This is a genomic window from Pseudomonas sp. (genome assembly GCF_049590575.1).
In the GTDB taxonomy this organism is placed as follows: domain Bacteria; phylum Pseudomonadota; class Gammaproteobacteria; order Pseudomonadales; family Pseudomonadaceae; genus Aquipseudomonas.
Genome location: NZ_JBAWDE010000222.1, coordinates 1 through 57,671, shown reverse-complemented (window position 1 = coordinate 57,671; position 57,671 = coordinate 1). Strand labels below are relative to the sequence as shown.

Genomic DNA, 57,671 nt, shown 5'->3' with positions numbered 1-57,671 from the left:
TGGCCCATCCGTGGTGGCCATAGATACACGTCTCCTTGTGTGCTGATGACTCGCAGTTCGTGGTAGGCATTGAGGCTGGCGTAGAGCGAAAAAAACTCATTGAGCACCGACGCGAACACAAAGACTTCGCCCTGGCCCAGGAAGCCTTGGGAGTCGATCGTCAGATCGATCCGCAACCCCCGAACCGGCAGGCCACGGTTGAGTCGGTCGACGGCCGTGTGCTCGACCGAGCGCAACGCGCCCAGCCGTTTATGGCTGACCTTTTGCGCCTGGCGGTCGTGATAGCGCGGCAGGTCGTAGGTTTCGAGGATCATCCTCAAGGCATTGATGTCGCTCAAAGACAGGTAGTTAAGCGACATGTTGCTAATAAGCCGCCAGAGAAAATCGTGGTCCAGAGGCGGTGAATAACTGGTGGTCGGCACACAGATATTACGAAACGACAACCCTTGTGGTGTCTGCTCGCAAGGCTGGTTGATCGCCCCTATTGGCAGCAGCCGAGGCATATTGTGGTTGGTGCAGGTCAGCTCAACCGAGAGGGTCTGTCGATTTACCGCCAGGCCATTATTGAATCCCAACCAAGTATCGAACCCGGCATGCTGCGCCGATGAACGTTGGCGAATGCTGTAGCTGGGGGCACCTGTCGATACGTGCGTATCCCCATCGTGCTCAAAAGACTCGAATGGCACATACGTCTGATATCCCAAACCGCCTGGGTGCCACCCCGTAACGCTGTCTACGGAAAATACGCTGGCGTTTTCCCGCGAGTACTCTCCAGGTATCAACAGGTATTCATCCTGTTTGCCGTCCATACGAATCGGCACTGCATCATGATTGAACAAGTTGACGATCGGGGTGCAGTAAAGCTTCACGTTGTCCAGGGTGGGGGCCTGGGTTTCACGCAATGGGTTTCGCAGCTCGAAGCGCAACACCAACCCACCCACCTGCTTGAGCTGCTCAGGGGGCAAGCTGCGCAGCACACCGAGCCCTGCCACATCGACAAACAGGTATTTGTCAGGAAAGGCAAAATATTCTTGCAGATGGCGATAACCGCGAAAGCTGTTCATCGGGAAGGGAATCAACGCCTCTTCCTCGCTGAACCCGACCGGGCGTACCTGGTCGGCGCCAACTCGCAGCGCGAGCGCCTGTCCATCCGTGCCGATGACCGGCAGGCCATCACGGCCGAAGGGCAACAACTCTATCCCCTCAAGGTGACGTAACAGACTCAGGTATAACCCCTGGCCTATGTAGCGATCTCCGGCCAGGTGCAGGCGCAGTTCGTTGATCGTCAGCTCAGCGAAATGACCCTCGGCACTCATCTCCAGGCGTAGGCTCAACAGTGCCCGCTCCCCTTGCACGCTGTAGTCCAGCGTGCTCAGTTGCAATGGCAGCACCTGCGTGGCGTAACAGGTGCGGAACCGGCAGCGCTCACCCTCGATGTCAGCACTCTCGACCTGCGTATCGCGAGCGACGAGCACGCCAGGGCTTGCACGCTTCAAAGGATCAAATTGCAGAATGCTGAATGCGGGCATCGGCCGCATGTAGTTGGGCCACAACAAATGCATCAAGGAGTGGGTCAGCTCAGGCAGTTCGTCATCCAGTTTCTGACGCAAGCGACCGGTAAGAAAAGCGAAGCCTTCCAGCAGCCTTTCCACGTCAGGGTCCTGACCCGGTTGAGCAAGAAACGGCGCAAGCGCGGGGTTGCGCTCAGAGAAACGTCGCCCAAGGTGACGCAATGCACTGAGCTCACTTTGGTAATAACGATCAAAGGACATCCGGCAACACCTCGGCGCGGCCAGTGCCACATAGCCGTGCAGTAAACACCACAGGTTGCTTGACACCTTCCACCGTCAGCGTCGCCTCAATGACGAACGCCTGGGCCAAGGGGTCGTGATCCCGAGGCAGCGCCGTGACCCGCACATGCTTCAAGCGCGGCTCGTAAGCTCGGATAAATCGCTCGATCAGCAACCGCGACTGGCTCAGTGATTCATGCAGGCTTCGGTTCATGTCATTGAGGTCGGGCAGGCCATAATCGGGCAACGTTTGAACGCTGCCCGCACGGATGCTGAGCATCTTCCCCAAGTGGGCCGCGACGGACGCCACGCCACATGCAGGGCTGTTCGCCGGACGTTCGAGGCGCTCGAACAGGCTTTGGTTGCGAATCATGCCTTGGCCCCCGCTCATTCTTTATCGAGCTTGCCAACGAGGGACAGCGTGAAATCGGCCCCCATGTACTTGAAGTGCGGTCGCACACTCAGGTTCACGCGGTACCAGCCCGGCTCGCCCTCGACGTCATTGACAACGATGCGGGCTGCCCGCAGCGGACGTCGCCCGCGCACCTCGGCACTTGGGTTTTCCTGGTCGGCAACGTACTGACGAATCCATTTGTTAAGCTCCAGCTCCAGGTCGGTACGCTCCTTCCACGAACCGAGTTGTTCACGCTGCAACACCTTGAGGTAATGGGCCAGACGGTTGACCACCATCATGTAAGGCAACTGGGTGCCCAGGCGATAATTCAACTCGGCTTCCTTGCCCTCTGCGCTGATACCGAAGTGTTTGGGCTTCTGCACCGAGCTGGCGGAGAAGAACGCGGCATTGTCACTGCCCTTGCGCATCGTCAAGGCAATGAAGCCCTCTTGGGCGAGTTCATATTCACGGCGGTCGGACACCAACACTTCGGTAGGGATCTTGGTTTCGATTTCGCCCATGCTGTGAAAGTGATGCAAAGGCAAGTCTTCCACCGCCCCGCCACTTTGTGGGCCGATGATATTGGGGCACCAGCGATAGCGCGCGAAACTGTCGGTCAGGCGTGTAGCGAAAGCGTACGCGGTATTGCCCCACAGGTAGTGCTCATGGCTGTTCACCACGTTTTCCTGATAGGCAAAGGTCTTGACCGGGCACTCCAGAGGGTCATAGGGCGTGCGCAGCAGAAAACGCGGCACCGTCAGCCCGATATAGCGAGCGTCCTCGCTCTGCCGAAAGCTTTGCCACTTGGCAAACTGCGGGCCTTCAAAATGGTCGCTCAAATCCTTGAGGTCAGGCAGGCCGGTAAAGCTCTCCAACCCGAAAAAACCCGGCCCCGCCGCAGCAATAAACGGCGCATGGGCCATGCACGCGACACTCGAGGCGTATTGCATCAATTTCACATCAGGCGCGCTGGGGGAAAGAAAGTAGTTGGCGATGATCGCGCCCACAGGCTGACCACCGAACTGGCCGTATTCAGCACTGTAGATATGTTTGTACAACCCGGACTGGGTGACTTCCGGTGAGTCTTCGAAGTCATCCAGCAGGTCTTGCAGGGAGACATTGAGCAATTCGATCTTGATGTTTTCACGGAAATTGGTGCGATCAACCAGCATCTGCAAACCTTTCCAGGAGGCCTCCAATGCCTGGAAGGCCGGGTGATGCAAAATCTCATCCATTTGCAAGCTGAGCTTGGTGTCGATCTCGGCAATCATCCGGTCGACCAGCCGCTTCTTGACGGGCTCACCGCTGTTCTGCGGCTTGATCAGTTCTTCGATAAATGCCGAAACACCGCGCTTGGCAATGCTGTACGCCTCGTCGTCTGCGCTCAGTAAGGTCTGGGCGATGATGTTGTCGAGAATGCTGTATTCGTCGGCGGATTGTGCCGGCAACGTATTGTGTTGGATGGTCATGGTGCCAGTGTCCTTTTACTGAAATGTCAGGCGGTGGGGCTGTTCAGCCCCAGTTCCGCCAATACCAGGGCGCGCGACTCGTCATCCGCCAAGGCCTGCTCGATGGCTCTGCGAAAGCTGGGTGTATTACCCAGCGGCCCTTTGAGCGCCATCAGCGCCTCGCGCAGTGCCATCAGCTTTTGCAGCTCGGGAATCTGCTCTACCAGGTTGGCGGGGTTGAAATCCTTCATGGAATTGATGCGCACCTGAATGGCCAACTCCTCAACCTCAGCGTCTTCCTGGAGACGGTTCGGGACGTTCAGTGTCAGGCTCAGCGCCTGCTTGGCCAGCACGTCATTCAGGGTGTTCTTGTCGAGTGCGATGGGCTTGCGATCTTCAAGCTTGCGCATATCCTCACGCTGGGTGAAGTCGCCAAGTACCAATAGCTTCAACGGCAGTTCGACTTCCTCCTGTGCCCCGCCGATAGCGGGTTTGAAGGTAATGTTGACGCGTTCCTTGGGTGCTACCGAACCGTCTTTGGCCATGGTGTGTCTCCTTGTTCGAGTGGCTCGAAAGCCTATTCAAGTACCGCTTCAAGATCGAAGAGGCACAGCCTGCGATGGGTCTCTTCCTTGCGCTCGCGCACGGCGTGGTTTTGGGGCAACAAGTCGCAGCAGCGGTGCAGTAACTGGGTGACCTGAAGCGCCAGTTCCGGCTCCCAACGTTCCAGCCCCGAGCGTTGCAGCTCGTGGTCCAGCTGTTCGAGCTGGATCTTCGCCAACTCATGTTTGCCCGCCTGCACACACAACTGCGCCTGGGCGAGGCGCCAATGAAAACGCGCACGCTCGCTGCGAGCGGCGTGCATGCCCTGAGTGAGCGCGTGCATCGCCGTCTTGAGTCCGTCCTTCCGCAATCTGGGCATTGCGTCCTGCAAGGCGACTGCCCAGGGCTGGGCATCGCCCTCCACCACCAATGCCGGTGATGCGGGCCTGTACAAATGCCGGGCAACCTGGTGCGCAATCCAATCGCGGGTGATGGCGTCGGCAAACGGGACGCCATCGTGAAAGCGAAACTCAGGCAAGTCGGGCAAGCGTTGCAGCAACAAGGCCACGCTCACTTCAAGCTCGGTCATGGCTAAGTCAGCCTGGAGGGCCTCCAGGCACTGCCAGACTTTGTACAGCCCGTCGAACCAGAACAATGCACCGGCAAGACTGGCCTCGAGCTCTAGCAGCAAGTCGGCGTACTGGCCTTGGGCAAGGCGCTCCTGGTAACGCTTGAGCTTGTCGGGAGCAGGCCCGCGCAAGGCTGTGACCCGCTCGTTGTCAGCATCTGGATAGCTGACAAGCGTCAGCCATGCGAGTGTTCGGTTAAGGCGTAGCGCACGCAGGTCGGTGGCATTCTGGCGCAGCCACCAGCCGCACAGGGGACGGGCCTGCTCCTGCAACGCGCGCAACAATTTGTGGGCGTCTTTTTCGTTATCTACCACCGGCTCAGGCTTCAGCAATTGGGTAGCCACCTGTTTGACCTGGGCAATCACCCCGCCCACCGTCGATACCTCAGGATCATCCTGCCCAGCGTGTTCCAACCGCCCCGCCAATTGCCGGCGAATCGGCAGCAACATGGGCGCATCATCCACCAGATACCTGGCCCATAGCTCATCCAGACACACCAGGTGTTCAAGCAGCGACTGGAAGAGCGGCTTCTGGCCCTGCAGTGAAAGGCTGTGCGTAAACAGGGGTTCAAGGCGCGAAACCAACCAAGTGAGTGCTGCGCCACGGGTGCGTTTTTTTTCGGGGTAGACCGAAGACCAATACTGCTCGCAGAGACAGCGAAGCATCCCCAGGCCAGCCAGCAAACCGGGAAAAGAATCACGCTGGTGCAACGCCCAGGTCAGCCAGACCGCTACCCGCAGATCCTTGGATTGCTGGCGTAAAACTAACTCGCCGAGTTCCAGGACTTTATGCCAGTCGGGCTGGCCGGTGCCGTGTATCGATTGTGCCTTGTCGAGCTCAGATTCCAATACTTCATATTCGCTTGAAAAACGTATATCGCCGCCTGCAAAACTGGTTTGCGAGCAGGGAGAGCGTGCAAGTTCAAGGTAGTAACCATACAGTTTGTCTGAATAAGACATTTGGCACCGCGCACAACTACACAAGGCAAAAAAAAAAGACAAACTCAGCACAATTAACTTGCACATCAGCGTGCCATCTAACCTTCGTTCCACTGCCGACGAAGTTCGCAAACCTTAGCCACACCCAATACATTCAGCAAGCAACGGAAGCAAACTTAAGAAAGTTCCTACAAACGCCACACATCCCGGCATGCGCAGCATTTTGCGCAGTTAAATACGCGTTGCGGACTCAATTTCTCTGCCAGCACTGGAAGAGTCATAACGAAGCCTATGAGCAACTAAGTGCGCACCGTTGCGCAAACAAAATCACCAATAAGCAATAAATAAGTGACCGCCCATGTACGAAACCCACGCCTTACCACACCAACTTATTGGTTTTATTAGACTGACTACTTTCCGGCACGCTTCTTGTTATAGGTGTTTGCCCGGCCAGCATACTTGCCGGCTGGAACTACCTTATCAATCAGGCAAGGAAACCAATCATGCCAACACCCGCCTATCTTTCTATCACCGGCGTCAAACAGGGTTTGATCACGGCAGGCACATTTACTCAGGACTCGGTAGGCAACATTTATCAAGAGGGCCATGAAGACCAGATCCTGGTCCAGGCTTTTTCTCATCAGGTGATCATTCCTCGCGACCCGCAGTCGGGTCAGCCAACCGGCCAGAGGGTTCACAAGCCGTTGATGATCACCAAGGTTTTCGATAAGTCATCGCCCTTGCTGTTCAGTGCGCTGACCAGCGGCGAAGAGGTCAAGTGCCGATTGGAATGGCTGCGTACCTCATCGGCCGGGACCCAGGAGCACTACTTCACGATTGAACTGGAGGGCGCGACCATCGTGGATATCCAGTCACGCATGCCGAACTGCCAGGACCCGGTCAATGCGCATTTCACGCACCTGGAGGATGTGCACTTCACTTATCGCAAGATTGTGTGGACCCACGAAGTGTCCGGCACCTCCGGCTCGGATGACTGGCGCAGCCCGGTAGCAGGCTAAACCCGCCCAGCGCGGAATCAGCGACCATGGACGGCCGCTGTTTCCGCCAGCCGTCTACACCATCGCCAGCGGGTGCTTGCGCTTGGGCGCGCCGAATACACGGTCGATGGCGTCCAGGTCGTGTTCGTCCAGCACCAGATTGGCAGCTGCCGCATTGAGCCTTACGTGCTCGGGGGTTACGGCCTTGGGGATGGCGATCACGCCTTGCTGGCGCAACACCCAGGCCAGGGAAACCTGGGCGGGTGTGACCTCGTGGCGGCGGGCGATCTGTTTGAGGGTGGGGCTGGACAGCAGCTCCCCGCCTTGGGCAATCGGGCAGTACGCCATCAACGGCAAATGGTGTTGTTGCCACCAGGGCAGCAGGTCGAATTCGATGCCGCGCTCTTCGATGTTGTAGAGCACCTGGTTGGTGGCGCAGTTGGGCGAGGCCAGTTCCTGCAGGTCGGCCACATCGAAATTGGACACGCCCCAACGCCCGATCTTGCCGGCCTCGCGCAGGCGTTCGAAGGCTTCGACGGTTTCTTCAAGGGGGTACTGGCCACGCCAGTGCAGCAGGTATAAGTCAATGTAGTCAGTGCCCAGGCGCTGCAGGCTGGCTTCACAGGCGCGGGGCACGCCTTTTTGGCTGGCGTTGTGCGGGTAGACCTTGCTCACGAGGAACACCTGGTCACGCCTGCCGCGAATGGCTTCGCCGACGACTGTTTCGGCGCCGCCCTCACCGTACATTTCGGCGGTATCGATCAGGCTCATGCCCTCGTCGATCCCCAGTTGCAAGGCCGCGACTTCGGCGCGCTGCTGGTCCGGGTTTTCGCCCATGCGCCAGGTGCCCTGGCCGATGATAGGGACGGGAACGCCGGCCAGATCGATAGTACGCATACAACCTCCTGATGAGTTCGCGGGTTAACAGTGTGGCATTGACCGGACAAAAGGGTTCAATCGAAGTATGGTTGGCCCCTGCCAAGTCGCCAGGAAGGACCTGCAATGCTGTTTGTCGTGATGCTCGGGGGCAAGCACCCCAGGGCAAAAATTGAAGTGCACGATGTGGTGTTCGCTGCGGCGGATACGCTGGAGGCCACTTACGCACAATTGCGTGAGGGCTGGTTTGGCAGCCCCAAGGGCGTGCATATCGATTCGTGGATGGCGGTAGACGGTGTGGACGGCTGGAAAGTCGAACTCAGCCACCTGGCGCCCCAGGCCGGCGCGCATCACCTGTACTTCATCAACCTGGGCGGTTATGAAGCCAACAGTTTTGGTGAGGCCCATCATTACCTGCTGGTGGTCGCACGGGACAAACGCGAGGCGACCGCCAAGGGCAAGCAGCAGATGCTGCGGCACTGGGCCCAGGCCCACACCGATGGGGTGCTGGATATCGACGATTGCCTGCCGATCGACCTGGTGGACGGACGCTATTTGCACTTGGTGCAGGCGCCGCATCGGGCGATCGTGCAGCGCAACGACTATATCGTGCTGCCTTGAGCCAACGATCAAATAGCGGGAACTTTGCCGGGAAATAACCGCCTGAATCCGGTACGCTCACCGTTTTTACTCAAGGAGTTACTCCCCATGGCCAAAGCCACCGCCCGCCACATCCTCGTTTCCACTGAAGACAAGTGCAACGAACTCAAGGCCCAAATTGAAGGCGGCGCTGATTTCGCAGAAATCGCCAAAGCCAACTCCAGCTGCCCATCCAGCCGCGACGGCGGCAACCTGGGTTCGTTCGGTCCAGGCCAAATGGTTAAAGAATTCGACACGGTCGTATTCAGCGCCCCGGTCAACACCGTGCAAGGCCCGGTGAAAACCCAGTTCGGCTACCACCTGCTCGAAGTGACCAGCCGCCAGGACTGATACAGTCTGCGCTGATGCTATAAACAACGGCCCACCTTTTGGTGGGCCGTTGTGCATGTGATGACTGGCGACACTGATACCGTTAGCGTACAAATCTCTATTCTATTTACCCGGCATTCAAGGCTGACAATGCGATTGGCTTTTTCCAGACTGCTCAGTTCCTCCCTGGCCCTGCTGCTGGCCAGCACTGCCGTGATCGCGGCGCCCCAGCCGTCAATGACGGTGTACGGCGAACCGGCCAAGTACCCCGCCGGCTTTACCCATTTTGACTACGCCAATCCCGATGCGCCCAAGGGCGGCAGCCTGAGGCGCTCGGCATTGGAGATCGGACGCTTCGACCACGTGCTGCCCTATATCGATAAAGGCATCGGCGTGTCCCAGGTTGACGGCTGGCTGTATGCGCCCCTGGCCCAGCGCTCCCTGGATGAGCCCTACACCGTGTATGGCCTGGTCGCCGAGACGATGGAACGCGCCGATGATGGCCTGTCGTTGCGTTTCTACCTCAACCCCAAGGCGCGCTTCGCCGATGGCAAGCCGATCACCGCCGAAGACGTGCGCTACAGCTTTGACTTGCTGATGACCCAGGGCAGCCTGCGCTTTCGCACGCTGTTCGCCGACGTCAAGCACGTTGAGGTCGAAGGCCCGCGCCAGGTGCGTTTCGATTTCTCCAGCAATGAAAACCGCACCCTGCCCCTGGATATCGCCACCCTGCCGGTGTTCCCCGAGCATTGGTGGAAAACCCGCGACTTCGCCAATGGCGGCGGCTACGAAGCCCCCCTGGGCAGCGGCCCGTACAAGGTCGGCAAGATCGATTCCGGCAGTACCATCACCTTTACCCGTGACCCCGACTGGTGGGGCAAAGACTTGCCCGTCAGCCGCGGCCTGTACAACTTCGACCACTTGAGCCTGGAGTACTTCGGCGACACCGAGGTGGCGCGCCAGGTGCTGCGCGGCGGTGCCTACGACTTCAACCGTGAGTTCTCCGCCACGGGTTATTCCATCGGCTACAACGGCCCGGCCCTGGACGATGGCCGCCTGCAACGCGCGCACCTGGCCAAGGAAATGCCACAACCGGCCCAGGGTTATGTGTTCAACGTGCAAAAGCCGATGTTCAAGGACCGCCGCGTACGCCAGGCCCTGGCGATGCTGTGGGATTTCGAATGGGCCAACCGGCAGATGATGCGCAATATGTACATTCGCCAACAGAGCTTCTTTTCGAATAGCCCGCTGGCGGCTACCCAGTTACCGACAGAAGAGGAACTGGCGATTCTCGAACCCTTGCGCGGCCAGATACCTGACGAGGTGTTCACCCAGGTCTTCAAGGCGCCGGTCACCGACGGCAGCGGCATGATCCGTGACAAGCAGTTGCAAGCCCTCGCCCTGCTGCAAGACGCAGGCTGGAAGCCGGACGGCGACAAGCTGGTGAACGCCGAAGGCGAGCCGTTGGAGTTTACGTTCCTGAATGCCCAGAGTGGGCTTGAACGGCTGCTGTTGCCGTACAAGCGCAACCTGGCGCAGATCGGCATCACCTTGAATATCCGCCGTATCGATTCTTCCCAGTACGTCAACCGTGTGATGTCGCGGGACTACGACATGATCGTCACCGGTTTCCCGGTCACCACCTCACCGGGCATGGAGCTGTACAACTTTTTTGGCTCCGCTGCGGCGTTTGATCCTGGCGCGAATAACTACATGGTGCTCAAGGACCCCGCCGTCGACACCCTGATCAAGGGCCTGGTCAAGGCCGACACCCAGGCGCAGATGCTCACCTATGCCCATGCCCTGGACCGCGTGCTGCAATGGAATTACCTGTGGATCCCCAACTATTATCCGCCCGGTACCTCCGCCGCGTGGTGGAACCGTTTCGGTCGCCCGGCCATCGAGGCCAAGAATGACGAAGCCCTGGAAACCTGGTGGGAAATCAGCCCCACGCCGTTGACGAATGAGCAAATGAACGCCGAGTTGAAAAAACGCGGGGGTGCCCGCTGATGTTCGCCTATATCGTGAGGCGCCTGCTGCTGATCATCCCGACGCTGGTGATTATCCTGCTGGTCAATTTCGTGATCGTCCAGGCCGCGCCCGGCGGGCCGGTCGAACAAGCTATCGCGCACTTGCAAGGGATCGGCGGCGGCGCGGTCGGCGGCTCATCCGGCGAAGGTATCAGCAGCGGCTCGCGCGCCAGCCGGGGCCTGGACCCGAAACTGATCAAGGACATCGAAAAACAGTACGGCTTCGACAAACCCGCGCCCGAACGCCTGTGGCTGATGCTCAAGAGCTATGCCCAACTGGATTTCGGCAACAGCTTCTTTCGCGGCTCAACGGTGATCGACCTGATCCTGGAAAAAATGCCGGTCACCATTTCCCTAGGCTTGTGGGCCACGCTGATCACCTACCTGGTGTCGATCCCACTGGGGATTCGCAAGGCGGTGCGCCACGGCAGCAGTTTTGATGTGTGGAGCAGCACGGCGATTGTGATTGGCTACGCCATGCCGGCGTTTCTGTTCGCGATGTTTCTGATCGTAGTGTTCGCCGGTGGCACCTCGCTCAACTGGTTCCCGGTGCGCGGGCTGGTGTCGGAAAACTTCGAAGAGCTGAGCACCGTGGGCAAGATTGCCGATTATTTCTGGCACCTGGTGTTACCGGTCTCTGCATTGGTGATCGGTGGGTTCGCAACCCTGACCATCCTCACGAAGAATTCGTTTCTCAATGAAATTACCCGCCAATACGTGGTCACCGCGCGGGCCAAAGGCTTGAGCGAACGCCGCGTGCTGTATGGCCATGTGTTTCGCAACGCGATGCTGCTGGTGATCTCAGGGATTCCCCAGGCGTTTATCAGTGTGTTTTTCGCCGGTTCCTTGTTGATCGAAGTGATCTTTTCTTTGGATGGCTTGGGCCGCATGAGCTACGAAGCCGCGGTGTCCCGTGACTACCCGGTGGTGTTCGGCTCACTGTTTATCTTCACCTTGTTTGGCTTGCTGATAAAACTCATCGGCGACCTGTGCTACACGTTGGTGGACCCGCGTATCGACTTCGCCGCGAGGAACGCCTGATGCTTAATCTGTCTCCGGTGGCCCGTCGGCGCTTCGAGCGCTTTAAAAAGAACCGTCGCGGCTGGTGGTCGCTGTGGCTGTTTATCGGCCTGTTTATTCTGACCCTGGGCGGCGAGCTGATCGCCAACGACAAGCCTTTGGTGCTCAGCTTTAAAAACGAGCTGTATTTCCCGGTGTTCAAGCGTTACACCGAGCAACAGTTCGGCGGGCAACTGCCGTTCCAGGCCGACTATCGCAGCGACTACGTGCAAAAGCTGATCAAACAGGACGGCGGCTGGATGCTATTCCCGCCGATTCCGTTCAGTGATGACACACCCAATTACGAACTCAGCCGCCCTGCCCCCAGCCCACCTTCGGCGGTGAACTGGCTGGGCACCGACGATCAGTCGCGGGATGTATTGGCGCGGGTGATTTTTGGCGCGCGGGTCTCGATTCTGTTTGCCTTGGCGCTGACCGCGATCAGCGCCGCCATCGGCATTGCCGCAGGTGCCTTGCAGGGTTACTACGGCGGCTGGGTCGACCTGATCGGCCAGCGCGTGCTGGAGGTGTGGTCCGGGCTGCCGGTGCTGTACCTGTTGATCATCCTGTCGGGGTTTGTCGAGCCGAATTTCTGGTGGCTGCTGGGGATCATGGCGCTGTTTTCCTGGCTGGCCCTGGTGGACGTGGTGCGCGCCGAGTTCCTCCGCGGGCGCAACCTGGAGTACGTGAAGGCCGCGCGAGCCCTGGGTTTGGGCGACGGCAAGATCATTCGCCGGCATATCCTGCCCAACGCCATGACGGCCACCTTGAGCTACCTGCCGTTTATTTTGACCGGTGCGATCTCCACCTTGAGCGCCCTGGACTTCCTCGGTTTCGGCATGCCGGCGGGCAGCGCATCGCTGGGCGAGTTGATCGGCCAGGGCAAGCAGAACCTGCAGGCGCCGTGGCTGGGCCTGACGGCGTTTTTTACCTTGGCGCTGATCCTGTCGCTGCTGGTATTTATTGGCGAGGCGTTGCGTGATGCCTTCGACCCCCGGTCATGAGTGATTCCCTATGAGCGACAACCTGATCGAGATCCGCGACCTCAGCGTCGCCTTCAGCGGCCAGACCGTGGTGAACAAACTGTGCCTGGATGTACGCCCTGGCGAATGCCTGGCGCTGGTGGGCGAGTCGGGCTCGGGCAAGTCGGTGACAGCCCATTCGATTCTGCAATTGCTGCCGGAGGCTGGCACTCGAACCACCGGTTCCATCCAGTATCGCGGCCAGGAACTGATCGGCGCGTCGGCAGCCACCCTGCAGAAACTGCGCGGCAACCGCATCGCGATGATCTTCCAGGAGCCGATGACCTCGCTCAACCCGCTGCACAGCATTGAAAAACAGATCGGCGAAACCCTGCTGCTGCACAAGGGCCTGGGCGGCAAGGCGGCGCAGGCGCGGATTCTCGAACTGCTCGAACTGGTGGGAATCCAGAACCCCCAGGAGCGCCTCAAGGCTTACCCGCACCAGCTGTCCGGTGGCCAGCGCCAACGGGTGATGATCGCCATGGCCCTGGCCTGCGAGCCGGAACTGCTGATCGCCGACGAGCCCACCACCGCGCTGGACGTGACCGTGCAACGCAAGATCCTGCTGCTGCTCAAGTCGCTGCAACAACGCCTGGGCATGTCGCTGCTGCTGATCAGCCACGACCTCAACCTGGTGCGCAGCATTGCCCAACGCGTGTGCGTGATGCGCGCCGGGGAGATTGTCGAACAGGCCGACTGCCAGGCCTTGTTCACCGCGCCGCAACATCCTTACAGCCGCCTGCTGCTGGACGCGGAACCGGCCGGCGCAGCGCTGTGCAGCGATGAGCGCGAGACGGTGTTGCAAGTCGACAACCTGACCGTGCAATTCCCCCTCGCAACCGGGCTGTTTCGACGCAAGACCTACCTGCGCGCGGTGGACGGCATCAGCCTCAGTGTGCAACGCGGCAAGACCCTGGGGATTGTCGGCGAGTCCGGCTCGGGCAAGTCCACGCTGGGCCAGGCGATCCTGCGCTTGCTGGATTCTACCGGCAGTATTCGCTTCCAGGGTGAGGCCCTGGACCCACTGAACAACCAGCAAATGCGCCCATGGCGCAAGCAGATGCAGGTGGTGTTCCAGGACCCTTACGGCAGCCTCAGCCCGCGCATGACCGTGGAACAGATCATCAGCGAAGGCCTGGAAGTGCACGCGCCGTGCAGCCTGGCCGAGCGCGACGCGCAAGTGATCCAGGTGCTCAAGGACGTGGGCCTGGACCCGGCCAGCCGGCATCGCTACCCCCACGAATTCTCCGGCGGCCAGCGCCAGCGCATCGCCATTGCCCGCGCGCTGGTGCTCAAACCGGCGCTGATGCTGCTGGACGAACCCACCTCCGCCCTCGACCGCACCGTGCAAAAGCAAGTGGTGGCGCTGCTGCGCGAGCTGCAGGAAAAGTACGGCCTGACCTACTTGTTCATCAGCCATGACCTGGCCGTGGTGCGCGCCATGGCCCACGACATGATCGTGATCAAGGACGGCAAGGTGGTGGAACGCGGCGCCAGCCATGAGGTGTTCGAAGCGCCGCAGCATGCCTACACCAAAGAGTTGCTGGCGGCGGCCAACGGGCTCTCGGCATGAGTACCCGGCTCACGGATTACCCACAGGTTCGCGGCCTGGCTATCCAGTCGCTGTTCGAAATTATCGAGCAGTCCAGCGAAGGCACGGTGATCGTTGACCGCGACGCGAATATCGTCTGGATGAACGAGCGTTACGCCAAGCGCTTCGGCCTGAAAAACGCGCATGACGCGATCGGCCAGCCGTGTGAACAGGTGATTTCCAACAGCCTGTTACGCCAAGTCGTACGCAACGATCAGCCGATTCTGCTGGATATCCAGGACACGCCCAAAGGCCCGTTGGTGGTGATGCGCCTGCCGATCCATGACGATGCCGGTGCGGTGATCGGGGCGATTGGTTTTGCGCTGTTCGATGAGCTGCGCAATTTGTCGCCGCTGATCGAGCGTTACCTGAGCCTGCAGCAGGAACTGGCGTCCACGCGCTCGCTGCTGCGGTCGCGGCAGAGCAAATACAACTTCGCGCATTTTATTGGCACCAGCGCGGCCAGCCTGGAGGTCAAACGCCGTGCGCGGCGCAGCGCGGGTGCCGAATCACCGGTGCTGCTGTTGGGCGAAACCGGCACCGGCAAGGAGCTGCTGGCCCAGGCGATTCACGGCGCCTCGTCGCGTGCGCACAAAGCGTTCGTGAGCATCAACAGTGCCGCGATTCCCCACGACCTGCTGGAAGCAGAGTTTTTCGGCACCGCGCCAGGCGCCTTCACCGGTGCCGACCGCAAAGGCCGACCGGGTAAATTCCAGATCGCCCAGGGCGGCACGTTGTTTCTGGATGAAATTGGCGACATGCCGCTGGCGCTGCAAAGCAAACTGCTGCGGGTGTTGCAGGAAAAGGAATTCGAACCGGTAGGCTCCAACGAGATGCTGCACAGCGATGTGCGGGTAATTGCCGCTACGTCGATGGATTTGGAAGCGGCGATCAAGCGCGGCGAGTTTCGTGCGGACCTGTATTACCGGCTGAATGTGCTGCCCATCCAGGTGCCGCCATTGCGCGAGCGGCTGGATGATATTCCGGCGCTGAGCGAGGCGATTCTAGAGGAACTGCGCAGCCAGCATGAACTGGACCGTGAAGCGCTGGCGTTGCTGGCCCGGCATGCGTGGCCGGGGAATATCCGTGAGTTGCGCAATGTGCTGGAGCGCGCGGCGTTGCTCAGTGACCGCCTGATGCTGAATGCCGAGCAGATTCGCGCCGCGATTGGCACGCTTAGCCCGGTGGCACATAGCGCGGTGGAAACGGTTGCGGGCGAGACGTTTGCGGCGGCGCGGGAGCGGTTTGACCGGCAGGTGATTGCGGCGGCGCTCGCGGCGTGTGACGCGAATGTAGTCGAGGCGGCCAAGCGGCTGGGGCTTGGACGTTCGACGTTGTACAAGAAAATGGTTGCCCTTGGCATCGCCTAGTCTCTAAAAAGAGACTCAAATCCACCTATATAGATATTCTAATGTGGGAGCTGGCTTGCCTGCGATAGCGGTCTTTCAGCCAATGCACCTGTAGCTGAACCACCGCCATCGCAGGCAAGCCGGCTCCCACATTGGGTCTTCACTTGTCTCCAGATAGAGACCAAACTTAAAACTGTCGCTCATATTCCAAATAATATCTTTATATTTCAACAGGTTAATCTGTTGGCACACATCTCGCTACAGCCCCTCCCACAGCAACACCCCCACAACAATAACAATCCGATGGAGACACACCATGAGTGTGATCATTGCCCTGGCAGCGCTCGCGTTGCTGATGCTGGCGGCCTACCGTGGCTATAGCGTTATCCTGTTTGCCCCCATCGCCGCCCTTGGCGCCGTACTGCTGACCGACCCTGCTGCCGTCGCCCCTGCATTCACCGGGGTGTTCATGGAGAAAATGGTCGGCTTTATCAAACTGTATTTCCCGGTGTTCCTGCTGGGTGCGGTGTTTGGCAAGCTGATCGAGCTGTCGGGCTTTTCGCGCTCGATTGTGGCCGCCGCGATCCGTCTGCTCGGCACGCGCCAGGCGATGCTGGTGATCGTGCTGGTCTGCGCCCTGCTCACCTACGGCGGCGTGTCGCTGTTTGTGGTGGTGTTTGCGGTGTATCCGTTCGCGGCGGAGATGTTCCGCCAGAGCAATATTCCCAAGCGCCTGATCCCGGCGACCATCGCCCTCGGCGCGTTTTCGTTCACCATGGACGCCCTGCCCGGCACGCCGCAGATCCAGAACATCATCCCCAGCACCTTCTTCAACACCACCGCCTGGGCCGCACCGTGGCTGGGGTTGATCGGCACGATCTTCGTGTTCTGCACCGGCATGCTCTACCTCGCGCGCCAGCGCAACAAGGCCCAGCGCGCCGGTGAAGGCTACGGCACCGAGTTGCGCAACGAGCCGGAAACCGCCGAAAACCTCACCCTGCCCAACCCGTGGATCGCGTTGTCGCCGCTGATTCTGGTGGGCGTGATGAACCTGCTGTTTACCCACTGGATTCCGCAGTGGTACGGCAAGACCCACAGCCTCAGCCTGCCGGGCATGAGCACGCCGGTGACCACCGAAATCGCCAAGCTCACCGCGATCTGGGCGGTGCAGGCGGCGCTGCTGGTGGGCATCGTCATGGTGCTAGTGTTTGGCTGGTCGGCGATTCGCAGCAAGCTCGCCGAGGGCAGTAAAAGTGCCGTGAGCGGCGCGTTATTGGCGGCGATGAACACTGCGTCGGAATACGGCTTTGGTGCGGTGATCGCATCCTTGCCGGGTTTCCTGGTGCTGGCCGACTGGCTCAAGGGTATCCCCAACCCGCTGGTCAACGAAGCAATCACTGTGACGCTGCTGGCCGGTATCACCGGTTCCGCCTCGGGGGGCATGAGCATTGCCCTGGCGGCGATGTCCGAGAGCTTTATTTCGGCGGCCCATGCGGCCAATATCCCCCTTGAAGTGCTGCACCGGGTCGCGGCCATGGCCAGCGGCGGCATGGACACCCTGCCGCACAACGGCGCGGTGATCACGCTGTTGGCGGTCACCGGGCTGACCCACCGCGAAGCCTACAAGGACATTTTCGGCATCACGATCATCAAGACCCTCGCGGTGTTCGTGGTGATCGGTACTTTCTACGCCACCGGCATTGTGTGAGGTTTCTATGACGAGATTGAACGGCAAGACCGCCCTGGTTACCGGCTCCACCAGCGGCATCGGCTTGGGTATCGCGTTGAGCCTGGCAGGGGCCGGCGCCAACTTGATTCTCAACGGCTTCGGCGACGCCAGCGCGGTGGTCGCCCAGGTCCAGGCGTTTGGCGGCAGGGTCGGCCATCACCCAGCTGACGTCAGCGACCCGGCGCAGATCGCCGACCTGTTTGCCTATGCCGAGCGTGAGTTCGGTGGCGTCGATATCCTGGTCAACAACGCCGGCATCCAGCATGTGGCGGCAGTGGAAGACTTCCCGGCCGAGCGCTGGGATTCGATTATCGCGATCAATCTGTCCTCAGTGTTCCACAGCACGCGCTTGAGCCTGCCGGGCATGAAGGCCAAGGGTTGGGGGCGTATCGTCAATATTGCCTCGGTGCACGGCCAGGTCGGCTCGGTGGGCAAGGCGGCGTATGTGGCGGCCAAGCATGGAGTGATCGGCCTGACCAAGGTGGTCGGCCTGGAGACGGCGACCAGTAACGTCACCTGCAACGCGATTTGCCCGGGCTGGGTGCTGACGCCGCTGGTGCAAAAGCAGATCGATGACCGGATCGCCACGGGCGTGGACCCGCAACAGGCGCAGCATGACTTGCTGGCCGAGAAGCAGCCGTCGCTGGCGTTTGTGACGCCGCCGCAGTTGGGTGAGTTGGTGCTGTTTCTGTGCAGCGAGGCCGGCGCCCAGGTACGAGGGGCGGCGTGGAATATCGATGGCGGTTGGCTGGCGCAATAAGCCCCCCCTCGGGTGAAGGGGGGGCTTCAAAAGGTTAGGCGTCAGTTGAAATAACGCGGCTTGTAAACCACCTTCCTCTTCACCTCCTTTGGCAGCTGGCCCAGGCCCGCGCTGTTGACAACTATCAAATTGCCGTGCCGTTTCTCCACCTCCACGGTCACTTTGTTTATGAGTTCCCGTCTGAGCGCCTGGTCAGCAAGCGCTTGCGCGTTTTCAGGATACGTTTCCTGAAACCCTCTCTGGAGGTCGAGGCGACGTTGCGTCATCTGTGTCGATCCGTTTGCCTTAAGGGTTACCCTTCCCTCAAATGCCTTCACTGGCCGGTTGATTTCCTTTTGAAAGCCACTGGCGAAAGATTGCCCTTTTCCGTCTGCGGAATGGCAAATCAACAAGCGCACATTATCGAATTTCGAGGGGTCCACGCCTTTGTCTTTTAACAATGTGACCAACCCTTTGGCGTCGTAACCCACGCCATCGACGGCGACCACTGCCGGCTCTCGCATCAGCCTGTCCAGCCAGTTACGCTTGCCGTGGGCCACGATATTAAGCCGGGTCACGCCTTTATAGGTGTCGGTGTAGGTATGAATTTCGGAACCAATCAATTTCAGATCTTTCATGGTGCCGCCCATTTCTATGTAGTTATCTCGCTCCAGCCCCCTCTCCAGCAAGCTGGATGGGCCAGACGTTCCAGTGAGCGTGTTCGGCGCAGGGGAAACCTCGGGGGTAAAATCACTCAAGGGCGGGCCATACGGCTTACCGGCGCGTACATCGTAGGCATACCATTGTTTCGCGGCCTCGTCATATTGCGCGACCATGCTGGTGCCGTTCACTGATCCCACAGCGACATCCCTGCGCAGCGCGAGCTCTTCCAGGGCTGAGGGACTCAAGACGTGTTGCCGGTTTATGCCATGCCCGGCCGCCGACATTTCGCCCGCGCCATCACCCATTTTCACCACGGACGTAGCGCTCTGTTCGGCACTGCTACTGGCCAGCGACTCGACTTCTCGGCTGCCGAGTTTCGCCAAAGCGCTCTCACCCGTCTCGACCAGCTTGAGCTCCGGCGCCAGAAAGCCAAACGCATCAAACGCAAGGTCGGTCAATGCCGCACCGTATTTGCCGGCCTTCGCGTCTTCTGCGGCTGCGACGAAAGGAATCATCCTCACCAGGGTGTCTTTGATGCTTGTGTCTGACTTGGTTTTTTCCTCCTGGTCAGTGGTGGCTTTTGACTTTTCCTTGAGGGTTTCAAAACCCGAGACAAAAAAGCTCGCCGCGACGGTAGCCAAGCTTTTGGTTTGCTGGGTAAAAAAGCTTCTTGGGGTGCTGTCAGCATTAGCCGGTTCGTCAGCGGCTGACGAACCCACGGCAGTCACTTGGGAAAAGGGCACCCGATCAAACACAACATTTGGCGAGGACATGCCTTGCTGGGGCTTCTGCCCCTTTTGATAGGCGGCAAAATCAAGCGCCAACGTACTTCCGGCGCGACCCAATGGCAGCGGGTCGGGCAAGCCCGTGTGTTTGTGCAACAGCGCCTGGCTCGGGAACAACTCGTAGTCGGTGGGTGGTGAGGTTCTGCGCGTACGGATCACCAGGCCATGGTCCGCTCCGCGTACGGCATACAGCTCGGGGCTGCCGAATTCAAAGTTCTTGCGATCCTCAAGGGGCAGTTGAGCAATCAGGTTTCGGATATTCAGGGCAACACTGCTTTTCAGCTGGGCGCTGTAACCGTCGGCTTTGTCTTTGTAGAGCCGCGTGAGATCAGGCAGCGACTTGGCCTCGGCCATTACCCGGTCGAATGGAACGTTGGGGTCAGTGCAGACCCATTTCAAATCCGCGCGATTCAGGTTGTTCGACTGGTAGAGCTCCAGCATTGAACGGCGCACGGCGGCCTTTTCCGTCAATGCTTGTTTGGAAACGGGCAGCTCGCTGGCCCAGCGCGATAAGCTGAAGGAGTCGTCATGCTTGATCGACTTCTTTTCAAAATCTATATCGTTACCCAGCCTGGCCCTCAATTGCGCCAACGCCAGTTCCTTGTGGGAAGGGATAGCGGCCTGTTGCGCGTTACTGGCCGACTCCAGCGCCGAGCGTTGCTGATTGAACCCGCGGCGCGCCAGGTCGACGCTTTCGTTTGAATAGACGCCGTCCGCGCGTTTGGCGATAAAGCCGTTAATGATCCCCCAATCCACAATCGCATCGCGTTGAACACCGGTTTGCGCGGCCTGTTCGCTGACCGAGATCGGCTGCGTTTGACCGAACGCCATGACTTGCTTAAAGGTCATGGACTGTGACGCGCCCGGCGCCAATTTTTCGATACGCGCCACCGCGACGCTGAAGCTGAACCAGGCATGGGAACCATAGACAAGGTTGCCGGGCAGCTCGGTGACCAGAAACTCTGGCGCCATGCCGGCCAGCAGCAACCGGCCGGCAGCGGGCGCCAGCTCCGCGCTGGCTTTACCCTGGGCGATCAAATGCTGTGTCAGACCGTCGACAATAGCCTGCGGCTTCAGCCCCCAGTTGCTTTGCTTGGCCAGGTTGTAGCCTGCTACGCGGTTACGCTGCGTGCCGGCCGTCGGGTCCAGGTTAAGCACCATGGCTGCCGCGGCCCAATCCGCTGCGCTGGTCTCGGTGGACTTGGCGTTGAGCTTCTTTTCCAGAAATTTGCCCATCGCCTTGGCCTGCGGGCTGGAAAGCAGCTGCGTAAGCAGTCTTTCCGGGCTTTGCTGCCCGTCCGTTTTTACCGAGGTGGCGAACAGGCGGGCTATCCCTTCGTGTGCTGATATTCCGTATCCCGCGAGAACGCTGCCGTTTAAACTCTTCACCTGTTGACGCTGTGCGCGGGTCAGCAGAGGCTGGGTCAACATCCGCCAATAATTGCCGTGCTCAGGTGCTTTCAGCGCTGAACCGCCCAGCACTGCACGCAGGTTCAACAATTGCGCTTTGTTAACCGGGACATTCAAACCACTGCCCTGAATGAACTGACTCACGCTCACCGTGTGACCAGGCTGCGCGGCGTGATGCTGCCCGTATGACGAGTGAGGATGCACCCGCAGGATGGCGCGTTCGAGCACGTTGCTGAAATTAGAGGAACCACTGACAACGGCTTTCTCGACCTCGTTAAGGCCTTGAATCAGGTTGTGCTTGTCATGCCGGTTGCCGATCGCCAATCGCTGGGTTTCGAGCGCGTCCGTTGACAGGATAGCGCCGCGGTCGCGGTTCTTGAACGCGGTAGGGTTCTGTTCGATTTCCTGGGCCGTCGAGACGGCGTCCTCTTTATCAAAGCCGGTGACGTCGTAGCCATGAACGGCTGCCACCAACCTCAGCGGAGCAGAACTGTCGCTGTAGTCGACGGGCGACGGCGCTGCGCTGAAGCGGGTCGTAGCCACCGCGGCGCCGGCCGACTGAATCGGTGCCAGCGCGTGCGCCCACTCCTTATTGTTATCGAAGCTTCGGACTTGATGTTTACCGTTAAAAGTGCCGGACACTTCGTTTCGGACTGGGGAAACTTTTACCGTCGATATATCCGCACCTGCTGCCTTGGCCCAGTCCAGGAATTGCGGGGTTTGGTACGCATCGCGATAAAGCTTCCACCATTGGCCGAACGTCGACCCCTCTGGAATCTGGCCCAAGCGCCGCTGATAAAGATCGTCTCCCTCCCAGGGGCCTTTACGCAGTTCGGCAGCGAATCGAGCCCCCAATAACCTGTCGGCTTTTGCCTGAGCGGACGTGTCGGGCAGCCCTTTCAGGACGCTGTGGTGGTCATCAATGTCTGCGAGCAGTTGCTGTTGGGCGGCAAGTGCCTGTGGCCCACGAACGGCTTGCGAACGCGCAAAATCGTGGTCCGGGATAACCGCAAAGTTGCCGAGCTGCTTGAGTTCAACGGCCCGATTTTGAGCACGCCACGTGGCCGGGTCGGCGTTGCTTTCGCCATAAAAATTGCCGACCACTTCAAGCGGAACACCGGCATCCGGGCTCCCGAGGCAAACAGGCGAGCCACGACGCGGAGGCGCGAGCACCCGAGCCGCGTTCAAAATCGGATCGGCTACCTCCGTCCAACCCACATCATCTCGCAGGATAAGTTGCTTTTTTTCACCTTTGAACTCACCCGTCAAGGTGCCGGATTCGGGATTCAGCCGCAGGGTAGCAACGTTAAGGCCGACCTCCTTGCTCCATTGCACAAAGTTGGGGTTGTTCAACGCTTCGCGGTATTGCTGCCACCACAGCCCCAGCGTCGAGTTGCTGGGGACATCCGCAAGCTTGGTCTGTTGGTAGCTGGTCGAATCGGTCCACTGGGCCGACTCCAATCCCTGGATGTACTTCGTCGCCACTACCTTGTCCGCGTCCTCTTGCGTGCCAGGAACCGGCACCAAAGGTGCGGCGACAGGATGCCGCGAGTGGGTGTGGGTGTGGGTGTGGCGCGTGCGCTCCTGGTGGAGAACAGACGTCCCCTCAGACTGCGTGTACTGATGTTGACGAAATCCGTTCGTGAAGGAAGCTTCTGTATTCAACTGCGATAGCGAAGAATTTCCTACGTCAAAGAACGACATGTTGCGTACACCTCAGGGTTATTTACCTACACCTGATTGGTCTCACACGGGATAAAGGTTCATGCTAGGTAGTACAAATATATGTAACGCGTCCTACGACAAGTTGTTACTTAACCACTGACCCGCGCCAACGTTCAGCCAAGCTTGAGAAAACAATAAAAGGCCACTTATGTCCGAGATCCTCTGGCAACCCTCGCCCGAACGCATCCGCAACACGCGGATGGACCAGTTCCGGCGCTTTATCAACGATCACCACGGCGTTCAGCTCAGCGACTACCCCGCCCTGCACCAATGGAGCATCGACCAGCGCCCGGACTTCTGGCAGGCGATCGTGGCGTTCTTCGAGGTGCAATTTCACCGCCCGCCGACGGCAGTGCTGGTAGAAAACGCCGAGATGCCCAGCGCGCAGTGGTTTCCCGGCGCGACGCTGAATTTCGCCGAGCACCTGCTACGCCGCCGTGATGACCATCCGGCGGTAGTCGCCCTCGGTGAAGACGGCCAGCGCGAACAGCTGACCTACGCCGAACTGGCCGCCCACGTCGCCGGCCTGCAACACAGCCTGCGCGCAGCCGGGGTTGGCCTGGGTGATCGGGTGGCCGCGTGCATGCCCAACACCTGGCAAACCCTGGTCGGCATGCTTGCGACCACCAGCCTGGGCGCGATCTGGTCATGTTCATCGCCAGACTTCGGCACCCAGGGCGTGATCGACCGCTTCGGCCAGATCGAGCCCAAGGTGCTGATCACCTGCGCGGGTTATCGCTATGCCGGCAAAAGCATCGACCAGAGCGCCAAGCTGAATGAAATCCTCGAGCGCCTGCCGTCCCTGGAACAGTTGATCATCGTGCCGTACGCACGGCCCCAGGCACGCGTCGAGGACTACCAGACCCAGGCCCGCGTCGCGCTGTGGAACGACTTCTACCAACCCGGCGGCGAGCCCGAATTTGTCGCGGTGCCGTTCGACCATCCGCTGTACATCCTCTATTCCAGCGGCACCACCGGCGTGCCCAAGTGCATCATCCACGGCACCGGCGGCGTGCTGCTCACGCACCTCAAGGAACACGGGTTGCATGCCGACCTGTCGAGGGATGATTGCCTGTTCTACTACACCACCTGCGGCTGGATGATGTGGAACTGGCTGGTCTCGGTATTGGCCCTAGGTGCCACGGCGGTGCTGTATGACGGCTCCCCGTTTCACCCGGGGCCGGAGCGCTTGATAGACCTGATCGACGCGGAAAAAATCAGCGTCTTCGGCACCAGCCCCAAATTCCTCGCCACCCTGGAAAAAGCCGGCCTGCAACCGCGCCTGAGCCACCATCTGGACAGCCTCAAAGGGCTGATTTCCACCGGCTCGCCACTGTCGCCGCAGAGCTACGATTACGTGTACCGCGAGATCAAGGCTGAGCTGTGCTTGTCGTCGATGTCGGGCGGCACGGACATCGTCTCGTGCTTTGTGATCGGCAACCCGGTGTTGCCGGTGCGGCGTGGTGAAATGCAGTGCAAGAGCCTGGCGATGGCCATTGAGGTGTGGGACGACAAGGGCCAGCCGCTGGTCGGCGAAAAAGGCGAACTGGTGTGCACCCGGCATTTCCCGGCAATGCCCATCGGTTTGTGGAACGACCCGGACCAGAAAAAGTTGCGCGCCTCGTACTTCAGCCAGTTCCCCGGCGTGTGGGCCCAGGGCGACTACGCCGAACAGCGGCCCAACGGCAGCCTGCTGATCCACGGGCGTTCGGACGCGGTGCTCAACCCGGGTGGCGTGCGCATCGGTACGGCGGAGATTTATCGCCAGGTGGAAAAACTCCCGCAAGTCCTGGAAAGCCTGGCCATCGGCCAACGCTGGCAGGACGATGTGCGGGTGGTGCTGTTTGTGCGGCTCGACGACGGCGTCGCGCTGGATGAGGCCCTGGAGCAGCAGATTCGCCAGGTGATCCGCGCCAACACCACACCCCGGCATGTGCCGGCGAAGATCCTCGTGGTCACCGATATCCCGCGCACCATCAGCGGCAAGATCGTCGAACTGGCGGTGCGCAACGTGGTGCATGGCGAGCCGGTGAAAAACACCGACGCACTGGCCAATCCGCAGGCGCTGGAGCAGTTTCGTGACCGCCCGGAACTGGCATAAAGATGAAAGGTTTCAGCCCTGAGGCACTGATTTGAAGACAAAACCCCAATGCATGCTATTTTTCGAGGGGTAGTCAGCCGTTCCCGACTCGCGGGATAATCTGTTTTTGTCATTTTCAAAGCGTCATGCTCAGGGCTTTTTCATGAAAGGAACATCCACCGGTAGCGAAGCTGCGGCATTGATTGCACAGCTGGACTGGGCGCAAAGCCCCCTCGGTGAGGCCAATGACTGGCCGCAAAGCCTGCGCACAGCCGTGGATATCGTGGTCAATTCGCCGATGCCGATGCTGCTGCTGTGGGGCAGCCAGCTCACCCAGCTCTACAACGACGGCTTCGCGCGCCTGGCGGGCAACAAGCACCCCGATGCCCTGGGCCAGCCGGCGCATGTCACCTGGCCTGAGCTGGAGAGCTTTACCGCGCCGATCTACGACGCGGTCCTCAGCGGCCAGGTGCGCACCTTCAGCGAGCAGCGCTTTGTGCTGCAACGCGACCATCGCGATACGGAAATCTGGCTGGACCTGACCTACAGCCCGATCCGCGATGAAAGCGGCGCGGTGGCCGGCATTCTGGTTACCGCCATCGAAACCAACGAACGCCGCCGCAAAGCCCTCGAACTGCAACAGCGTTCCGAAGACAGCCTCAAGGCCCAGCACAATACCGAACAACGCCTGCAGCTGGCCCTGGCCGCCACCGACGCGGTAGGCACCTGGGACTGGGATATCGGCGAAGACCGTTTTATCGCCGATGCGCACTTCGCCTACCTGCACGGCGTTGACCCGACTGACGCCGGCCTGCTGCCGATCAGCGACTACCTGCACGGCGTACACCCCGAAGACCGTGGCATGGTGGCGCGCAGCATCAAGCATTGCATCACCTACGGCACCGAGTACGCCGAGGAATACCGCCTGCAGCAGCCGGACGGCGAGGTGCGCTGGGTGTTCGCCCGCGGCCGCTGCTACAAGGATGCCGAGGGCCGCCCAGCGCGCTTCCTCGGCGCGGCGCTGGACCTGACCGAGCGCAAGAACACCGAGCAGGCCCTGCGCCAAAGCCAGACCGAGCTGCAACTGATCATCAACGCCATGCCGGTGCTGATCGGCTACGTCGACCACGAGCAACGCTTTCGCCTGAACAACAGCGCGTACCTGGAATGGTATGGCATGACGCCCCAGGAGCTGTACGGCAAGACCATCCGCGAAGTGCTTGGCGACGAGGTATATGCCGGGCGCGAAGACAAGATCGCCGCCGCGCTCAAGGGCAAGGCTTGCAGCTTCATGACCGTGACCCCGCACCGCGACGGCCGCGCGCGCCACGCCCTGATGAAGTACCTGCCGCGCTTCAGCAATGACGGCTCGGTGAACGGTTTCTATATCTTTGTCATCGACGAGACCGAACGCAAACTCACCGAAGAAGCCCTGCGCCATCTCAACGAAAATCTCGAAGAGCGCGTGGCCCAGCGTACCCAGGCGCTGGCCGAAGCCAACCAGCGCCTGCAGAGCGAAATGTACGAGCGCGAGCGCGCCGAGGATGCCCTGCGCCATGCGCAGAAAATGGAAGCGGTCGGCCAGCTCACGGGCGGTATCGCCCATGACTTCAACAATATGCTCACCGGGATCATCGGCAGCCTCGACCTGATGCAGCGCTATATCGCCGCCGGGCGCAGCGAAGAGATTGGGCGTTTTACCGATGCCGCCGTGTCCTCGGCCCACCGCGCGGCCGCCCTCACCCATCGCCTGCTGGCATTCTCGCGGCGCCAGTCGCTGGACCGGCGCCCGCTCGACCCCAACCAGCTGGTGGCGTCCCTGGAGGATCTGTTCCGGCGCACCAAGGGCGCGCACATCACCCTCAAAGTACAACTGGGCCAGGATATCTGGGCGGTGAACACCGACGCCAGCCAGCTGGAAAACGCCCTGCTCAACCTGGTGATCAACGCGCGCGACGCCATGCCCGACGGCGGCGAGCTGCTGATCGAAACCGCCAACAGCTACCTCGACGGCACCGACATCACCACCCTCGAACCGGTCCGCGCCGGCGACTACGTGATGCTCGGCGTGAGCGACAACGGCAGCGGCATGGCGCCGAAGATTCTAGCCAAGGCGTTCGACCCGTTCTTTACCACCAAGCCCATCGGCCAGGGCACCGGCCTGGGGCTGTCGATGATCTACGGGTTCGCCCAGCAGTCCGGCGGCCATGTGACGATTCAGAGCGAACCCGGCCAGGGCACCTGCGTGCGCCTGTACCTGCCGCGCCTGCATGGCACGGCACTGGAAAGCAGCCTGCCGACGCATTTGAGCGAAGCCCCGCTGGCGTTGGCCGGCGAGGCTGTGGTGGTGGTCGAAGACGACCCGGCGGTACGCATGCTGGTGGTGAATGTGCTGGATGAGTTGGGCTACACCGCGCACCAGGCCGCCGATGCACGCACGGCATTGCCGCTGCTGGAATCGGACTTGCGCGTGGACTTGCTGGTCACCGACGTCGGCCTGCCCGGCATGAATGGCCGGCAACTGGCGGAAATCGCCCGTCAGCATCGCCCGGGCCTCAAGGTGCTGTTCATGACCGGCTACGCAGAGAAAGCCGCCGAGCGCCAGGGCTTCCTGGAGGAAGGCATGGACATGGTGGCCAAGCCGTTTTCCATCGACGTGCTGGCGACAAAAATCCGCAGCATGATCAGCGTCGATGATTCAGTTCAGGCATAATCGCGCGCCCTTACGTTTGAGCGTTGCAAAGGTAACGACATGAAAGCCCAAGCCCGTCATATCCTGGTGAAAACCAGCGAAGAAGCCGAACAGCTCAAGCAGCGCATTGCCAAGGGCGAAGCCTTCGATGTGCTGGCCAAGAAGTACTCCACCTGCCCGTCCGGCAAGCGTGGCGGTGATCTGGGTGAAGTGCGGCCGGGGCAGATGGTCGGGGTGATAGATGCGGTGATCTTCAAGAAGCCGGTGAAGGTGGTGCACGGCCCGATCAAGAGCAAGTTCGGGTATCACCTGGTGCAGGTGTTCTACCGCGACTGAGGGGTTGGCTTCAGTCCGCCATCGGGGGCAAGCCCCCTCCCACATTTTGATGGGTGTACGCCGTCACTGTGGGAGGGGGCTTGGCCCCGATCCGCCAAAGGCGGCCATTCACCGATTATCTAGGGATCAATGCACCCGGCACCTGAATCACCCGGCTCGCCAACCGATGCCCGGCCAGCGCAGCCTCTTGCGGCGTGCCACCCTTGAGCCGACTGGCCAGGTACGCCGCACTGAACGAATCCCCCGCCGCCGTCGTGTCCACGACCTTCTCGACCTTCAGCGCCGGCACCGCAAAGCGCTCGCCGGCGCAGCGCACCAAACACTCATCCGCACCCCGCTTGAGCACCACTTCGCCAATCGCCGGGTATGCCGCAAACACCTGCTCGCTGCCGCCATAACCAAACAACGCGCGCTCGTCGTCCTCGGTCAACAGCGCGATATCCACTTCGGTCAGCACCCGGTGATACGCCGTGCGCGCCGCCTCGACGCTGGCCCACAACCGTGGCCGGTAGTTGTTGTCGAACACCACCCGGCCGCCGCGACGGCGGGTTTCGATCAAGGTATGCAGCAAGCGTTCACGCCCCACCTCACCCAGCACCGCCAGGGTGATGCCGCTGAAATACACCACGTCATACTGCGGCAACGCGGCGAGGATCGGCTCCGCCGCCGGCGTGGTAAAGCAGTCGCGCACCGCCGCCTCGTTGCGCCAGTAAAGGAATTTGCGTTCGCCATGGGCATCGGTCTGGATGCAGTACAAACCGGGCAAACGCCCCGGCAAGCGCTGGACCATGCCCAAACCTAGGCCTTCTTCAGCCCAGTGCTTACACATGGCATCGCTGAAACTGTCGTCGCCCAGGGCGGTGACGTAGTCCACCGTGCCGACCGCACCCAGCTCGCGGCGCAGGTACACCGCCGCGTTCAAGGTGTCACCGCCGAAGCTCTGTTGCAGGCTGCCGTCGGCGCGGTGTTGCAGTTCGATCATGCATTCGCCGATCAGGGCGATGCGCGGTTGTGTGTTCATGCCGTTAATCTCTGGTGTGGCTGAGGGCGTCTTCGCGGGCAAGCCCGCTCCCACATTCGATTGCATTTCAACCTGTGGCGGCGGGCTTGCTCGCGAAGGGCGCGACGCAGTCTAGAAGCAGGTGTGCAGGGACTCGACCACCTGCAACTGCTCATCCACCAGGCAGCCGACCTGCCACTTGTCGAAGGTCAGGCAAGGGTGGGACGTGCCGAACGAGATGATGTCGCCGATGCGCAGCTCGACGCCGGGCGCCACGCTCATGAACGCGTGCTGGTCCATGACAGCGGTGACCTTGCACGCGCTCACATCATCGCCTTCGGCCGGTAAAATCCCTGCACGGTAGCGCTTGAGCGGCACCGGCAAACCGGCGTCGTAGGCCACGTCGCGCTTGCCCAGGGCGATCACCGCAAAGCCTGGCTCGGGCAAGGATTGCACATGCGCCCAGACTTCCAGGGCCGGGCGCAGGCCTTCATTGAGGTCGCTGCGGCGGTCGAGGACGCAGCACTGCGCCGCTTTGTAGATACCGTGGTCGTGGGCCACGTAGCTGCCGGGGCGCAACACGCTGAGGAACCGGCCGGCGGCATTCTGGGTTTCGAAGGACTCGGCGATCAAGTCATACCAGGCCGACCCCGAAGCGGTGACGATGGGTTTGGGCAGGTCGAACGAGCCGTTGTTCTGCAAGTCCACCGCCAGACGCACCAGGCTCGCGGCAAAGTCGCGAATGCCACTGATGGCGTGCTCGCCATGGATCACGCCTTCATAGCCTTCGATACCCGTGAGGGCCAGCGCCGGCTGGGCCTTGATCGCCTTGGCCAGCTCGCGCACTTCCTGCTCGCTGCGGCAGCCGCAACGGCCGCCGACCACGCCGTACTCGATCATCACGTTCAGGCGCAGGCCACGGGCGGCGAAAAACAGCCCCAGGTCGGCGACGTTGTCCGGGTGGTCGACCATGCAGTGGAAGTCGAAATCCTTGTCGGCCAGCAGGTCGGCGATCAACGCCATATTCGGCGCGCCCACCAACTGGTTGGCCATCAACACGCGGCGCACGCCACCGGCGTAGGCGGCGCGGGTCTGCACCGCATTGGCCAGGGTAATGCCCCAGGCGCCTTCGGCGATCTGACGCTGGAACAGCGCCGGCATCATGCTGGTTTTGCCGTGGGGCGCAAGTTCGGCGCCGCTGTTACTGACAAAGTCCTGCATCCAGCGAATGTTGTGCTCCAGCGCGTCGCGGTGCAGCACCAGGGCGGGCAGGCTGACGTCGCGGACCAGGTGGGCACCGACAGCGGCGGCGCCCTTTTCAACGGCATTGATGGCAGACATGCAAAAGCTCCTATTCGTTGATGCGACGGGCCAGGTTGTTGGCGCTTTCGATCAACACCCGGCGATAGTCGTTGTAGTTTTTGCTGGCATCGGCGCGCGGCGCAACGATGCACAGGGTCGCAATGCTGATGCCTTGCGCGTCGCGTACCGGGGCGGCAAAGCAATGGGTAAAGGTGTCGGCCACGCTGTCGAAGGAGAAGAACCCATCGAGGGTGGCCTGGCGGATTTGTGCCAGGAAGGTGTCCAGCGGCAGGCGCTGGCCGTCCGGCAGGATGAAGTCATCGTGGTCGATCAGGTCGATGATCTGCTGGTCGCTCAAGTGCCCCAGCAACAGGCGCCCGGACGCGGTCCAGGGGATCGGCGCGTTCTCGCCGATGTCGGAGGAAATACGGAAATGCCGTTCACCTTCGCGCATCAGCGCAACCGTGTATTTGCGCCCGTTGAGCAGGCACATCTGCGCGGTTTCGTGGGTCTGGCTGACGATCTCCTGCAAGGCGTGGTCGGCCTCGCGGGTCAGGTCGAAATGACGCAGGTGCGCCTGGCCGAGAAAGTACAGCTGGCGACCGAGGTAGACGTGACCGTCCTTGCCCACCGTTTCCAGGATGCGGCGCTCAAGCAGCGACGCAACCAGCTCGTACACGGTGGATTTGGGGCTGCCGATGCCGCTGGCAATATCATTCGGGCGCAGGGGCTGGCCGATTTCCTTGAGAAAATCGAGGATATCGAACGCACGGTCCAGGCCTTTGGCGCGGCGTTTGATGGTGTCTTCGGTCATGGCAGTGTCGGGTCCCGTCAAAATGCTATGGTCTGGCAAAGATCCCCTGTGGGAGGGGGCAAGCCCCCTCCCACATTGAACCTGTTGTGGTCTCAAGACCCGGGCAATTTAGCCTTTTTTCTTGTAGGCCACGCAATCAATCTCGACCTTGCAATCCACCATCATAGTGGCCTGCACGCAGGCCCGTGCCGGGGCGTGTTCGGGGGTGAAGTATTCGCCGAATACCTTGTTGAAACTCCAGAAGTCCCGCGGGTCTTCCAGCCACACGCCTACGCGCACCACGTCTTTGAGTTCGTAGCCGGCCTCTTCCAGAATGGCCACCACATTGCGCATAGTCTGGCGGGTCTGCTCGACGATGCCGCCGTGGATGATTTCACCGTCCACCGCTGGCACCTGGCCCGAGACGTAGAGCCAGCCGTCCGCTTCCACCGCGCGGGCGAAAGGACGGGGTTGGCCACCGCCGGCGGTGCTGCCGGTGCCGTAACGAGTAATGCTCATAACGCTCTCCTGATTAAAAACGAATGTTCTTGAGAAATTCCGCCAGGCGCGGCGATTGCGGGCGTTCGAAGATGTCCTTCGCGCTGCCCTGCTCTTCAATACGGCCCTGGTTCATGAAGACGACTTTGTCCGAGACTTCGTAGGCAAAGCGCATTTCGTGGGTGACCAGCAACATGGTCATGCCCTCTTCCGCCAGGCCCTTGATCACGCTGAGCACCTCACCCACCAGCTCCGGGTCGAGGGCCGAGGTGACTTCGTCGAACAGCATCAGGCTGGGGTTCATCGCAATCGCGCGGGCAATCGCCACGCGCTGTTGCTGGCCGCCAGACAGCTGGCCCGGGAAGTGATTGCGGCGCTCCAGCAGGCCGACACGCTCCAGCCATTTTTCGGCCAGGGCCACGGCTTCGTCCTTGCCCATCTTCTTGACCTTGAGCAGGCCGAGGGTGACGTTCTGCAACGCGGTTAAATGTGGGAACAGGTTAAATTGCTGGAACGCCATGCCGGTCATCGCGCGGTGCTGGGCGATCACGCGCTCGGGGTGACGCACGCGTTTGCCGGCCACGTCGCTGTAACCGATGGACTCGCCGTCGAGGGTGATTTGCCCGCCCTGGAATTCTTCCAGCAAGTTGACGCAACGCAGCAGCGTGGTCTTGCCCGAGCCGCTGGAGCCGATCAAGGTCACCACGTTGCCGCGCTGCATGGACAGGTCGACGCCTTTGAGCACTTCGACCTGGCCGTATTGTTTACGCAAGCCGCGAATGTCCAGCAGCGGTTGGTCGGTTTGAGGTTGGTTCATGGCAAGGCCACCCGCTTTTCAATGTAGCGCCCGAATAATTCGATGGCGTAGTTGATGACAAAGAACAGAAACCCGGCGAACAGGTAGAACTCCAGGGTCATGAACGTGCGTGCGATCACTTGCTGGGTGCTCAGCAGCAGTTCGGCGACGCCGATCACCGAGAGCAAGGTCGAGGCCTTGACGATTTCCGTGGAGGAATTGACCCAGGTCGGCAGGATCTGACGCAGCGCCTGGGGCAACAGCACGTAGCCCAGGGACTGGTAGAACGTCAGGCCAATCGCCTTGCCCGCCTCCAGTTGCCCGCGCGGAATCGCTTGCAGCGCGCCGCGCACGATTTCCGAGACGTGGGAACCGCAAAACAGCGTCAGCCCGACGGCCCCGGCCTCGAACGCGCTGATCTGCCAGCCCAGCGCCGGCAGCATGTAGAAACACGCCAACACCAGCACAAACACCGGGGTGCCGCGGATCAAGTCGACATACACACGAAACGGCGCGCGCATCCAGAATTTGCCGTAGGTCAGGATCAACCCCGCGACGATACCGATCAGCGTGCCAAAGATAATCGCCAACGCAGACACAGATACGCTGGCCTGAAACCCCGCCCAGAGGGTATCCCGGGCGATCCACAACTCATGTAACCAGCTGGGGGACTCGTACATGCAAACCCCTCCTTAACGACGGATCGCCAGACGCTGTTCCAGGTAACGGAGCAGCATGGCGATGAGGTAACAGGCAGCCACGTAGAGCGCGGTCGTGACCATCCAGGTTTCAATCACCCGGTAGCTTTCGACGTTGATCTTGCGGGCGTAGTAGGTCAGCTCCGGCACGGCAATCGCAGCGGCCAGCGAGGTGTCCTTGAACAGCGAAATGAAGTTGTTCGACAGCGCCGGCAGCACGTTGCGCAGCATCACCGGCACGGTGATGTAGGCACGAATGCGCCACTCGCCGAGGCCGATGGCCAACCCGGCTTCGCGCAAGCCCTTGGGCATATTCAGCAGCCCGGCGCGGAATACTTCGGTCAGATAAGCACCGGCATACAGCGACAGGGTGATGATGAACGAAGGGATTTTGTCGAGGCGGATCCCGAGTGAAGGCAACGCAAAGTAGATCAACAGGATCAACACCAAGATTGGCGTATTGCGGATCACCGTCACGTACACCGAGGCGAGCACGCGCAATGCCTTGTGTTTTGACAGCATGGCAAATGCCATCATCAAGCCAATCACGCAGCCGATGGCGATCGACAGCAGCGCCAGTTCAAGGCCCAGGCCGAGCCCCGCCAGCAAGCTGGGGAAATCGCGCCAGACGGCGGCAAAGTTCAACTGATAATTCATGGTCGGCAGTACCTGATTGGGGCGCCGTCAGCGACGCCCCAGGTTTTCGATTTACTTGAACTCAACCGGGAAGCCGATCGCCGGTTCCGGCAGATCCACGCCAAACCACTGTTTGAACGAGGCCTTGTAGGTCGGGAACTCGACACCGGTCATGGCTTCATGCAGCGCAGTGTTGACGAAGTTCAGCCAGTCCTGGTCGCCACGCTTGACCGCACAGGCGTAGGTCTGCGGGCTCCAGGCGTAGGCCGGGCTGCGGTAGCGGCCGGGGTTCTGCACCATCAGGTATTTGACCGAGGACTGGTCGGTGGCGGCGGCATCGGCGCGACCGGAGTTCACCGCCTGGTACATCAGGTCGACGCTGTCGTACTGGTCGACCTTGGCCTTGGGCAGCGCCTGGTGCACCAGCTCTTCGGCGTACACGTTTTGCAGCACGGCCACGGTCACGCCATCGCCGGCGGCTTGCAGGTCTTCGATTTCCTTGTACTTGCTGTTGTTCGGCAACAGCAGGCCCACGCCTTCGCGGTAGTACGGCAAGGTAAAGGCAACCTGCTGTGCCCGGCTGGCGGTGACGGTGATGAACTGACAGCTCATGTCGACCTTGTCGGTCAGCAGATTCGGAATGCGCGCGTCGGACGACTGCACCACAAACTCGACCTTGCTCGGGTCATTGAACAAGCCCTTTGCGACAATACGACCGATGTCGATATCAAACCCCTGCAACTTGCCATCCGCTCCCTGGAAGTGCCACGGCGCATTGGTACTGCCTGTACCCACGATCAAGTGCCCACGCTTGAGCACATCATCGAGCTTGCTGTCCGCCGCATGCACAACGCTTGCGAGGGAAGCCGATGCGGCGAAGAGAAAAACACACGCTTTAAACACGGAAGGTCGGTGATGCATGACAAGCACTCCAGGAGTTGTGTATTCCGCTATACCGGAACTTAGTATGTAACAACGGAATAGACAGCAGAAAGTGTGCCACACGCAGTAACAGAAACCTATGCCGTAGATAAATTTGTTATAAATCAGCCAGATAATCAGCGCTCATCGATACGGCGTTGCGCCAGTATCCGAAAGCCATTTGCTACCCAAGGCCCCATCCCGCGGTGACAAGCCCCAACCGGGTGCGCCGCCGGCGTGTGACTGCGCACCAGGACAGCGCGGCGCCCCCATGGAAAAATCGCCGTGCTGGGCTAGCCTTGGCTCATCCCCTGCCGATAAGGAATCCGCCCTGATGAAGTTCAGCCTCACCCTGTTGGTACTCGCCTTGCTGGCATCCGGCAGCGCCTCGGCCAGCAATGATCGCCGCGCATGCAAGGAAGAACTGCAGAAGCTCAAGGAAGCCTTCAGCACCGACTACACCAGCCAGAACCACCACGGCTACCGCCGGGCCAAGGCGGCCCGGGACAATGAGGAATACAAGAAATGCGCGAATCAGGCGCGCAAGGAGCGCGAGCGGGTGGAGCGCAAGGACGATGTGTGAGGCCGGCTACCTGTGAAGGTTGACAGTAGACGCTGACGATCAGCCGCTCTAGCGTATCTGCAAAAGGTCTTTTGCCGGGTACACAAGGAGATCGTCATGGATGTTGCCAACACGGGTATCAATAACGCCGAAGAGTACAGACAGATGGTGAGTCAACACCCTCTGTTTTTTGTGTTGTTTGTCTCTGAGTACTGCGCAGCCTGCCAAGGCGCCAATAAACGTTTTGAAAAAATTTCCAGCAAATACACCGGCGAAGTGAAAAGCCTGATTCTGGACACGCGACAAACACCGAAGATCGACGAATTAGAACAGATAGGTACCCCCACGCTCGTGGTGTACCAAAACAACAACGAGGTCAAAAGACTCGCGGGTATCGGTTTCCCGGAAGACCAGGAACAGTACCTGGACGGAGTGTTCAGTCACTTCGTCAAAGGTACGCCTCTTCCTGAGCTTCCGATCTACCTGTAAGCCTCAGCCCTCCTCGATGAGCGGCGGCAAGGAAGCGACCACCCGATTACGCTTCACTCGCCCCAGGGGCCAGCACCACCTGCGTCACCCGCCGCTCCTCCACCGCAGCAACTGTCAAACGCCAGCCTTGATGCTCCAGGCTATCACCGACCACCGGCAGGCGGTCGAGCAAGCTCATGACCAACCCCGCCAGGGTCTGGTAATCCTCGGTCGCGGCCGCCTTGAAGCCGGTGCGCTGACGCACCAGGTTAAGGTTCAGGGCGCCATTGGCGCGGTAGCCCTGACCTTCCTCAACAATATCCGGCCCTTCGATTTCGCTGGCATCCGGCAGCTCACCGGCGATGGATTCGAGGATATCGGTCATGCTCAACACGCCCATGAAGTCGCCGAATTCGTTGATCACGAACGCGATGTGGGTCGACTCCTGGCGCATCTGCTCCAGCGCGTTGAGGATCGAAAAGCTCTCCAGCAGGTTGATCGCCCGGCGTGCCAGGTGCTCCAGGTTCGGCTCGTTGCCGGCCAGGTATTCCTTGAGCAATTCCTTTTTGTGCACGAAGCCCAGGGGCTCATCCACCGCGCCGTTGCGGATCAACGGCAGGCGCGAGTAGGACGAATGCATCAGTTTCAGGCGGATCGTCTCGGGGTCGTCCGCCAGGTCGATGCAGTCGACCTTGGCCCGGGGCGTCATCAGCGTGCGAATCGGCCGCTCGGCCAGTTGCAGCACGCCGCTGATCATCACGCGTTCGCGTCGATCAAACAGCGGGCCTTGGGCGGCATCCGGCTCACCCAGCAAGTCAGCCACCTCTTCCCCCACCTCTTCCACCGCCAGGCTGCGGCCGCCGAGCAAGCGCATCACCGCATGCGCGGTGCGCTCACGCACCGGCAGCACGCCTTGTGCCGACTTCTTGCGACGCGAGCGGGCAATCTGGTTGAACACTTCGATCAGGATCGAGAAACCAATCGCGGCATACAGGTAGCCCTTCGGAATGTGGAAGCCCAAGCCTTCGGCGGTCAGGGCGAAACCGATCATCATCAGGAAGCCCAGGCACAGCATGATCACGGTCGGGTGCGCGTTGACGAAACGGGTCAGCGGTTTGCTCGCCACGATCATCAAGCCGATGGACACAATGACCGCGATCATCATGATCGCCAGCTCGTCGACCATGCCCACGGCGGTAATCACCGCGTCAAGGGAGAACACCGCGTCGAGCACCACGATCTGCGCGACGATTGGCCAGAACATCGCATACGCCACATTGCCGGTGCGCTGGGCCACATGGCCTTCAAGGCGTTCGTGCAATTCCATGGTGGCCTTGAACAACAGGAACACACCACCAAACAGCATGATCAGGTCACGGCCGGAGAAGCTCTTGTCGAACACCTCGAACAGCGGCTGCGTGAGGGTTACCAACCAGGAAATACTCGCCAGCAGGCCCAAGCGCATCAGCAGCGCCAGCGACAAACCGATCAACCGCGCACGGTCGCGCTGCTCCGGCGGCAGCTTGTCCGCCAGGATCGCGATAAACACCAGGTTGTCGATGCCCAGCACCAGTTCCAGCACAATCAAGGTCAACAGGCCGAGCCAGGCCGTTGGATCCGCTAACCATTCCATTTATAAAGTCTCTGTATTTAGATGTTCAGAATGCCAGACACGGCAAAGCGCGGTCGGTTGACCGGGATAAGGTTAGTAGATGGAATACCGGGTGCTTCAGCGGGAACAGCGACAGCGTGTGTCTTGGGGAAAGACGACTGGGAGGCTCCGAGAGGGTGTTCATGCAAGTCCTGAAATAACAAAAAGGACTTGGATCGTACAGGCGAAACGCGGATTTCCTACAACGCAAAACTATTACAAAATCTGTAATCGAACTCAGATGCTGGCTTTTACCTGCTGGATATACCGCACCACCGCCGGTGCTTGTTCGAAGCGCCGGTAGATCAGCGACAGCCACGACGATGCGTCACTGCCTTGAATGCTGCGATACGCTACACCCGGCAAACTCACATGCCCCACTACCGAGGCCGGCACCACCGCCACGCCCTGCCCCAACGATACCAGCGCCATCACCGCGACCAGCCCACCCGGTTGCGGCCCCAGGCGCGGTGCAAAACCGCCCTGGGCAGCCACCTGTAACGTACCGCTGATTTGCTCCGGCAGGATGAACGTCTCGTTTTGCAGGTGCTCACAGCCGATGGCCTTCAGCCCCAGCAGCCAGGAGCCCGGTGGCAGCGCCAGCACAAAGCCTTCGGTGTCCAGGCTCAGCGCCTCCAGCCCATCGGGCAGGGGCATGGGCGAGCGGATATAGCCGATGTCATAACGCCCATCCGCCACGGCGCCCGGCAAGGTGGCCATCGCACACTCACGCACGTTCACGCTCACAGCGGGAGACGCGTGGCAGAACCCTTGCATTTGTCGCTGCAACAGGCCCGAGTAGACCGCCGAGGCCACGTAACCCAACTCGATATGCCCGCTTTCCCCACGCCCGGCCCGCTCGGTGTGTATGGGGCGTTGCTGAGCAGCCATAGCGAGCAACTGTTGAGTGCGAGTATTGACCCGCAGTGGCAAGCGCAGGTGGCGGGGATTGCTTCGCGGGTGGTGGCGGGCGATATGCCGGCGGCGATGGGCTTGTTGCCGGAGCCCGCGCGGGCGATAGCGCAACCGGTGGCACGGCAGGCGTTTGTGGGCGGGTTCAGCGGGGTGTTGTGGGTCGCGGGGTTGTTGGGGCTGCTGGGCGCACTGGTGGTGGGGATATTGATGAGAAAACCGATCCCCCAGGCGCCACAGCCGTGTGTGCTGAGCCAAAACTGAATGCGGGAGATTCTATGGTTGAGGGGCAGCCCTCACCATAGAATCTCCCACAGGGGGGTTGTCCAGATTGCGAACTTACCAGAAGCGCTGCTGGGTCAGGCGGCTCCACCAGGTCAGCAACACACGGTCCACCGAACCGCTGGCGGCCAGGCCGACGCGCTCCTGCAGGCTTTTACGCTCGGCATAGTGCAGGTGGAACACCTCGGCGGTCTTGGCCTTGGTGGCCAGGTACTCGTCGCTGGTTTGCAGTTCGTCGACCAGTTGCTTGTCCAGCGCCGCAACACCCAGCCACACTTCTCCGGTCGCTACATCGTCAATCGCCAGCTGTGGGCGATAGCGCGACACGAAGTTCTTGAACAGTTGGTGAGTGATGTCCAGGTCTTCCTGAAACTTCTCGCGGCCCTTCTCGGTGTTTTCGCCAAACACGGTGAGGGTGCGTTTGTACTCACCGGCGGTCAGCACTTCGAAGTCGATATCGTGTTTTTTCAGCAGGCGATTGACGTTGGGCAACTGCGCCACCACGCCAATGGAGCCGAGGATCGCAAAGGGCGCGCTGATGATCTTCTCGCCGATGCACGCCATCATATAGCCGCCGCTGGCCGCCACCTTGTCGATGCACACGGTGAGCGGCACGCCCGCCTGGCGGATACGCGCCAGCTGCGACGACGCCAGGCCATAGCTGTGCACCATGCCGCCACCGCTTTCGAGGCGCAGTATCACTTCGTCTTTTGGCGTGGCCAGGCTCAGCAGCGCGGTGATTTCATGACGCAGGCTCTCGGTGGCCGAGGCCTTGATGTCGCCGTCGAAATCCAGCACGAACACCCGCGGCTTGGCCTCGGGTTTCTTCTTGCTGTTTTTCTTTTCGGTTTTGCTTTCGGACTTGCGCAGCGCCTTGAGCTGGTCCTTGTCGAGCAGGCTCGACTCGAGGCGCTCACGCAGGCCCTTATAGAAGTCATTGAGCTTGCTGACCTGCAACTGCCCGGCGGATTTGCGACGACCTTTGCTGCGCAGCGCCGCGAAGCTGATCAATACCACCAGAATAGCGACCACCAGGGTGACGGTCTTCGCCAGAAAACTCGCGTATTCGGCCAGAAAATCCATGTTGCTCCTTACAAGTACAGTGCGCCGGGCGCGGATGGGCCCAGCATACCGACGGCACAGCGTTCGGGCCAGTGCTCTAACCGCCAGCAGCCAGCCTCCAACGGGCTTTTAAAACAAGCGTATGTTTTTTCATTGACAGCTCGCAGGCATCCTCATAACCTCGCCAGACTTTCAACGTACCGGGAAAACGGACGTGGGCAGCATTTATCTGATTCGACATGGCCAGGCCTCCTTCGGTGCAGACGACTATGACGTCCTGTCGCCCGTCGGCGTGGAGCAAGCGCAAGTGCTCGGGCGCCACCTGGCTGACCTGGGCCTGGTGTTCGACCGCTGCGTATCGGGCGACCTGCGTCGCCAGCAGCACACAGCCACCGCCACGTTCGATCAATACAGCGCCCTCGGGCTGCCGGCTCCCCCGCTGGAAATCGACGCTGCCTTCAACGAATTCGATGGCGAAGCAATCATCCGCGCGCTGCTCCCCGACCTGCTATCCACCGAGCCGCATGCCCTGGATATTTTGCGCAATGCCGCGCAGAACCGCGCCGAATTCCAGCGCATCTTCGCCCTGATCATCGAGCGCTGGCTGGCCGGAACCTATGACCCGCCTGGGCTGGAGAGCTGGCTGGGGTTCGTCGAGCGGGTCCAGGGTGGCCTGCAACGCATTCTTGAAGCGGCGGACAACACCCAGAAAATCGCCGTGTTCACCTCCGGCGGCACCATCACCGCCCTGCTCCACCTGATTACCCGAATGCCGGCCGCCCAGGCTTTCGAACTGAACTGGCAAATTGTTAACACCTCGCTCAACCAGCTGAAGTTCCGCGGGCGCGAGGTGGCACTGGCTTCCTTCAACAGCCATACCCACTTGCAACTGTTGAAGGCGCCGCAGCTCATCACGTTCCGATGAACTGCGGCCAACCGTGACCCCAAGGTCACTGGACTCTACCCTAAAGGATCGAAACCATGACTGACGTAGCCAAAGCTGTAGAAGCAATGAAAGCCAAATTCAACCCAGCCGCTGCCGACGGCCTGGACCTGGTGTTCGGTTTCCGTATCGACGACACCCAGAACTTCTCGCTGGTGGTCAAGAACAACACCTGCGAACTGCTCGAAGGCGAAAACCCGGACGCCCAAGTGACCCTGGTCACCGACGGCGAAACCATGGAAGGCATCGTCAGCGGCGAGACCGACGGCATGCAAGCCTTCATGAGCGGCAAGCTGCGCACCGAAGGCGACATGATGCTGGCCATGAAGCTGAGCGAGCTGTTCCCGGCCTGATTCACGGGTCACCCTGAATCCTGTGGGAGGGGCGTGCCCTCTCCCACATCAGTTTTTCGGTTGCAGCAGTAACGCCACCAACGCGCTCCAGCCCGTCTGGTGCGACGCCCCCAACCCCCGCCCGGTTTCTCCATGGAAATACTCATGGAACAACACCAGGTCGCGGCTGGCCGGGTCCGCCTCCAACTGCGCATACCCTGCCATCGACGGCCTCAGGCCATCCTCATCTCTTAAAAACAAGCGTGTCAGGCGCTGGCTAAGCCCGTCGGCAACTTCCTCAAGAGACGCCAGATAACCACTCCCGGACGGGTATTCCACCGAGAAGTTGTCCGCGTAATAGCGGTGAAATTCGCGCAGCGATTCAATCAGCATGTAGTTGACCGGCATCCACAACGGCCCGCGCCAGTTGGAGTTGCCACCGTACAAACGCGAGTCGGATTCGCCGGGCTGGTAGCGCGCGCACAGCGTGTCGCCATTCATCTTCAGCGCCAGGGGTTGTTCAGAGAAGGCCTTGGACAAGGAGCGCACGCCAAACGCAGAGAGAAACTCGTCGTCATCGAGCATGCGCCGCAGCAAGTCCTTGGTGCGCTCGCCGCGCAGCAACGCCAGCAGCAGGCGGTTGCCCTGCCCCGGCTCGTTCCAGCGCGACACCAGCTTGGCCAGGTCCGGCCGGTGATGCATGAAGCCCAGCAGGCGCTCGCGCAGACCTTCGAGGCCCTCGTGCTCACGCTGTTCCAGCACCAGCACGGCAAACAGCGGCATCAGCCCGACGATCGAGCGCAGGCGTACCGGTTCGTTGTGGCCGTCGGGGTGGTGCAGCACATCGTAGAAAAACAGGTCCTGCTCGTCCCACAGGCCTTCGGCGCCGTCGTCGACGCGGTTGATCGCGCCGGCGATGTACAGGAAGTGCTCGAAAAATTTCACCGAGATGTCCACATACACCACGTTGCGCTTGGCCAACTCGAGCCCGATGCGCATCAAGTCCAGCGCATACGCCGCCACCCACGCGGTGCCGTCGGCCTGGTCGAGCTGATAACCGGGCGGTAATGCGGCCGAGCGGTCGAACAAGGCAATATTGTCCAGCCCGAGAAAGCCGCCCTGAAACAGGTTGCGGCCTTCGGCGTCCTTGCGGTTGACCCACCAGGAAAAATTCAACAACAGTTTGTGGAATATCCGCTCAAGGAAGTCCAGATCGCCTACGCCGGTCAGCGCCTTGTCCTGCTGATACACCCGCCAGCTGGCCCAGGCATGCACCGGCGGGTTGGCGTCGTCAAAGCGCCATTCATAGGCCGGCAGCTGGCCATTGGGGTGCATGAACCGGTCCTTCACCAGCAGCAGCAACTGTTGCTTGGCGTAGCCCGGATCGATCAGTGCGAAGGCCACGGCCTGGAAGCCCTGGTCCCAGGAGGCGTACCACGGGTATTCCCAGGTGTCGGGCATGGAGAGGATGTCGAAGTTCGACAGGTGGCGCCAATGGGTATTGCGAAAATGCAGGCGCTCGGGCGGCGGCGCGGGCTGTGCCGGGTCGCCATCGAGCCACTGGTTCACGTCGAAATAATAAAGCTGCTTGGACCACAGCAACCCGGCCAGCGCCTGGCGCTGTACATTGCGCGCGTCGTCGTCCTGCAAGCCCTGCTGCAAGGCGGCGTAGAAATCATCCGCCTCCTGGCGGCGCAGCTCGAACAGCTTGCGCGCATTCACCTCAGGCGCCTCCGACGGCGCAAACCGCAGGTACAGGGTTTTGCTTTGCTGGCCCGCCAGCTCAAGGATGAAACGCGCCGCGACCTTGGTCCCGGCGTCGCGGCGAACCGCCGATTGATCGGCGCCCACCACGTAATCGTTGATCCCGTCCTTGAACGGCCCCGGTGCCGGTTGCCCGTCGAGCCTGGGGAAGTTGGTCTCGTTCTCACAGAACAGCCATTCGACGCCGTCCTGGCCCCAGGCGCTGAGATAGCGATCGTGCAGCTCATGGTGACGGGCCAGCACGCGGTCGCCGTCCAGCGTCAATGTCGGCTTGGGTGCGTCAAAGGTCCAGCTCCAGTCATTGCGCGCCCACAACTGCGGCAATACCTGCAGGCGCGTCGGCTGGTCCGCGCGGTTGTGCACGGTGACACGCATGAAGATATCGTCGGGCTGGTGCTTGGCGTATTCGACGCTGACGTCGCAATAGCGGTTGTCTTCAAACACGCCGGTATCGAGGATTTCGTACTCGGCATCGGCCAGCCCGCGTCGCGCGTTTTCGGCGATCAGGTCAGCGTAGGGAAATTCTGCATGCGGATATTTGTAGAGCATGCGCATGTAGGCATGGCTTGGGACACCGTCGACGAAGAAGTACAGCTCCTTGACGTCTTCACCGTGGTTGCCCTCGGCGTTGTTCAAGCCGAACAGGCGTTCCTTGAGGATTGCGTCGCGCTCGTTCCACAAGGCCAGGCCCAGGCACCAGCGTTGCGCCTTGTCGCTGAAACCGGCCAGGCCGTCCTCGCCCCAGCGGTAGGCGCGGCTGCGTGCGTGTTCATGGGGGAAGTAGGCCCAGGCGTCGCCGTTGGCGCTGTAGTCTTCGCGCACCGTGCCCCATTGGCGTTCACTTAAATACGGGCCCCACTCGCGCCAGCGTTCGGCGTCTTGAGTCGCCAGGCGTTGGCCTTCAATTGTTGCAAGCATTCGGCTGTCGGGTGTGGCCGTCATTGGGTCCTCCATCGCCTGTCAGGTGAGAGGCAGTGTAGAACCCAATGACGCCCCAGTGCACATGAAGACTTAGAAGATCGCGTACGTGTAGTTGAAGATCAGGCGGGTCTGATCCTGGTCGGCGGTGCCGGTGTTTTTGCCGTGGTAGGTGCCGGTCCGCAAGGTCGTGCCGAAGCCTTTGAGAGGGCCGGCCTGCACGACATAATCCAGGCGCAAGTCGGTCTCGTTTTCTTTCTGGTCAGGACCGCCGCCGGCCGCCGCCGACTTGATGTCCTTGCCGTCCAGGTAGGCAACCGAGGCTTTCAGGCCCGGCACGTAAGCCTTGAAGTCGTAGCTGTACTGACCAAAGTTGACCTGCTCGCCGGCACGCGAGAACTGGCCGACCACCGCGTCGGTGAATAGGTAGAAGTCGCTGCCGCCGGCACCTTGCGCGTGGGGGTCGGCCAGGCTGCCCTGGTTGACCCAGACGAAGCCGCCGTCATCACTGATACCGATGTGGCCGAGCATCAGGCTGCTGCCGCCCAACTGGTAAGTGAAGGCCGCGCTGTAGGTTTGGTTGTCCACTTCACCTTTGTGCTTGGCATAGCCGCCGTTGTTGTTGAACTGGTAGCCGGCCTCGCCATTCTTGCCGTCACTGGTGCTGTCGAAGTAACGCAGGTCGGTTTTGAACGACTGGTCGTTGCCCAGCGGCAACACGTGGACCAGGCCGAAATAGTTCTGTTTGTAGAAGTCCTGCAGGTTGGCGTAGTAGTACTGCAACGTCAGGTTTTTCGCGATGGCGTTGTCGGAAGAACCAAAGGGTTTGTAGTCCACCCCGCCGAACTTGAAGCTGTCGCTGTCACGCAGGCCACCGGCCACGCTCAGCCCCGTCGAGTTGCTGGAGGCACGGCCTTCGGCGCGGTTCAGCTCACCGCCGGTGAAGGTCACGTTGGGAATGTCGCTGGAGGTGAGGATGCCGCCGTCAAAGGTCTGCGGCGCCACGCGGCTATCGTTGGAGACCAGGATCGGCAACACCGGTGCCAGGGCACCGCCGACGTGCAACTCGGTCTGGGAAATGCGGAACTTCACATTGCCGGCCGCGCGGCCGAAGGAATCGGCCGGTTCGGTGCCATTATTCTTGGTCGGGAAGAAGCTGTTGCCGTTACCCGCCAGGCCCGGGCCCGCCGTGTGGCCGTCGCCACCGTCCAGGCGCAGGGCGCCGAAGGCCATCACATCAAAGCCGACGCCAAGGGTGCCCTGGGTATAGCCGGATTTGTAGTCAAAGCGCAGCGCTGTGGCCGCTTCGCGCAGATCGTTATTGGTCCCCGAGCGGTTATCCGCGCTGTAGTACATGGTCCGCGAGCTGATAGCCGCATGGCTGTCTTCGAGAAAGCCGCTGTGACCGTTGCCCGTGCCCAGGGCGCCAAGCCCGAAATCATCAGCGAAAGCCTGTTGTGCAAGAACGGCGGCGGTGATCGACAACGCCAGTGTAGAAATTTTCATTAACGACGGCCCCTAAACATATTTTTATGTGTGTGGTGTGCGAAACGACGTTTTCATCCTTGCAAACGTGACGATTCTTTCATGCCGACCGGGGCGGACTCCGTGAAGAATTAGTTAGTAAAACCGGGGCAGAAATGAAATTTCTCGCCGGCTGGTTTTTCTCATTTTCATGTCATCTCATTCATTTGCAGAATGAAGTCCTGAAGATTCTTCGTTTGCCAGCGCGCCTGCAGCCCAACAAAATCCAGGCACAGGCCACCTTCATCGCCACCGCCATCAGGAATTTTTCTATGCACAGCTCTGCACAGGTCAGCCCCGATGAGATCCGCAAGGGTTTTTCCAAGGCCATGTCCGACATGTACCGCGATGAAGTGCCGTTGTATGGCGCGCTGATGGAGCTGGTCGCCGAGACCAACGCCCAGGTGCTCGACACCCAGCCGGAGCTGGCGCAACAGCTGCAACGCACCGGCGAAATCCTGCGCCTGGACATGGAACGCCACGGCGCGATCCGCCTGGGCACTGGCGCCGAACTGGCGACCATCAGCCGTTTGTTTGCGGTGATGGGCATGCAACCGGTGGGCTACTACGACCTGACCCCGGCCGGCGTTCCCGTGCACTCCACGGCGTTTCGCGCGGTGCACGAACAGGCGCTGCAGACCAGCCCGTTTCGCGTGTTCACCTCGTTGCTGCGCCTGGAACTGATCGAAAACCCCGAGCTGCGCGCCTTTGCCGAAAACGCGCTGGCCAAGCGCTCGATCTTCACCCCCGGCGCCCTCGCGCTGATCGAACAAGCGGAAAGGGATGGCGGCCTAGGCGCCGCGGATGCGCAGGAATTTATCCGCCAGGCCCTGGAGACCTTTCGCTGGCATCACACCGCCACCGTCACCGGCGCGCAGTACCAGCAGCTCAGCGATCAGCACCGCCTGATTGCCGACGTGGTCGCCTTCAAGGGCCCGCATATCAACCACCTGACCCCGCGTACTCTGGACATCGACCAGGTCCAGGCCGCCATGCCGGGCAAGGGCATCACACCCAAGGCCGTGATCGAGGGGCCGCCGCGCCGCCGTTGCCCAATCCTGCTGCGCCAGACCAGCTTCAAGGCCCTCGACGAGCCCATTGCCTTCAGCGATGCGCTAGGCAGCCACAGCGCGCGCTTCGGCGAAATCGAACAACGTGGCGTGGCCCTCACCCCCAAGGGCCGTGCCCTGTACGACCAGTTGCTGAATGCTGCGCGCGACGCACTGGGCGCGTTCCCCAATGAGGGCAACGCCGAACGTTACAGGCAATTGATGGAGCAGCACTTCCAGGCCTTCCCGGACGACCACGCGCAGATGCGTGAACAGCAACTGGCCTACTTCCGCTACTTCGCCACCGACAGAGGCCTGGCGGCACGCGGGCAGGCCGATCAACCACGCACGCTGGAAGCGCTGATCGCTGCCGGCCATGTGGACGTGGAGCCGTTGGTGTATGAGGATTTTCTACCGGTAAGTGCGGCGGGGATCTTTCAATCGAACCTGGGGGATGCAGCGCAGAGCCACTACGCGGGCAATTCCAACCAGGCGGCGTTCGAGCAAGCGCTGGGGCGCAACACGATTGATGAGTTGACGCTGTATGGCGAGACGCAGCAGCGTGCTGTCGATGACTGCATCAAAACGCTGCTTTTATAAACAGGCTGCTTTTATAAACAGAGAGTGCCCACCCGGCTCACCGACGCAATCCTTGCGCCGCAACAGTCCCCAGAGCCGGGTGGGCGGGCGGCATCATAGACAGTGAAATAAGGGCTGTCTTTCAGACAATTCTGAATAAATTTTACCGCTTACCGCTGAGTGTGTCGGTCAGCCTAACCGCCCGACAATCTCGTCCTTGACCAACAAGCGTTTCTTCTTCAGCTCCTCCACATCCTTATCGCTGGCCTTGGCCGACTCGGCTTTGAGCACCTGCGCGTCGGCCGCGTCGTATTGAGTGAGCAGCGCGTCCAGGCGTTTGTCGCCCGCCCTGCGTTCGTGAACGACTTCCTTGCTCAACCCCAAATCCTGATACAGGTCGTGTTTCACTGGCATGGCGTACCTCCGCAAGTTGATCAATGGCTACGCCTTTGAAGCTAGCCCATTCCAAGGGGTCTTGTCATGTCCGCGGTCAAACCATCCCCGTTCGTCGCACGCCGGGCGATGGGATCAAACCTTTGCCGCGCCCTGCCCTCCACTGTAGATCGCCACTCGAGGGAGACCGGTTTCATGACTCACGCTGCCACTGCTGTCGACACCCAATGCATCAACACCCTTCGCACCCTGGCCATGGACGCCGTGCAGAAGGCCAATTCCGGCCACCCGGGCACGCCCATGGGCCTGGCGCCGGTGGGGTACACGCTGTGGAGCCGCTTCCTGCGCTACCACCCGGAGCATCCCGATTGGCCCAACCGTGACCGCTTTGTGTTGTCGGTGGGGCATGCCTCCATGCTCCTGTACTCGCTGTTGCACCTGGCCGGCGTGGTCGAGATCGATGCCCACGGCAAACGCTCCGGGCAACCGGCGATCAGCCTGGACGATATCAAGCAGTTCCGCCAAATGAGCTCCAAGACCCCGGGCCATCCCGAGTACCGCATGACCACCGGCGTCGAAACCACCACCGGCCCCCTGGGCCAGGGCTGCGCCAACAGCGTGGGCATGGCCATGGCCGAGCGCTGGCTGGGCAAGCGCTTCAACCGCGACGACAAAGTGCTGTTCGACTACAACGTCTACACCCTGTGCGGCGACGGCGACATGATGGAAGGCATCAGCAGCGAAGCCGCGTCGATGGCCGGGCACCTCAAGCTGGATAACCTGTGCTGGATCTACGATAACAACACCATCAGCATCGAAGGCCACACCGAGCTGGCGTTCAGCGAGGACGTGATCAAGCGTTTCCAGGCTTACGGCTGGCACACCTTGCACGTCACCGACGCGAATGACCTGCAGGCCCTGAGCAACGCCCTGGAAACCTTCAAGGCCAACACCGGCGCACCGACCCTGATCGTGGTCGACAGCGTGATCGGTTACGGCTCGCCGCACAAACACAACACCGCCGCCGCCCATGGCGAGCCGTTGGGCGATGATGAAATCCGCCTGACCAAGGCTGCCTACGGCTGGCCGCAGGATTCAAGCTTCCTGGTGCCCGACGAGGCCCGCACGGTATTGCGCGATGCGTTGCTGGAGCGCAGCCGCCCGCTGTACGAAGCATGGCAGCAGCACTTGTCGCAGCTGGAACAGTACGAGCCGGAGCTGGCCGACGAGCTGCGCCGCATGCGTGCCGGCGAAATGCCCGAGCATTGGCAGGACGAGTTGCCCACTTTCGATACCGATGCCAAAGGCGTGGCCAGCCGTGCTGCCGGTGGCGAAGTGCTGAATGCGTTTGCCCAGCAAATCCCTTGGCTGCTCGGTGGTTCGGCGGACTTGTCGCCGTCGACCAAGACCAACCTTACGTTCGACGGCGCCGGGCGTTTCAGCGCCGACGACTACAGCGGGCGCAACCTGCACTTCGGCATTCGTGAACACGCCATGGGCGCGATTGCCAATGGTATGGCGCTGTCCTACCTGCGGCCGTACACCTCGACGTTCCTGGTGTTCAGCGATTACATGAAACCGCCGATCCGCCTGGCGGCCATCATGGAATTGCCGGTGGTGTTTGTGTTTACCCATGACTCGATCGGTGTGGGCGAAGATGGGCCGACGCACCAGCCCATCGAGCACTTGACCCAACTGCGTGCTACACCGGGCTTGCTGACCCTGCGCCCGGGCGATGCCAACGAAACCCTGGAACTGTGGAAGGTTGCCCTGGCGCAGACCCATCGGCCGAGCTGCGTGGTGCTGTCGCGTCAGCCGTTGCCGACATTGGATCGGACCAAATATGCGGCCGCCTCCGGTGCAGCCAAGGGTGCGTATGTGTTGGCGGGGGCTGAGGCGCCTGAGGTCATCCTGATCGGGACCGGCAGCGAGGTCGGCCTGGCGGTGGCGGCCTATGAACAGCTGGCGGCCGAAGGGATAGCCGCGCGAGTAGTGTCAATGCCGAGCTGGGAACTGTTTGAAGACCAGGACCAGGCCTACCGCGACAGCGTGTTGCCGCCCGCGGTGAAAGCACGCGTGGTGGTGGAACAGGCCGGTCCGCTGGGTTGGGACCGTTATGTCGGCCAGACCGGCGCCAAGGTGGTGATGAACAGCTTCGGCGCATCGGCACCGCTGGCCAAGTTGCAGGAGAAGTTTGGGTTTACGGCGCAGAACGTGGTGAAGCAGGCCAAAGCGCAGATTCAACTGGCTAAGCACTAACCAAGACAAGGCAGGGGGCGTGCCCCCTGTTGCCGTGGTCCGGTTCACTCCGAATGCTTCTAAGATTTAGGAGGAATCCACTTCTGAGCAAGGGAAAAGATTTTCAGAATGCGCGCTCCTGTTAACCTGGAGCGTTTTTCATGAGTTTACTCAATGCCAATGCCCTAAGCGTTTCTTACAGTGGAAGGTTTTTCGCGCCCAGAGCCAACGTCAATCGAACAGAGCCACCCAGTGCACAGGTGCCCGTTAAGCCAGGGCAGTCGGTTGACGTGCAGAAAAAAGCTGACGATGAACTGGCCACGCTTTTAGCCGACGCTCACAACAACATCGGCTCTTGGCGGCCTGTGTCCACACAGACATCGGTGGGCAAGTGGCTGGATATTTTCAACCAGTCGTGGGCGGCGCCTGCCATGCAGGCCTGGGTGAAAGCGCAAAATTTCGTACCCCGCTCGCTTCATCTACGGGGCTCCACATTGACCGCACAATCGATTGTGAACGGCAGGGTCACCCAGCGAACCTTTACCCCTTCCGACGGTTCTGGTTGGTGGCCGATAGGGCGCCAAGCCATCGCCAGCGCTGCGATACTTGACCCGCAACAGTCGGGTCTGCTCGGCGGCTCCAGGGCTGTGCTCTGGCCGGAGAACGTCGCCGCGTTCTATGGCGTGGCCTGGCCTATCAGCACGGCGCAGGCCAGCCAACTCAAGGCCAGCGGTTTTCCCATCGCCGGTGTGGCAGATGATCCTTTGCGCTCTTCGCAAGTCAGGGAGCTGGCATCGCGCGAATTCATGGACACAGAGCAAGACGCCGCACTGGTAAAAACACTGCTCGACGCCATCAAGGGCAAGCGTGACGATGCGCGAATTGATTTACGCACGATTCTTCAGGCCATAACGCCGGGGTCGTCATTCGCGATGGCCAACAAATCCAAGCCCCAACTGCTGAAGAACCTGAGGGACCACCCCGCCATGCTGCATGTCCTGCGTGGCTGCCAAGCAGATTGGAATGCGCCGGCTCGGCTGGTCGATGGGGCATTTTATTTAAAGAGCCGTGGCCCGCTCTCACAATGGATCGACGTGACGGTGGACCTTCGAAGCAGGCCACAACTGTCGGCTCTTTTGGATAACGCCATCGAACAAGCGAAAACTACCGGAAACATCATCAATTCCGGCGCGAAGGCCAGCGCGGAACAACTGCTGCGCTTTGCGGGGATAGATGCGTTGCCGGCCAGGGTCACTGTCGCAGAGGTGCGGAACCTGTTGAACTGGAGGCTCAACCCGCTGCCGCCCGGACCTTCGTTAGGCAGCTACGCCCGGGATTATCTGACCTCCCCGCAGTCACCTGACAACTTGAGCACCGAGCAGCGCGACAGAGTACGCCGTTCAGTTTCTGGCGCGGGTGCAGAGCCAACGTTGACGATGCTCGATTGTTCGCCGCAACCGTGGTCAGGCAAAACCCTGGAGCAAGTCCGTGAGAACGCCGATGAGCTCATCACCCAATCGCTGACCCAAGGCGCTGGCTTGAGGCGTTGCGAGCCCATTCTGCGCGCCTTGAAAGACGATCCGACATCAGCAACGTTAGAGGCTTCCCCAAGCTACCGCAAACAGATGATCCTGACCCGTGACCTGCTCTGCATTGATCCAGAGCTGGGCTTGAAGCGTAATTATATTGCTGGCTACAACCTGTATTCAGCATCGAACACAGGGAAAAAACTGTCCGAGGTGCGTGCCGAACTGGAGCAACACATCGGCGCAACTAAACAGCTGCCCATGAACCAGGCCGTGTTGATCACGCATGCCTTGTTGGCGACGGTCGCTCCCGAGTTCCTGGTTAAAGGGGCGGGTGAAGAACGGGTGGGGAGTTTGCCGCTGGTGAACTTGCGGATTCAAACCGCAATGGTGGAACTGGCCGCTCAAGGCAGTTCACGCGACATGAGTGCAGAACAAATCAGTTCACGCGCCTTCTTGAGCCCCATCTCCAGTGATCACCAGCAATTGCAAGCGGCGCAGAGTGCCGGGCCTATTTATGACTGGGCCCTTGCGCAGGGGGTTATCACCACCAAGGAAGCGTATTCGCCGTCAGCCGTCAAATGCGCGCTCAATAGCTACAACCAGCGTATCAACGAATACAAGACCATGAGCAGTGATCTTGATAACGCCCACGCAGTATTTACCACGCGCCTTGAAGCAGGCAGACAGGAGCTGGAGAGGGTGTGCCCGGGGAATGGCGACTTCCTTAAAAAGGCCACGATTTATGCCGAACCCGACTCAGTGTTATATAAAACCGTAAAAGCGTTTTTAACTTATTCCAACTCGGTGTCGGGCGGGTTGCCCACCGTTGTCAATAATCGACCGGTATCGACGACGGAGCAGTTAATTGAGCCCAGCTCCGTCTACGAACTGTATATATCGGGCGCGCTGACTGCCGAAAATGTAAATACCACACCATGGAAATTTACCAGCGCGCGCGACCGCGCGAAATTTGAGTCGCTGAAACCCCAGCTATCAAGGTTAAAGCCTATCAATCAGGTATTCGATGGCAAGTTCAATGCCGCGACCGAGTACCTTGAAAAGTTCAAGCTCAAGTCAGTCCGAGTGATGATGAGCGAAATGCCTCTCGAAGATAGAGTACGCCTGGAGTTTGGCGAGGTCTTCGTATTTGGCGCCTCAGCGTTACAGCAGTCAGAGGACCCAGGCCTCACCCAAGAGCAAGCGCAGCAACTGATGGGCCCGATCATATTTGCCAGTGATGCGTCGGGCGCCCAGTGTTATGAGTTTCTCCCGGCGACAGGCCGCTATAGCTTGCGCCCGGAGTTGCTGGCCAGCATGAACACGCTGAAAAAAGTGGCTATCAAGAAACACAAAGATGCGCTGCGCTTGCTCAAAAAACATCACCCGACGTTGGCGGGAGACATTGATATCAAGGGGTATTTCCCAGCGGATAAACAGTATCGAAACCAACCCGCACCGTTACCGAACACCTATTCATCCAGGCGGACAAATAAAATAATTCAGGCCTTCAGGAATGAGCGGATGTTCATCAACCGCCCATGGATGCTGACGAATGCCAAAGGGATAACAAGAAATGAGAGCATTCAGCAGCGATTCGACGCTGCTGAAACTTTTATTATCAACACGCTCATTCCTTTCAAGGGCAATATCGAGGAAATCGCCTCGGGCGATCCGAAACGCATGGCGATGGGGACGCTCGGTCTCGGGCTGGAAGTTTTCGGCACGCTGTTCGTGGTAGGTGGCGCTGTCAAGGCGGCCGCAAAAGGTACCACGGTCGCGTTCAAACTTGCACAAGTGGGTAAGGCCGCCCTGTCGATGTTCAATCTTCCTGGCGCGGTCGTAGACACCAGCAAGTCTTTATTCCGCCTCTCTTCAATCGGTGTCAAAAGCATAGGCAATGCCGGGTCTGGCCCCCTGGCCAAAGGCCTTGCCGACTTTCGAAAATGGGCGTCCGGCGGGCAGCGATACAGCCTGCGCCAGATCGGGCAATCGTCCAAGCCCTGGAAGGGCACAGACACGGTGGATTTGCTGAGTAACACAGGGTTGATAAACACCGGCATCGGCACCCATGATTACAGCCGACAAACACCACCCGCCCAAACCCCCGGTCGCACCATAAGCCCTCAAACTTAACCCTTACTGCTTGGAGCAGGGATGCTCATCCCGTTGATTGCGCTCTTGACCCAATCCGAAAACGTTCACGGATACCAGCGATTAGTCAGATAAGCTCCCGAGCCAAGAATGGCGCAGTCCGGCTGGTTTTACTGTTGGCGACTTTTTGCGGCGTGCCACTGGCAACCACTCTACCGCCCAGGTCCCCTGCCCCCGGCCCAATATCAATCACCCAGTCACTCTGCGCCACCACGCGCATTTCGTGCTCCACCACAACCACCGTGTGCCCCGCCTCCACCAAGTGATTCAGCTGACTGAGCAAGCGATCGACATCGCGCGGATGTAACCCGGTCGTCGGCTCATCCAACACGTACAAGGTCGCGCCACGGGCATTACGTTGCAGCTCAGTAGCCAACTTGATGCGCTGCGCTTCACCGCCGGACAACTCCGTCGCTGGCTGCCCGAGACGCAGATAACCCAAACCGATATCGCGCAACACTTGCAGCGAACGCAACACACCCGGTTGCTCGGCAAACACCTCAACCGCCTGCTCCACGGTGAGCCCCAAGACCTGGGCGATGCTCAAGCCCTGCCATTTGATCGCCAGGGTTTCAGGGTTGTAACGCGCGCCGTGGCAGGTCGGGCATGGCGCATACACGCTGGGCATGAACAGCAATTCGACACTGACAAAGCCCTCGCCCTCGCAATTCGGGCAGCGGCCCTTGGCGACGTTGAACGAGAACTGCCCCGCATCGTAATGACGTTTCTTCGCCGCCGGGGTGGCGGCGAACAGTTTGCGCACGTTATCGAACAAACCGGTGTAAGTCGCCAGGTTGGAACGCGGGGTGCGGCCGATGGGTTTCTGATCGACCTGCACCAGGCGCCGGATCTGTTCCAGCCCGGCGCTGATCCGCCCACCGCTGGCTTGCGGCGCGTCGTCTTCCAGGCTCGGCTCTTCGTCGTTTTCCAGCACCCGACCGAGGCCCGTGCCGACCAGTTCCAAGAGTGCCTGGCTGACCAGGCTGGATTTGCCCGAGCCGGAAATACCGGTCACCGCCGTAAAGCAGCCCAGCGGGAAATCCACGTTCAAACCCTTTAGGTTATTGCGCGTTACGCCTTCGAGTTTCAACCAGCCAGTGGGCTGGCGTTGCACCGCGCTCGAAGGCTGCGGTTCGGCGAACAGATACGCACGTGTCTGTGACGCCTCGACCTCTGCCAAACCGGCAGGCGGCCCGCTGTACAGCACGTGCCCGCCATGTTCGCCAGCGGCCGGGCCGACGTCGATCAGCCAGTCGGCCCGGCGCATGGTTTCCAGGTCATGCTCCACCACAAACAATGAATTGCCGGCGGCCTTCAAGCGCTCAAGCGCGGTGAACAGCGCTTCGCCATCGGCCGGGTGCAGGCCTGCAGAGGGCTCGTCCAGCACATAGATCACGCCGAACAATTGCGAGCCCAATTGCGTCGCCAGACGCAGGCGCTGCAACTCGCCGGATGACAGGGTCGGCGTACTGCGCTCCATCGACAGATAGCCCAACCCCAACTCGGTCAAGGTGCTCACCCGCTCGAGCAGATCCTCGGCGATGCGCTGGGCCGCCAGGCGTTTTTCCACCGATAGTTTCATCTTGTCCTGCCCGGCAGCGACCGGGCGTAATACCTCCGCCAAGCGGGTCAGCGACAACTGCGCCAGCTCACCAATATCCAGCCCGGCAAACTTCACCGACAACGCGGCCTTGGTCAGGCGCTTGCCCTCGCATAACGGGCAGGCGCTGCCCTGCATGAACTGCGACACGCGCTTTTTCATCAGCGCGCTTTGGGTGTGGGTGAAGGTGTGCAGGATATAGCGCCGCGCGCCGCTGAACGTGCCCTGGTAACTCGGCTCCAGCTTGCGCTTAAGCGCATCGCGGGTCTGCGCCGGGGTGAAGCCTGCGTACACCGGGACGGTGGGGGTTTCTTCGGTGAACAGGATCCAGTCGCGCTGCTTTTTCGGCAGGTCGCGCCACGGGATGTCCACGTCGTAGCCCAGCGTCACCAGGATGTCGCGCAGGTTCTGGCCCTGCCACGCCAATGGCCAGGACGCCACGGCGCGCTGGCGGATGGTCAGCGAAGGGTCCGGCACCATCAGCGCCTCGGTCACTTCATACACTCGGCCCAGGCCATGGCATTGCGGGCACGCGCCCTGGGGCAGGTTCGGTGAAAAGTCCTCGGCATACAGCATCGTCTGCCCAGGCGGGTAGCTGCCGGCACGCGAATAGAGCATACGGATCAGGCTCGACAAGGTGGTCACGCTGCCCACCGACGACCGCGCACTCGGCGTGCCGCGCTGCTGTTGCAGGGCCACGGCCGGTGGCAGGCCTTCGATGGAGTCCACGTCCGGCACGCCCACCTGGTCAATCAGGCGTCGCGCATAGGGCGCCACGGATTCGAAATAACGCCGCTGGGCTTCGGCATACACCGTGGAAAACGCCAGGGATGATTTACCCGAACCGGACACGCCGGTGAATACCACCAGGGCATCCCGGGGAATGTCGACATCGACGTTACGCAGGTTATGTTCGCGGGCACCGCGCACGCGGACAAAACCCGGGCGCTGTGCAGTGATCGGGGGGATGTCGCGCTGTGAAGTCATGGGCAACCTTGGTGGGCGGTAAGCACGCTGCGCACCCGTTGCGTGAGGGCTTCGGGGCTGTAGGGCTTGCTCAGCAGATGAATGTCGGGGCTCAGCAGATGGTTGCTGGACAGGATGTCGCGGGTATGGCCGGAGGTGAACAGCACCGCAATCGGCGGCTCTTGAGCGCGCGCCCAGTTGGACAGGTCGGTGCTTTTGATTTTGCCTGGCATCACCACGTCGGTAAAAATCAGGTCCGGCTTTAGGCCGCCCTGCAAAGCCTGCATCGCGCGGTCGCCGTCTACGGCGGTGAGCACGGTGTAGCCGGCCTGCTCGAGCAGGTCCACGACCGTCACGCGGACGTCGTCGTTGTCCTCGACCACCAGGATCGTCTCCTGGCCACTGACGTCAGGCGTGGGTTCGACGTGGGTGTCCAGGCTTTCTGCACCCAGGCTGCGCGGGAAATACATTTGCACCACCGTGCCCCTGCCCTCCTCGCTCCATACCTCGACATGCCCGCCACTTTGGCGCACAAAGCCAAACACCATGCTCAGGCCCAGGCCCGTGCCATGGCCCTCGCGCTTGGTGGTGAAAAACGGCTCGAACACCCGCGCCAACACCGCTGCCGGCATACCCACGCCGATATCCGTGACGGCCAGGCGTACGTACTCGCCCGGCTTGATACTTTTGCCGGCGCACTCCCTGGGATTGAGGATGATGTTTTCGCCGGTGATCCGAATCACACCCTCGCCCTGCATCGCATCGCGGGCATTGATGGCCAGGTTGAGCAGCGCGTTTTCCAGTTGGTTGCGGTCGACGTTGATGCACCAGGAGTCCTGGGGCAATTGCACATCGATATGAATGGTCTCCCCGAGCGCGCGTTGCAGCAACTCGCCGAGGCCGGCGTAGATACGCTGCGGGTTGTATACGGCGGGGGACAGCGGCTGGCGACGGGCAAAGGCCAGCAGTTGCGAGGACAGCTTGGCGCCACGCTCCACCGCCGAAATCGCCGCGGTGACGCGCCGTTGCACCTGCTCGTTGTCCGGCTCATGCCGGGCCAGCAGGTACAGGTTGCCGGCGATCACTTGCAGCAGGTTATTGAAGTCATGGGCCACGCCACCGGTCAGCCCGCCAATCGCTTCAAGTTTTTGCGACTGGCGCAGTTGCTCTTCGGCGGCAGAACGCGCCTGCACTTCGTCGGCGACGCGCTGCTCGAGGTTGTGCGTAAGCTCCTGGCGCACACGTTCAGACTTCACGTGTTCGGTGGTCTCGATCACCATCACCATGACCCCGGCAGGCCGCTGATCATCATCGGGAACGGGGCTGTAATACAGGTCCATCCAGACTTCTTCAGGCTGACCGTTGCGAAGCAACTCCAAGGGAAAATTGCGATAGGACAAGGTCCCGCCTGCCAGGCAGGTGTCCATCACATGGCGATTGAAATCGGCCACTTCCGGCCAGCCCAGTTCCACGGGTGTACCCAGTAGATAGGGATGCCGTCCACCGGCGAACACCGCATAGCTGTCGTTGTAAATCATATGGCCGGCCGGCCCCCACAGCATCACCATCGGCATCGGCGAGGCCAGCAACATTTGCACAGCGCTGCTCAGGCTGCAGGGCCACTGGTCAATCGGCCCCAACGGGGTCGACGACCAATCGAACGCGCGGATTCGCTGGGCCATTTCACCGCCCCAGCCTTGGCAACCGTGGGTATTGGATAAAAACTGCATGGCTGGCTCTTGGCAAACGGATACGTGGAGGGGTCGCTATAGCCCTGATAATTGCTTGGAGCCCCGCGGGCGTGAAACGTTTCATTGCATATTGCTGATCCGCCGAGCGTTGGGCAACTCCCCCTCAATGAAAATCCCGGCTGCGCACAGTGATTCCTTCCAGCAACGGCGTCAGGTCGGTCAAGCGCCCGGCGATCAGGTGCCGCACCTCGCCCACCGCTTCCCAGCGGCCATCCACCTTGAGCAGCCGCGAGCCCACCAGCGCCTGGCGCTGGCGCTCGGCGAGGTCACGCCAGACCACCACATTGAGGTTGCCGAATTCATCTTCCAGGGTCACAAACGTGACCCCGCTGGCAGTGCCTGGCCGCTGGCGACCGGTGACCAACCCGGCGACGCTGACATTGCGCCCATGCTCCACCGCCAGCAGCTCGTTCGAACTGCGACAGCGCCGCCTGCGCAATTCATCACGCAGCAACGCCAGAGGATGCGGGCCGAGGGTGGTGCCGAGCATCGCGTAATCGGCGTGCAAGTCCTCGCCCACCGAGGGTGCGGGCAACTCCACCACCGCCTCGTCTGGGC

The 57,671-nt window shown here is 60.7% G+C and carries 44 protein-coding genes and 2 pseudogenes (2 of these 46 only partly in view); 21 read left to right on the top strand and 25 right to left on the bottom strand.

The genetic code is table 11. The annotated features are described in order from the left end of the window. Positions 1-21: the beginning of a type VI secretion system baseplate subunit TssG gene (gene tssG, locus WBR57_RS15170; protein WP_424084512.1), read on the bottom strand. 993 nt of this gene lie to the left of the window's left edge; 21 of the gene's 1,014 nt are visible here — the first part of the coding sequence; the start codon lies at positions 19-21; the stop codon falls past the left edge of the window. Beyond that, positions 1-1,772, bottom strand: partial view of a type VI secretion system baseplate subunit TssF gene (tssF, locus tag WBR57_RS15165; protein WP_424084511.1) — the 5' portion only. It extends 16 nt beyond the left edge of the window; only the first 1,772 of its 1,788 coding nucleotides appear in the window; it begins with the start codon at positions 1,770-1,772; its stop codon lies off the left edge, out of view. The genes tssG and tssF overlap by 37 nt, the downstream gene beginning before the upstream one ends. Next, positions 1,762-2,163 carry a type VI secretion system baseplate subunit TssE gene (gene tssE, locus WBR57_RS15160; RefSeq protein ID WP_424084510.1) on the bottom strand — a complete coding sequence of 134 codons (402 nt, stop codon included), beginning with the start codon at positions 2,161-2,163 and terminating at the stop codon, positions 1,762-1,764. Before tssE ends, tssF begins: the two co-directional genes overlap by 11 nt. Before the next feature lie 14 nt (positions 2,164-2,177). Continuing rightward, positions 2,178-3,653: a type VI secretion system contractile sheath large subunit gene (gene tssC / locus WBR57_RS15155; RefSeq protein WP_424084509.1), complete on the bottom strand. Its 1,476-nt coding sequence runs from the start codon at positions 3,651-3,653 to the stop codon at positions 2,178-2,180. A gap of 26 nt (positions 3,654-3,679) precedes the next feature. After that, positions 3,680-4,177, bottom strand: coding sequence for a type VI secretion system contractile sheath small subunit (gene tssB / locus WBR57_RS15150; RefSeq protein ID WP_424084508.1), 498 nt, complete (start codon positions 4,175-4,177; stop codon positions 3,680-3,682). A gap of 32 nt (positions 4,178-4,209) precedes the next feature. Then, positions 4,210-5,763, bottom strand: a complete 1,554-nt coding sequence (gene tssA, locus WBR57_RS15145; protein ID WP_424084507.1) for a type VI secretion system protein TssA — start codon at positions 5,761-5,763, stop codon at positions 4,210-4,212. A gap of 482 nt (positions 5,764-6,245) precedes the next feature. Between tssA and WBR57_RS15140 the strand changes: the two genes are divergently transcribed. Next, entirely contained in the window at positions 6,246-6,761 is a 516-nt protein-coding gene (locus WBR57_RS15140; protein WP_424084506.1) for an Hcp family type VI secretion system effector, read from the top strand. Positions 6,762-6,815: 54 nt separating this feature from the next. On the opposite strand, the gene WBR57_RS15135 is transcribed toward WBR57_RS15140, so the two are convergent. Next, complete coding sequence (locus WBR57_RS15135) at positions 6,816-7,637, bottom strand: aldo/keto reductase (protein WP_424084505.1); 822 nt, start codon at positions 7,635-7,637, stop codon at positions 6,816-6,818. 105 nt (positions 7,638-7,742) lie between these two features. On the opposite strand from WBR57_RS15135, the gene WBR57_RS15130 reads away from it, so the two are divergent. The 9 genes from WBR57_RS15130 (at position 7,743) to WBR57_RS15090 (ending at position 18,125) form a co-directional block, all read left to right on the top strand. Then, positions 7,743-8,237, top strand: coding sequence for a DUF1543 domain-containing protein (locus WBR57_RS15130; RefSeq protein ID WP_424084504.1), 495 nt, complete (start codon positions 7,743-7,745; stop codon positions 8,235-8,237). A gap of 87 nt (positions 8,238-8,324) precedes the next feature. Beyond that, the gene (locus WBR57_RS15125; RefSeq protein WP_010210937.1) at positions 8,325-8,606 is read left to right on the top strand and encodes a peptidylprolyl isomerase; all 282 of its coding nucleotides are present in this window, start codon (positions 8,325-8,327) and stop codon (positions 8,604-8,606) included. A 129-nt stretch (positions 8,607-8,735) separates the two neighbouring features. Further along, positions 8,736-10,595, top strand: coding sequence for an extracellular solute-binding protein (locus WBR57_RS15120; RefSeq protein ID WP_424084503.1), 1,860 nt, complete (start codon positions 8,736-8,738; stop codon positions 10,593-10,595). Then, positions 10,595-11,656: a microcin C ABC transporter permease YejB gene (locus WBR57_RS15115; protein WP_424084502.1), complete on the top strand. Its 1,062-nt coding sequence runs from the start codon at positions 10,595-10,597 to the stop codon at positions 11,654-11,656. Before WBR57_RS15120 ends, WBR57_RS15115 begins: the two co-directional genes overlap by 1 nt. After that, positions 11,656-12,678: an ABC transporter permease gene (locus WBR57_RS15110; RefSeq protein WP_424084501.1), complete on the top strand. Its 1,023-nt coding sequence runs from the start codon at positions 11,656-11,658 to the stop codon at positions 12,676-12,678. Before WBR57_RS15115 ends, WBR57_RS15110 begins: the two co-directional genes overlap by 1 nt. Before the next feature lie 10 nt (positions 12,679-12,688). Continuing rightward, a complete protein-coding gene (locus tag WBR57_RS15105; protein WP_424084500.1) occupies positions 12,689-14,269 on the top strand; it encodes an ABC transporter ATP-binding protein in 1,581 nt (526 codons plus the stop codon). Continuing rightward, positions 14,266-15,657, top strand: a complete 1,392-nt coding sequence (locus tag WBR57_RS15100; protein WP_424084499.1) for a sigma-54 interaction domain-containing protein — start codon at positions 14,266-14,268, stop codon at positions 15,655-15,657. The genes WBR57_RS15105 and WBR57_RS15100 overlap by 4 nt, the downstream gene beginning before the upstream one ends. A gap of 295 nt (positions 15,658-15,952) precedes the next feature. Further along, positions 15,953-17,344 carry a GntP family permease gene (locus WBR57_RS15095; RefSeq protein WP_424084498.1) on the top strand — a complete coding sequence of 464 codons (1,392 nt, stop codon included), beginning with the start codon at positions 15,953-15,955 and terminating at the stop codon, positions 17,342-17,344. A 7-nt stretch (positions 17,345-17,351) separates the two neighbouring features. Further along, positions 17,352-18,125 carry a 3-hydroxybutyrate dehydrogenase gene (locus WBR57_RS15090; RefSeq protein WP_424084497.1) on the top strand — a complete coding sequence of 258 codons (774 nt, stop codon included), beginning with the start codon at positions 17,352-17,354 and terminating at the stop codon, positions 18,123-18,125. Between the two features lie 41 nt (positions 18,126-18,166). On the opposite strand, the gene WBR57_RS15085 is transcribed toward WBR57_RS15090, so the two are convergent. Further along, positions 18,167-22,666 (bottom strand): hypothetical protein, encoded by a 4,500-nt coding sequence (locus tag WBR57_RS15085; RefSeq protein ID WP_424084496.1) that lies wholly within the window; start codon positions 22,664-22,666, stop codon positions 18,167-18,169. Positions 22,667-22,835: 169 nt separating this feature from the next. On the opposite strand from WBR57_RS15085, the gene WBR57_RS15080 reads away from it, so the two are divergent. The 3 genes from WBR57_RS15080 to WBR57_RS15070 all read left to right on the top strand — a co-directional run bounded on the left by WBR57_RS15080 (position 22,836) and on the right by WBR57_RS15070 (position 27,795). After that, positions 22,836-24,788 carry an acetoacetate--CoA ligase gene (locus tag WBR57_RS15080; protein WP_424084495.1) on the top strand — a complete coding sequence of 651 codons (1,953 nt, stop codon included), beginning with the start codon at positions 22,836-22,838 and terminating at the stop codon, positions 24,786-24,788. A 142-nt stretch (positions 24,789-24,930) separates the two neighbouring features. Next, the gene (locus WBR57_RS15075) at positions 24,931-27,480 is read left to right on the top strand and encodes a PAS domain-containing protein (RefSeq protein WP_424084494.1); all 2,550 of its coding nucleotides are present in this window, start codon (positions 24,931-24,933) and stop codon (positions 27,478-27,480) included. 39 nt (positions 27,481-27,519) lie between these two features. Continuing rightward, a complete protein-coding gene (locus tag WBR57_RS15070) occupies positions 27,520-27,795 on the top strand; it encodes a peptidylprolyl isomerase (protein WP_010564624.1) in 276 nt (91 codons plus the stop codon). Positions 27,796-27,910: 115 nt separating this feature from the next. Here WBR57_RS15070 and WBR57_RS15065 read toward each other — a convergent pair whose 3' ends face one another. The 8 genes from WBR57_RS15065 to WBR57_RS15030 all read right to left on the bottom strand — a co-directional run bounded on the left by WBR57_RS15065 (position 27,911) and on the right by WBR57_RS15030 (position 34,439). Further along, on the bottom strand, positions 27,911-28,816 hold the full coding sequence (locus WBR57_RS15065) for a sugar kinase (RefSeq protein WP_424084493.1): 906 nt from the start codon (positions 28,814-28,816) through the stop codon (positions 27,911-27,913). A gap of 111 nt (positions 28,817-28,927) precedes the next feature. Beyond that, complete coding sequence (locus WBR57_RS15060) at positions 28,928-30,136, bottom strand: amino acid deaminase (RefSeq protein WP_424084492.1); 1,209 nt, start codon at positions 30,134-30,136, stop codon at positions 28,928-28,930. Between the two features lie 10 nt (positions 30,137-30,146). Further along, on the bottom strand, positions 30,147-30,911 hold the full coding sequence (locus tag WBR57_RS15055; RefSeq protein WP_424084491.1) for an IclR family transcriptional regulator: 765 nt from the start codon (positions 30,909-30,911) through the stop codon (positions 30,147-30,149). 108 nt (positions 30,912-31,019) lie between these two features. Then, positions 31,020-31,409, bottom strand: a complete 390-nt coding sequence (locus WBR57_RS15050) for a RidA family protein (RefSeq protein WP_424084490.1) — start codon at positions 31,407-31,409, stop codon at positions 31,020-31,022. 13 nt (positions 31,410-31,422) lie between these two features. Further along, on the bottom strand, positions 31,423-32,205 hold the full coding sequence (locus WBR57_RS15045) for an amino acid ABC transporter ATP-binding protein (protein WP_424084489.1): 783 nt from the start codon (positions 32,203-32,205) through the stop codon (positions 31,423-31,425). Continuing rightward, a complete protein-coding gene (locus tag WBR57_RS15040; RefSeq protein WP_424084488.1) occupies positions 32,202-32,864 on the bottom strand; it encodes an amino acid ABC transporter permease in 663 nt (220 codons plus the stop codon). Before WBR57_RS15040 ends, WBR57_RS15045 begins: the two co-directional genes overlap by 4 nt. A gap of 12 nt (positions 32,865-32,876) precedes the next feature. Then, the gene (locus WBR57_RS15035) at positions 32,877-33,539 is read right to left on the bottom strand and encodes an amino acid ABC transporter permease (RefSeq protein WP_424084487.1); all 663 of its coding nucleotides are present in this window, start codon (positions 33,537-33,539) and stop codon (positions 32,877-32,879) included. Between the two features lie 51 nt (positions 33,540-33,590). Beyond that, a complete protein-coding gene (locus WBR57_RS15030; protein ID WP_122541440.1) occupies positions 33,591-34,439 on the bottom strand; it encodes a transporter substrate-binding domain-containing protein in 849 nt (282 codons plus the stop codon). A gap of 334 nt (positions 34,440-34,773) precedes the next feature. Here WBR57_RS15030 and WBR57_RS15025 point away from each other — a divergent pair, with 334 nt between their 5' ends. After that, positions 34,774-35,022 carry a hypothetical protein gene (locus WBR57_RS15025; protein WP_424084486.1) on the top strand — a complete coding sequence of 83 codons (249 nt, stop codon included), beginning with the start codon at positions 34,774-34,776 and terminating at the stop codon, positions 35,020-35,022. 96 nt (positions 35,023-35,118) lie between these two features. Further along, positions 35,119-35,490 (top strand): thioredoxin family protein, encoded by a 372-nt coding sequence (locus tag WBR57_RS15020; RefSeq protein WP_424084485.1) that lies wholly within the window; start codon positions 35,119-35,121, stop codon positions 35,488-35,490. Between the two features lie 46 nt (positions 35,491-35,536). On the opposite strand, the gene WBR57_RS15015 is transcribed toward WBR57_RS15020, so the two are convergent. Together WBR57_RS15015 and WBR57_RS15010 are read right to left on the bottom strand one after the other, a co-directional pair. Next, complete coding sequence (locus WBR57_RS15015) at positions 35,537-37,102, bottom strand: TerC family protein (RefSeq protein ID WP_424084484.1); 1,566 nt, start codon at positions 37,100-37,102, stop codon at positions 35,537-35,539. Between the two features lie 255 nt (positions 37,103-37,357). Beyond that, positions 37,358-37,987, bottom strand: a pseudogene (locus tag WBR57_RS15010) (LysR family substrate-binding domain-containing protein); the annotation flags it as partial. Here WBR57_RS15010 and WBR57_RS15005 point away from each other — a divergent pair. After that, positions 37,979-38,296, top strand: a pseudogene (locus tag WBR57_RS15005) (MFS transporter); the annotation flags it as partial. The pseudogenes WBR57_RS15010 and WBR57_RS15005 overlap by 9 nt on opposite strands. Positions 38,297-38,371: 75 nt before the next feature. Here the strand turns inward: WBR57_RS15005 and sohB are convergent. Next, a complete protein-coding gene (sohB, locus tag WBR57_RS15000; protein WP_424084483.1) occupies positions 38,372-39,397 on the bottom strand; it encodes a protease SohB in 1,026 nt (341 codons plus the stop codon). Positions 39,398-39,590: 193 nt separating this feature from the next. Between sohB and WBR57_RS14995 the strand changes: the two genes are divergently transcribed. Then, positions 39,591-40,301, top strand: coding sequence for a histidine phosphatase family protein (locus tag WBR57_RS14995; protein ID WP_424084482.1), 711 nt, complete (start codon positions 39,591-39,593; stop codon positions 40,299-40,301). A 56-nt stretch (positions 40,302-40,357) separates the two neighbouring features. Further along, positions 40,358-40,672: an SCP2 sterol-binding domain-containing protein gene (locus tag WBR57_RS14990; protein ID WP_095016621.1), complete on the top strand. Its 315-nt coding sequence runs from the start codon at positions 40,358-40,360 to the stop codon at positions 40,670-40,672. 48 nt (positions 40,673-40,720) lie between these two features. On the opposite strand, the gene WBR57_RS14985 is transcribed toward WBR57_RS14990, so the two are convergent. Both WBR57_RS14985 and WBR57_RS14980 read right to left on the bottom strand, forming a co-directional pair. Beyond that, positions 40,721-43,357, bottom strand: coding sequence for an MGH1-like glycoside hydrolase domain-containing protein (locus WBR57_RS14985; RefSeq protein WP_424084481.1), 2,637 nt, complete (start codon positions 43,355-43,357; stop codon positions 40,721-40,723). 69 nt (positions 43,358-43,426) lie between these two features. Then, a complete protein-coding gene (locus WBR57_RS14980; protein ID WP_424084480.1) occupies positions 43,427-44,839 on the bottom strand; it encodes an OprD family outer membrane porin in 1,413 nt (470 codons plus the stop codon). Between the two features lie 290 nt (positions 44,840-45,129). On the opposite strand from WBR57_RS14980, the gene hglS reads away from it, so the two are divergent. Continuing rightward, positions 45,130-46,506: a 2-oxoadipate dioxygenase/decarboxylase HglS gene (hglS, locus tag WBR57_RS14975; protein ID WP_424084479.1), complete on the top strand. Its 1,377-nt coding sequence runs from the start codon at positions 45,130-45,132 to the stop codon at positions 46,504-46,506. Positions 46,507-46,674: 168 nt separating this feature from the next. On the opposite strand, the gene WBR57_RS14970 is transcribed toward hglS, so the two are convergent. After that, entirely contained in the window at positions 46,675-46,899 is a 225-nt protein-coding gene (locus WBR57_RS14970) for a DUF465 domain-containing protein (protein WP_424084478.1), read from the bottom strand. A 174-nt stretch (positions 46,900-47,073) separates the two neighbouring features. Here WBR57_RS14970 and tkt point away from each other — a divergent pair, with 174 nt between their 5' ends. After that, positions 47,074-49,137: a transketolase gene (gene tkt, locus WBR57_RS14965; RefSeq protein ID WP_424084477.1), complete on the top strand. Its 2,064-nt coding sequence runs from the start codon at positions 47,074-47,076 to the stop codon at positions 49,135-49,137. Between the two features lie 140 nt (positions 49,138-49,277). After that, on the top strand, positions 49,278-52,778 hold the full coding sequence (locus WBR57_RS14960; protein ID WP_424084476.1) for a hypothetical protein: 3,501 nt from the start codon (positions 49,278-49,280) through the stop codon (positions 52,776-52,778). 85 nt (positions 52,779-52,863) lie between these two features. On the opposite strand, the gene WBR57_RS14955 is transcribed toward WBR57_RS14960, so the two are convergent. The 3 genes from WBR57_RS14955 to WBR57_RS14945 form a co-directional block, all read right to left on the bottom strand. Then, positions 52,864-55,383 (bottom strand): excinuclease ABC subunit A, encoded by a 2,520-nt coding sequence (locus tag WBR57_RS14955; RefSeq protein WP_424084475.1) that lies wholly within the window; start codon positions 55,381-55,383, stop codon positions 52,864-52,866. Then, on the bottom strand, positions 55,380-57,092 hold the full coding sequence (locus tag WBR57_RS14950; protein WP_424084474.1) for an ATP-binding protein: 1,713 nt from the start codon (positions 57,090-57,092) through the stop codon (positions 55,380-55,382). Before WBR57_RS14950 ends, WBR57_RS14955 begins: the two co-directional genes overlap by 4 nt. A gap of 124 nt (positions 57,093-57,216) precedes the next feature. Further along, positions 57,217-57,671, bottom strand: a 455-nt coding sequence (locus WBR57_RS14945) for an OB-fold nucleic acid binding domain-containing protein (RefSeq protein ID WP_424084473.1), incomplete at its 5' end; no start/stop codon positions are given.

What these genes read in the sequence shown, in the direction of transcription:
- WBR57_RS15035 (WP_424084487.1), bottom strand. Translation starts at nt 33,539, where the DNA reads ATGAATTATCAGTTGAACTTTGCCGCCGTCTGGCGCGATTTCCCCAGC.
- WBR57_RS15015 (WP_424084484.1), bottom strand. Translation starts at nt 37,102, where the DNA reads ATGGAATGGTTAGCGGATCCAACGGCCTGGCTCGGCCTGTTGACCTTG.
- WBR57_RS15045 (WP_424084489.1), bottom strand. Translation starts at nt 32,205, where the DNA reads ATGAACCAACCTCAAACCGACCAACCGCTGCTGGACATTCGCGGCTTG.
- tkt (WP_424084477.1), top strand. Translation starts at nt 47,074, where the DNA reads ATGACTCACGCTGCCACTGCTGTCGACACCCAATGCATCAACACCCTT.
- WBR57_RS14960 (WP_424084476.1), top strand. Translation starts at nt 49,278, where the DNA reads ATGAGTTTACTCAATGCCAATGCCCTAAGCGTTTCTTACAGTGGAAGG.
- sohB (WP_424084483.1), bottom strand. Translation starts at nt 39,397, where the DNA reads ATGGATTTTCTGGCCGAATACGCGAGTTTTCTGGCGAAGACCGTCACC.
- WBR57_RS15090 (WP_424084497.1), top strand. Translation starts at nt 17,352, where the DNA reads ATGACGAGATTGAACGGCAAGACCGCCCTGGTTACCGGCTCCACCAGC.
- WBR57_RS15085 (WP_424084496.1), bottom strand. Translation starts at nt 22,666, where the DNA reads ATGTCGTTCTTTGACGTAGGAAATTCTTCGCTATCGCAGTTGAATACA.
- WBR57_RS15070 (WP_010564624.1), top strand. Translation starts at nt 27,520, where the DNA reads ATGAAAGCCCAAGCCCGTCATATCCTGGTGAAAACCAGCGAAGAAGCC.
- WBR57_RS15060 (WP_424084492.1), bottom strand. Translation starts at nt 30,136, where the DNA reads ATGTCTGCCATCAATGCCGTTGAAAAGGGCGCCGCCGCTGTCGGTGCC.
- WBR57_RS15075 (WP_424084494.1), top strand. Translation starts at nt 24,931, where the DNA reads ATGAAAGGAACATCCACCGGTAGCGAAGCTGCGGCATTGATTGCACAG.
- WBR57_RS15105 (WP_424084500.1), top strand. Translation starts at nt 12,689, where the DNA reads ATGAGCGACAACCTGATCGAGATCCGCGACCTCAGCGTCGCCTTCAGC.
- WBR57_RS15055 (WP_424084491.1), bottom strand. Translation starts at nt 30,911, where the DNA reads ATGACCGAAGACACCATCAAACGCCGCGCCAAAGGCCTGGACCGTGCG.
- hglS (WP_424084479.1), top strand. Translation starts at nt 45,130, where the DNA reads ATGCACAGCTCTGCACAGGTCAGCCCCGATGAGATCCGCAAGGGTTTT.
- WBR57_RS15110 (WP_424084501.1), top strand. Translation starts at nt 11,656, where the DNA reads ATGCTTAATCTGTCTCCGGTGGCCCGTCGGCGCTTCGAGCGCTTTAAA.
- WBR57_RS14950 (WP_424084474.1), bottom strand. Translation starts at nt 57,092, where the DNA reads ATGCAGTTTTTATCCAATACCCACGGTTGCCAAGGCTGGGGCGGTGAA.
- WBR57_RS15100 (WP_424084499.1), top strand. Translation starts at nt 14,266, where the DNA reads ATGAGTACCCGGCTCACGGATTACCCACAGGTTCGCGGCCTGGCTATC.
- WBR57_RS15115 (WP_424084502.1), top strand. Translation starts at nt 10,595, where the DNA reads ATGTTCGCCTATATCGTGAGGCGCCTGCTGCTGATCATCCCGACGCTG.
- tssB (WP_424084508.1), bottom strand. Translation starts at nt 4,177, where the DNA reads ATGGCCAAAGACGGTTCGGTAGCACCCAAGGAACGCGTCAACATTACC.
- WBR57_RS14985 (WP_424084481.1), bottom strand. Translation starts at nt 43,357, where the DNA reads ATGACGGCCACACCCGACAGCCGAATGCTTGCAACAATTGAAGGCCAA.
- WBR57_RS14970 (WP_424084478.1), bottom strand. Translation starts at nt 46,899, where the DNA reads ATGCCAGTGAAACACGACCTGTATCAGGATTTGGGGTTGAGCAAGGAA.
- WBR57_RS14990 (WP_095016621.1), top strand. Translation starts at nt 40,358, where the DNA reads ATGACTGACGTAGCCAAAGCTGTAGAAGCAATGAAAGCCAAATTCAAC.
- WBR57_RS15095 (WP_424084498.1), top strand. Translation starts at nt 15,953, where the DNA reads ATGAGTGTGATCATTGCCCTGGCAGCGCTCGCGTTGCTGATGCTGGCG.
- tssA (WP_424084507.1), bottom strand. Translation starts at nt 5,763, where the DNA reads ATGTCTTATTCAGACAAACTGTATGGTTACTACCTTGAACTTGCACGC.
- WBR57_RS15140 (WP_424084506.1), top strand. Translation starts at nt 6,246, where the DNA reads ATGCCAACACCCGCCTATCTTTCTATCACCGGCGTCAAACAGGGTTTG.
- WBR57_RS15135 (WP_424084505.1), bottom strand. Translation starts at nt 7,637, where the DNA reads ATGCGTACTATCGATCTGGCCGGCGTTCCCGTCCCTATCATCGGCCAG.
- WBR57_RS14955 (WP_424084475.1), bottom strand. Translation starts at nt 55,383, where the DNA reads ATGACTTCACAGCGCGACATCCCCCCGATCACTGCACAGCGCCCGGGT.
- WBR57_RS15040 (WP_424084488.1), bottom strand. Translation starts at nt 32,864, where the DNA reads ATGTACGAGTCCCCCAGCTGGTTACATGAGTTGTGGATCGCCCGGGAT.
- WBR57_RS15120 (WP_424084503.1), top strand. Translation starts at nt 8,736, where the DNA reads ATGCGATTGGCTTTTTCCAGACTGCTCAGTTCCTCCCTGGCCCTGCTG.
- WBR57_RS15030 (WP_122541440.1), bottom strand. Translation starts at nt 34,439, where the DNA reads ATGCATCACCGACCTTCCGTGTTTAAAGCGTGTGTTTTTCTCTTCGCC.
- WBR57_RS15025 (WP_424084486.1), top strand. Translation starts at nt 34,774, where the DNA reads ATGAAGTTCAGCCTCACCCTGTTGGTACTCGCCTTGCTGGCATCCGGC.
- tssE (WP_424084510.1), bottom strand. Translation starts at nt 2,163, where the DNA reads ATGATTCGCAACCAAAGCCTGTTCGAGCGCCTCGAACGTCCGGCGAAC.
- WBR57_RS15020 (WP_424084485.1), top strand. Translation starts at nt 35,119, where the DNA reads ATGGATGTTGCCAACACGGGTATCAATAACGCCGAAGAGTACAGACAG.
- WBR57_RS15080 (WP_424084495.1), top strand. Translation starts at nt 22,836, where the DNA reads ATGTCCGAGATCCTCTGGCAACCCTCGCCCGAACGCATCCGCAACACG.
- WBR57_RS15050 (WP_424084490.1), bottom strand. Translation starts at nt 31,409, where the DNA reads ATGAGCATTACTCGTTACGGCACCGGCAGCACCGCCGGCGGTGGCCAA.
- WBR57_RS15125 (WP_010210937.1), top strand. Translation starts at nt 8,325, where the DNA reads ATGGCCAAAGCCACCGCCCGCCACATCCTCGTTTCCACTGAAGACAAG.
- WBR57_RS14980 (WP_424084480.1), bottom strand. Translation starts at nt 44,839, where the DNA reads ATGAAAATTTCTACACTGGCGTTGTCGATCACCGCCGCCGTTCTTGCA.
- WBR57_RS15065 (WP_424084493.1), bottom strand. Translation starts at nt 28,816, where the DNA reads ATGAACACACAACCGCGCATCGCCCTGATCGGCGAATGCATGATCGAA.
- tssC (WP_424084509.1), bottom strand. Translation starts at nt 3,653, where the DNA reads ATGACCATCCAACACAATACGTTGCCGGCACAATCCGCCGACGAATAC.
- WBR57_RS15130 (WP_424084504.1), top strand. Translation starts at nt 7,743, where the DNA reads ATGCTGTTTGTCGTGATGCTCGGGGGCAAGCACCCCAGGGCAAAAATT.